Genomic DNA, 47,282 nt, shown 5'->3' with positions numbered 1-47,282 from the left:
GTCTTCGCCCGCACCGGCCAACGACTCCTCGCCCTCGCAGCAGGCATCTGGCACAACTGGACCACCGGAGCCAAGACCAAACGATCCCTCATCGCATCGGGCATGGGCGGGGACCTCGAAGTCCTCCCAGACGGTGGGGGCTGCTGTTCGCACGGTGTCGGCTCCTGGTGCTCGATGGCTCCCGATACCGGGCACTCTCCGTCGAACTAAGGGTTTGGTGGTGCCGTGGATCCGCTATAGGATCCGCGGCTGCCCTCCTGGATACTGATCGCCATGCGCATTGACTTTGATCCCGCTGACATGTCCCGCAACGAGTTCTACAAGCTCCTGACCGCGGTGGTTGTGCCGCGGCCCATCGCATGGATCTCGACGATCAGCCCTGATTGTGCTTCTACGAACCTAGCCCCGCACTCGTTCTTTTCGATCGCCAGCGTGGCGCCGCCCGTGGTGCAGTTCAGCTCCGTCACGCGCAAGGACACTCTGCGCAACGTCGAGGCGACCGGGCAGTTTGTGGTGAATTTTGCGTCGGAGGAGTGCTTTGAGCAGATCAATGACACGGGTACCGATTTTCCCCACGGGGTGAGCGAATTCGAGGCGGCCGGCATCGAGTCCGAGCCGAGCCTGCGGGTCAAGCCGCTGCGGGTGGCGGCCTCGTCGGTGGCCCTGGAGTGCGAGGTGCACACCACTGTCGGGATCGGGGATTCGACAGTCGTGTTCGGGCGAGTGGTGCATGCGGTGGTTTCGCAGGACGTGCTGGTGGACGGGCACCCCGAGATCTCCAAGCTGAAGCCGTTGGCGCGGCTGGGGAAGGACGAGTGGGCCACGATCGGGGACGTGCGGGAGATCTCGCGCATCCGTCACGCGGACTGGCAGGGGCCGGCCGGCGATCGGTAGGAGGGACTGCGATTGGTAGGAGGAGGGAAGTGGAAGGGGCGGGGCGAGGCGGGGAGGGCGGGGCCGAAAGGCGGAGGGGGCGGTTGCGGGGTCGGCCGACGCAGCGTTTCAAGTCGGTTTGGGTGTGGGCTACTTCCGGCTCACCGCGGCGTTCGAGACTCTGGTGCAGCGGTTGTTCTGTCCGTGAGGGATGGTGAGTGACCGGCTGCTCCGCTGAGGGCCGGATGACGGGAGTTGCCGTGACTGTGTTCGCTCCGGCGGTGGAGGAATCGCCCAGAGGCGTGGCTGGTGGGTCGGCTGGTGGAGCGGGGGATGGAGTGGGGGGTGAGCCGGCGGGTGGTGCGGCGGGGGCGGGTGCCTTGGCGTCGTGCTCGTCCTCCGGCTCGTCCTGCGGCGCGTCTTCCGGCTTGTCGTCCTCGCGGTCGGTGAGCGGGCCGCTCAGCCGACGGTTCACGTTCCGGGCGGTGGCCGCCGCGGCGGTGGCCGGGTCGGTGCTGTCGCTGACGCACGGGTCGGGGGCCGCGCACGCCGCGGAGAGTGGACCGGCGCTGCGGGTGATGACCTTCAATCTGCGGTACGCCTCGGACGCCCGACCGCACTCCTGGGCCGAGCGACGCCCCGTGATGCGGGCGCTGCTGCGCCGCGAGGCCCCGCAGCTGCTCGGGACCCAGGAGGGGTTGTACGGCCAGTTGCGCGATATCGCGGAGGATCTCGGGTCGCATTACGACTGGGTAGGGACGGGGCGGGGAGGCGGGAGCAAGGACGAGTTCGCGGCGATCTTCTACGATGTGCGGCGGCTCGCTCCGGTCGAGTACGACCATTTCTGGCTGTCTGACATGCCGTATCTGATCGGGTCGACCAGTTGGGGAAACACCGTCATCCGGATGGTGACGTGGGTGCGCTTCCGGGACCTGCGGACGGGGCACGAGTTCTATGCGCTCAATACGCACCTCGACCATGCGCATCAGTATGCGCGGGAGCGGTCGGCCGCTCTGATCACCGAACGACTGCACGGACTGGACCCTGCGCTGGCCCGGATCGTCACCGGTGACTTCAATGTCGCGGCGCACGGGAATCCCGTGTACGAGGCGATGCTCGATGGCGGAGCGCTCGTCGACAGCTGGGACGTGGCAGAGGAGCGCAGCGTGCAGTACGCCACCTTCCACGGGTACCGGCCGCTGGTGCGGGACGGTGATCGGATCGACTGGATCCTCACGTCGCCGGGGGTCCGTACGCGGCGCGCGAAGATCAATACGTACTCCGCGCACGGGCAGTTTCCGAGCGATCACCTTCCGGTACAGGCCCTGGTGGACTGGTGAGGGTGTACGAGGTGAGGTGAGAAGGAGGGGGAGGGGGAGGGGGAGGGAAGGAGAGGGAGGGGTCAGGAGTCGGCTCGGCGGTGGGGTGAGGAGCCGCGGATTTGCAGGCTGTCGAGGAGTTCCTGGGTCGCGGCGGCCACTGCTGCCACGGCGTGGTCGAAGACCTCCCGGTTGTGCGCGGCTGGAGCGCGGAATCCGGAGACCTTGCGGACGTACTGCAAGGCTGCGGCCCGGACCTCCTCGTCGGTGACGTCGGGGGTGGTGGGCGGGCGGAGCGTCTTGATGCTGCGGCACATGCGTCCAGTGTGCCTCGGGGCGGCCGTGGTGGTGGGAGATGCGCGGGGAAGGGTGTGATGGGGGAGCTGCCGGCCAGTGCGGGCCGGCGCCGGGCAGTGTCGGCGGGCATCGGGCAGTGCCCGGGCAGTGTCGGCGGGCATCGGGCAGTGACCGGGCAGTGTCGGTGGGCGTCGGGTAGTGCCCGGCCAGTGTCGGTGGGCCAGGCCTGCTCCCCAGGCAGAGTCGGCGCGCCGGGCCTGCTCCCCGGCCTAGCCAAGGGCTGTCCCGTTACCTGGGGCTGCGTGGGGCGGTTCGTTGGTAGATGGTCCCGCCGGGCGTGAACCAGCCCGCCTTCTTTCGGACGGCCGGGCTTGGATCCTGGGTGTGCGACGCTCGCAGGGCGGCAATGGCGCGGGCATCGGTGTGGGCGAACTTGCCGACGAGTTCGGCGGCCGTGCTCCGGACGTGCGGGTCGGGGTCGGAGGCCAGATGTTGCAGCGCGGGCTGGAGGACCCGGTCCGGACCCGGCGCACAGGTGTCGCCCTTGCACCGGTCGCAGGCCAGGGCGTGGAAGGCCGAGATCCTGACCCGGGCGTCGGGGTCGTCGGCCATGGCGATGAGGTCGTCCATGGAATCGGGGTCGACCAGGTGGTCGAGGAGGCGGCAGCAGCCTTCGCGGACTGCCGGATTCTTGTGGTGCAGGCCGATGCGGAGGGCGCCCACCGCGCCTTCGCCACGCCGCAGCAGTTCGTGGTAAGCCGCCACTGCGCGCTGCGGGTCGCTCAGACAGGAGACGAGGGCCTCGTTGGCGGTCCTGATGAATCCAAGCATGACCTCACACTTGAGCCGCACCAGGAAGTCCGGCAAAGGGATTTCGGATCCGCCGAGGGAAGCGCACTCGGACGGAACCCCAGTGCCGACCCGCGAATCATGCAAGTCGCCGAGCAGTCGAAGAACTACCGGTACGCCACCAACCCCAGGGCGTCATCGACGCCGATACCCGGCTGGTCGTCGCTGTCAGCCGGGCGGTGCCCGGCAACCGGAACGACGGCAGGGCGTGGGAGCTGTTCGGCCCGAAGGACGTGGTCGGCAGTGCCACGGTGAATGCCGACGGTCCGACGGTGGGTACCGTGGCACGGGTCTGGTCGTTCCGCACCGCTGCGGGCCTGTTCAGGCCGAACTTCCGGCCTGGAAAGAGGTGTACAACGCCGCCCGCCGCCAGGTCCGCGCCCGCGTTGAGCACGCCTTCGCGCGGATGAAGACCTGGAAGATCCTCCGCGACTGCCGCCCGAAGGGCGACGGTGTTCACCATGCCGTCCTCGGCATCGCCCGTCTGCACGACCTGTGCCTGGCCAGGTGATTGAACCAGCAGGTCGCACAGCACAGCACAGGTAGTTAACGGGGCAGCCCTCAGCCGTCGAGGCCGGTGACGCGCATCGTGATGTTGAGGCGGCCGGCGGACAGGCCGGTGGCCGGGTCGCCGGTGCCGGGGTGGACCTTGGGCACGCCGTGGTAGGCGAAGCGGGACGGGCCGCCGAAGACGAACAGGTCGCCGGAGGCGAGTTCGACGTCGGTGTACGGCTTGGTGCGGGTCTCGGTGTTGCCGAAGCGGAAGACGCAGGTGTCGCCGATGCTGAGGGATACCACGGGGGCGCTGGAGCGCTCTTCCTTGTCCTGGTGCATGCCGAGCTTCGCCTGGGCGTCGTAGAAGTTGATCAGTGCGGTGTCCGGTGTGTAGTCGTCGCCCGCGGCCGGGTCCTGATACGCGTCGACCAGAGCGCGGCGGCCCAACTCGACCATCCAGTGGGGGAACGCGGCGACCCGGGCGCCGTTCACGTCGTCGGCGGTGCGGGTGTATGCGTAGGGCTGCCAGTGCCAGCCGATGCACACCGTCTGGACCGACATCACCCCGCCGCGCGGGAGCTTGGTGTGCCGGATCGGGGCCGGCCTGCGCGCCCAGCCACGGCAGGCGGTGACCAGTGCGCGCTGCTGCTGCGGGGACAGCCAGCCGGGGACGTGGACGGCGCCCGGGGCGAGCTCCCTGCGGACGGCGCCTGCGTCGCTGCCGGGGGGCTGGTTGCCGGGGCCGGCATGGGGGCCGGGGGACCGGCCGGGTGCCATGCGGCCTGTGACGTCCTCGAAGCCGGGGAGTGGCGTGCTCATCTGCTCCTACCTGCTTCTTTGTCCAGTCGCGCTTCTTATGTGCGGTCGCACCTCTTCTTCGTGCGGTCGCAGTGCTTCCGTGAAGTCGCACAGCTTCCGTGTGGTCGCCCTCACCTCTTCTCCTCCAGCGTGCCATGCAGCGTGCCATGGGACGCGGTGCCCGCCGACGGGGCCGGGCTCGGGCGCCGGGTGATCCAGCTGCCGTTGATCGTCCAGGTGCCGCCGTCGGCCGTGGCGCCGCGCATGCCGTGCAGCGTGGTCGGGCCGGCCAGGGCCGGTAGTCGGGAGTCGCCGAGCGGAGCGAAGCCGTAGCTGCGGGACGGGTCCCAGCCGGTGCTGTGGCGCAGCCGGCGGCTCATCTGGACCCAGCCGAGCGGGGCGGCGGCCACCACCCAGGCGTCGGGCTCGTCGGCGGTGAAGCGGTGGGCGGCTCGCAGCCAGGAGGCGGCGACCTCCGGCCAGTCGATCATGGCGAGGACCGTACGACCGACGTCCTGCCAGGCCTCCGCGAAGGCCGCGGCGGCGGAGCGCGAGGCCGCGTCCCGGCTGTGGCCGATGACCACTGTGCCGATGCGGGTGCGGGGAATGGTCAACAGGTCGATCAGGGAGGCGAGTTCGGTGTCGGTGTGCGGGGCGGGGGCGGGCAGGGCGCCGTATGCGGACGCTTCGTCGTGGGGGAGGAGCGGGGAAGTCATGGGGCGTCCTCGGTCGTGCTCGCTGCTGGTGGTGCGGTCCCGGGCAGGGGCCTTGCAGGGATTCTGACGGCGCGAGGAGGTCTGGGGCTGGCGGATATCGGACGTGGTGGTGCCCGGCCGTGTGCCGGTCGCCGCGCAACCGGCGTCGGTCGGCACACGGCCGGGCGGGAACGGTGGGAGGCACCGGGGTAGGAATCCCTTCCCTTTAGGAATCCCCTCCCTTGAGGGAGGGGAGTGGAAGTCAACGCAGATCGATCCGGAACACCTTGTCCGAGCCCGGACCGCCGTCTCCGCTGTTGTCCGCGTTGGTCGTGGTCAGCCATAGGGACTTCGTTCCGGGGACGGACTCGACGGTGCGCAGGCGGCCGTAGTCGTTGGTGTAGTACGCCTTGGGGGTGCCCGTGTTCGTGCCGTCGACCGGGATGCGCCACAGGCGTTCGCCGCGCAGCGCGGCCATGTAGATCGCCCCGTCGGCGTAGGCGACCGCGCTGGGGGAGGCCTCCTCGACCGGCCACTGACGTTTGGGGTTGGTCATGCCGGCGGTGGCGCAGGAGCCCTCGCAGATCGGCCAGCCGTAGTTCTTGCCGGGCTCGATGAGGTTCAGCTCGTCGTACTTGCTGTTTCCCAACTCGCCTTCCCACAGGCGCCCTTGGGCGTCCCAGGTGAGGCCCTGCGGGTTGCGGTGGCCGTAGGAGTAGAGGAGTGAGCCGAACGGGTTGCCGGGTGCCGGTTCGCCGTCGGGGGTCATCCGCAGGATCTTGCCGTTGAGGGACGAGGTGTCCTGGGCCAGGTCGGGGGTTTGGGCGTCGCCCGTGGTGGCGTAGAGGTAGCCGTCGGGGCCGAATTTGATGCGGCCGCCGTTGTGGTACTTGTTCTTCTTGATGCCGTCGACCAGGACCTTGTAGGCGCTGAGCGTGCTGCCGTCGAACGTCATGCGGGCGATGCGGTTGCCTTCGGCGGCGGTGTGCATCACGTAGACGTAGTGGTCGGTCCGCCAGTGCGGTGAGACGGCGATGCTGAGCAGTCCGCCCTCGCCGCCCGTCGTGACGACGTGGGGGACCTTGCCGATCTGTTTCTTCGTGCCGTCCTGGGTGAGTGTGTAGACGGTGAACGAGTCGCGTTCGGTGAGCAGCGCGGAGCCGTCGGGAAGCCAGCTCAGGCCCCAAGGGATCGACCAGCCCGAGGAGATGGTCCTGGGGGCGCCGGGTTCGGAGGCGGGGCTGGTGGTGCGGGCGGCGGCGCCGGCTGTGGCGGTTGTGGCGAGGAGTCCGGCGGTGAGGGCGGAGGCGGCGAGGGCGCCGAGGGTGGTGTGGCGCGCGGATCTGCTGCGCATGCGCATGGGGGGTCCTCCGGTCAGGAAGGTGCGACGGGGCGTTCCCTCGGGGGGCGAGCATCAGCGGCGCCAGGCTGATAGGAAAGTTTCCTGTTTGTTCGGGCCTCCGGAAATTACTGCGCGGTGGGGTGGGGGTCAAGGGGAGGGGATTGGAGGTATCTCCCTTGTGGGGTGGGGGAGTTGGGGTGAGGGGTTCTTTGTGGGCGGGGGTTGGGGTGCCGGCATCCGTGGTGAGCAGGGGGGACGTGGGTGCCGGGGTTTCCGGAAGACTGTGTGACGTGTCCATAGGTCGGACCAATTTTTCGTTCTGCCCTTGACCGTGACCACGCGGCTGAGGATTCTGCAAAGCGACACAGGGCAACTCCACACGACGCGGTCAACGAGCCGTCAACGGCCGGCGCCCCCTGGTGCCGTTGGCGATCGGGCCGACATTCCGTTCCCTCCGCAGTGGTGAGCAAGGGCCGTGGTGCGGGTGTGCCTCGATGTTCCACGCCGTATCCGACGTTCCCTCCCCACCCCACACTCCCGTGCCCTTCACCTCGAAGAAAGGCTGGAATCGGCATGAATCCCCGTACGAATGCCGTCAACGAGCAGAGCAAGCAGAGCAAGCAGAGCAAGCAGAGCGCCCGGAGCGGCGGGGTGTCGGAGGGAACGGGCGCCCGCCGGCCCGCCGCCGCCCCGCCCGTGCAGCCCGCGGCCTGGCGGACGCCGGGCTACACGGTCGTCGAGACCGCACTCGAAGTCACCGCCTATGCGCTGAACGCCCGCTGACCGCGCCGCCGTGCTGCTACAGGTGCTCGGCACCGCGGCGGGTGGCGGAGTGCCCCAGTGGAACTGTGCGTGCTCCGGATGCGCCGGGGCACGCGCCCACCCCGACCGGCACCGCCGCCACGCCTCGCTCGCCGTACGAGCCGACGACGACCACTGGTACCTGATCAACGCCACCCCCGACATCGCCGACCAGATCGAGCGGACCCCCGCCCTGCACCCGGGCCCCGGCACGCGCCGCACCCCCGTGGCCGGAATCGTGCTCACCGATGCCGAACTCGACCACACGCTCGGCATCGCACGGCTCCGCGAGGCCGACCGGATCGAGGTGCTCGGCACCGGGCCGGTCCGTGCGGCGCTCTGCGAGCGGGCCCGCCTCGACGCGATCCTGACCCCGTACGCCGACCTGGTGTGGCGGGAGTTGGGCTGCGTCCCCGTACCGCTGAGCGACGGATCCGACGTCGAGGTCAGCGCCCTTCCGGTCTCCGCCAAACGGCCCCGGTACGCCGCCGGGACCCCTTCCGCCGGCCCGGGAAGCGCGGCCTCGCCCCGTGCCGCGGCCGAACCGTGGGTGGTCGCGCTCCGGCTGCACGACCGGCACACCGGAGGTACGGCGCTCTACGCCCCCGCGCTCGCCGCCTGGCCGGACGCGTTCCAGGAGGCGCTGGCCGACGCGGACGTCGTGCTGCTCGACGGCACCTTCTGGGACGACGAGGAACCGCGCCGCAGCGGCTTCGCCACCCGCACCGCGACCGGCATGGGGCACCTGCCGATCGACGGACCGGGCGGCACCGCCCGCCGGCTGGCCCCGCTCGCCGCCCGCTGCTTCTACACCCACCTCAACAACTCCAATCCGCTCGTCGACCCCACCGCGCCCCAGCACCAGGAGCTGGCGGCGCTGGGGCTCGCAGTGGCCGCGGAAGGCATGGAGATCGCCCTATGAGCACGCCGTTCGAGGAGCGCCTGCGGGCCGTGGCGCGCAATGAGTACCACGACCGTCACCCCTTCAACATCCGTATGCACAAAGGGGAGCTGACGACGGATGAGCTCCGGCGGTGGATCCGCAACCGGTTCCACTACCAGCGCCACATCCCGGTCAAGGACGCCCTGATCGTGGCGAAGCTGCGTACCCCGGAACTGCGCCGGATGTGGCTGCGGAGGATCCAGGACCACGACGGGCAGCAGGAGGGGGAAGGTGGCATCGAGCGCTGGCTGCGGCTGGGTGAGGCGGCCGGACTGGAGCGGTCGCTGCTGAGGGACGAGACCGGTGTGCTGCCCGGCGTACGGCTCGCCGTCGACGGCTACGTCAACTTCTGCCGGCTGCGCTCGCCGCTGGAGGCGGTCGCGGCCTCGCTCACCGAGCTGTCCGCCCCGGACATCATGCGCTCCCGGATCGACGCCTTCGAGAAGCACTACCCATGGATCGAGCGCGAGGGGCTCGGCTACTTCCGGGGCCGGCAGAGCCAGGGTCGGCGGGACGGCAAGGAGGCCCTGGCACTCGTGCTGGACTGGGCGCGGACGGCGGCCGAGCAGGAGCTGGCGGTCGACGCGCTGACGTTCAAGTGCCAGGTGCTCTGGTCGCTGCTGGACGCGGTCGAGCGCGGGGAGGGGCGGCCGTGACCGGCTGGCGGCCGGCGCTCGCGCCCGCCGTACAACTGCGCCACGACCGGGTGCGGGACACCGATCTGCTGCTTCTCCCCGAACGTGTGGTGGTGCTGGAGGGGAGCGCCGGCGCAGTCCTGCGGCTGTGCGACGGGGAGCGCGAGGTGTCGGACATCGTGTCCGTATTGGGCCGCTCGCATCCGGGTGCGCCGGTGGCGGTCGAGGTGCCGGAGTTCCTCGGTCGGATGCGGGCGGAGGGGTGGCTGCGATGAACGACGATCCTGCCCCGCGGCGGGCGCAGCCGGAGCCGCCCTGGGCCCTGCTCGCCGAGCTCACCCACGGCTGTCCGCTGCACTGTCCTTACTGCTCCAATCCGATCCAACTCTCCTCGAAATCAGCTGAGTTGACGACGGGTGAATGGCAGGACGTGCTGTGCCAGGCCGCCGAACTGGGCGTGGTGAGCGCGCACCTGTCCGGCGGTGAACCGCTGCTCCGCTCCGACCTGGACGCGATCGTGGCGGCCGCCGACGACGTCGGGATCCACACCCAGCTCGTCACCAGCGGCGTCGGCCTGAGCCGGGCGCGGCTCGGCCGGCTGGTCGACGCCGGACTGCGCAGTGTGCAGCTCTCCGTGCAGCACGCCGACGCGGTCGCCTCCGACCGGATCGCCGGGCGTCGCTCCTTCGCCGACAAGGAACGGGCCGCGGCCCTGGTCCGGGCCGCCGGCTTGCCGCTCGGCGTCAACGTCGTCCTGCACCGCCACAACCTCGACGCGCTGGACGCACTGATCGACCTGGCGGTGGCCTGGCGCGCGGACCGCATCGAACTCGCCAACACCCAGTTCTACGGCTGGGCGTTGCGCAACCGTGCCGAACTGCTGCCCTCCCGCGAGCAGCTCGACCGCGCGGAGCAGACCGTGCGGGGCAGGCGGGCGGAGCTCACCGGTACGCTCGACCTGGTCTGGGTGGTCCCCGACTACTTCGACGGCAACGCCAAGCCCTGTATGGGAGGTTGGGGTGCGGTCTCCCTGACCGTCGCCCCCGACGGAACGACCCTGCCCTGCCCGGCGGCCGCCTCGATCACCGGCCTCGACCCACCCAACGTCCGCGACCACCGACTGGCGTGGATCTGGAACCACTCACCCGCCTTCACCCGCTATCGGGGCACGACCTGGATGCGCGACCCCTGCCGCAGCTGTGACCTGCGGGAGAAGGACTTCGGCGGCTGTCGCTGCCAGGCCTTCGCGCTCATCGGCGACGCCGCCGCCACCGACCCGGCCTGCCGGCTGTCCCCGGACCACGCCCTTGTCCGTGACCTGGTCGACACCGGACCCGAGAGGGCCCCCGACGGGCTCGGCCGGCCACGCAGACCCGTCCGACGCCCCCCGGCGGCTCGGAGGGGAGCCACCGGAGGACGAACACCGCCGTCCTGATCGTGCCGTGGCCGCTCCTGAAGCGGACGGACGCCGCTGAAGAGCGCCGCGCGGCACACCGGCCGACTACGCCGCCTCCACGACCTCCGAGACCTCGTTGCGCACCGCCAACGACCATATCTCCAGCAGCGCCGCATACTCCGTCATGTCCTGCGCGGTCCATGCCAGGCCGCGCCGGGCGCGCACAAACCGCCGGATCGATTCGTTGGCGTCGGAGGCAGCGCAGGGCATGCCCGTATGGGCAGAAGGAGTTGGGGACATGGGAACCATGCTAGAGGCAGCCACTGACAATGCCTCCCCGCGAACGTCCGCAGCCGGACCGCCGCTGCGCGGTCCGGCCGTTGCTCCGATGCCTCCTCAACTCCCTGACCAGCGCGGACCATCGGTTGCCCGTTCTCGCCGAGGTGTCGGTATGTGTCCATCCCCACACGTTCCGCGTGCGCCCCGCCGCCCTCGGTGAGCATCCGGCCCCGATACGCCCCCGAGCCCGACTGTCGTCTCCTCCGACGCCTTCTCCGAGGTCTCCCTCGAGGTCTCCTCCCGGCCGCCGTTGTCAGTGGTGGCCTCTACGGTGGTTCGGTAACTATCCGAGCTGCTGGCGCTTCTCGGACCGCCCCGCTCCTGTGACAGCGCACGGGAGCGGGGCACAGTCCTGCCGTGCCGGCCACAGTGGCCGGGGGCAGGCGGCCGGCCATCCGCCGAGCGGCTCGGCGGGCCCCTTCTGGCGGGATACGGCCGGTCTCCCGCCCTCCTGAGGCGTGCCGTGCGTGGGTGGGCGACCATGGAAGTGCCGAGGTGCAGCGGCGCTCGTGCAGCGGCAGTGGGGGAGCGGCGCCGGGAGCACCTGCCGAGCCGTATCGGGAGGCCCCGATGGATTACCCGGAACACTATGAGCTGGTATTTCAGGCTCCCGCCGTGGAGGACGACGTGGTGATCGTCCACCGCACCGAGCGCTCGGGAGCGGGCGGGTATCCGGTCTACGAGGACGAGTCGGGGATCGTGCGGGCGGAGATCAGCGATCGGGGCGAGGTCCGCATGCTGGCGAGCGGCGGACACCAGGTGCTCCGCACGCCGCTGCTGGCGCGGCCGCTCACCCCGTGAGCCCCCTGCCGGAGCCGGGCAGTGCCCCCTCGCGCGGCGGAGCGGCTCGCCCGACGACGGTTACGTGCTGTTGAAGTGTGGTCGCCCTGCGCTGACGCCGTCGCGGGTGGCGTAGGTCGCGACGGCGCCGGTCGGGGTGGTGGCACGGAGACGGCGCGGGGACGGGTGGGGACGGGCGGGGCGAGGAACGGCGGGGCGCGGGCGGTGATGGCGCGGGCGGTGATGGCGCGCGGTCAGAGGCCGCGGAGGTGGCGCCGCCGGTGGGGAGGTCGGCGCACGTCAGGGGGCGTGGCACCGTCCTCGTCGGTGCTGTCCTCATCGGACGCGGCGGCCGTGCCGGGGCCACCCCGTTCGCCGGCCTCGGCACGGGGCCCGGACGGCGACTCCGGATCGGCTTCGGGCTCCGGCTCGGGAGCGGTGTGGTGTCCGGCGAGCACGGCCATGGCGCGTTCGAGCGTCTCCCCGGTGACCTGTATCCGGATCCTGGCCAGTCGTTCCAACTCGCTACGCGACACCACGTCAGCGTACCCGTCGCCGGTTCAAACCTCGGCACCGCCCAAAAGTACGTGGAAATCGGAGAGTTGGTGGGGGACTTCCGGCCTACTCGGGGTGGCCGAGAGCGCGACTGACGGCCGCCTCGGCGTGCAGCTGCGTGGTCGGGAAGACCGGCACCGGACTGTGCTCGGCTCCGATCAGCAACTCGATCTCGGTGCAGCCCAACACGACGCCCTCGGCCCCCGCGGCGACCAGGTCGTCGATGACGGCGGTGAAGGCCGCGCGGGACTCCTCGCGGACGATGCCGCGGCACAGCTCCTCGTAGATCACCTCATGGACCGTGCTCCGCCCGGCGGCATCCGGGACGAGCACGTCCAGGCCGTGGCTCTCCAGGCGGCCGCGGTAGAAGTCCTGCTCCATGGTGAAGGCGGTGCCGAGCAGGCCGATGCGGCGGAGGCCCTTCGCGCGGACGGCTTCCGCCGTGGTGTCGGCGAGGTGCAGCAGCGGGATGCCGACGGCGGCGGACACCTGGTCGGCGACCTTGTGCATGGTGTTGGTGCAGATCAACAGCATGTCCGCACCGGCCGCCTCCAGCGCCTTGGCCGCCTCGGCGAGCACCTCGGCCGCCTGCTCCCAGCGCCCTTCGACCTGGAGCCGCTCGATCTCGGCGAAGTCCACTGAGTAGAGCACGCACCGCGCCGAGTGCAGGCCGCCCAGGCGTTCCCGCGTCAGTTCGTTGAGCAGCCGGTAGTACTCCGCGGTGGACTCCCAGCTCATGCCGCCGAGCAGCCCGATCGTTTGCCTCATCGCGTCACTTTCGCACACCGGTGCCGCCGTCACCACGGGATATCGGTGTCTGGGCGGACTGCCCGCCGCCGGGCGTCGTCGTCGCGCGCACCCCGTCGTCCATACGGGGCCGACGTTCCAGGGCGCGACGTCCGTCCGGCGGTGGGTGCATTGGTATGGACATGGTCAAGTGACCGCCCGTAGGGTGGCGTTGGTCTAGACCGCATCCGATCTGTGGTCGCGGCAGTTCCTCCTGCCCGATCGCATGTCAACGAGTACGCCCGGTACGGCACTTCCCCCCCCACAGCGGTCCGCTCCGCCCTGCCCGCGGGAGCCCGGCCGCGCGAAGGAGTCACCGCAATGAGCTCTCGTCTTGCCGCGCTGCTGAGCGCCACCACCATGGCCGTGGGCCTCGCCCTCGTCGTGCCGGCACCGCCCGCGGCGGCCACGGCGGGCTGTGCGTCCTGTACGACTCCGTCCGGGGCCGGCACCCGGGCCGAGGGATTCGTCGTCAGCGAGGCGCAGTTCGACCAGATGTTCCCGAACCGGAATCCGTTCTACACCTACAGCGGGCTGACCGCGGCGCTCAGCGCCTACCCGGAGTTCGCGAACACCGGGAGCGACACCGTCAAGCGCCAGGAGGCCGCGGCCTTCCTGGCGAACGTGAGCCATGAGACCGGCGGTCTGGTCTACGTGGTGGAGCAGAACACCGGGAACTACCCCCACTACTGCGACGCCACCCAGCCGTACGGATGCCCGGCCGGTCAGGCCGCCTACTACGGACGCGGGCCGATCCAGCTCAGCTGGAACTTCAACTACAAGGCCGCGGGTGACGCCTTGGGGATCGACCTGCTGCACAACCCCTATCTGGTGGAGCAGGACGCCGCCGTCGCCTGGAAGACCGCGCTCTGGTACTGGAACACCCAGACCGGCCCGGGCACCATGACACCGCACCACGCCATGGTCACCGGAGCGGGCTTCGGCGAGACCATCCGCAGCATCAACGGCTCCCTGGAATGCAACGGCGGCAACCCCGACCAGGTGCAGAGCCGGATCAACAGCTACCAGAGCTTCGTGCAGTTCCTGGGTACCACGCCGGGGGACAACCTGAGCTGCTGATCCGGAAGGTGCGTCGGCCGGGCGGGGGCGACCCGCCGTCCGGCCGACGAGCCGTGCCCTACCAGCGCACCGGCAGCTGCTCCGTCCCCCGCATGAGCATGCCGGTGCGCCACACCAAGGCCTCGGGGGCGATGTCCAGAGCCAGGTCCGGGCAGCGCTCCAGCAGGGACGGGATGGCGATGCGCGCCTCAAGCCGGGCCAGCGGGGCGCCCAGGCAGAAGTGGATGCCGTGGCCGAAGGCGGCGTGACCGCGGGCGTCGCGGGTGATGTCGAAGTCGTCCGCGGAGGCGAACCGTTCGGGGTCCCGGGAGGCCGAGGCGAGGGCGATCAGTACGGGCTCGCCCGCCGGGATCAGCGTGCCGCCGAGCTCGACCGGCGCCGCGGCGAACCGCCAGGTGGCCGTCGACACCGGGCCGTCGTAGCGCAGCATCTCCTCCACGGCGTTGTCCAGGAGGCTCAAGTCGGCCCGTAGAGCCGCCAGTTGGGCCGGGTGTTGCAGCAGCGCGCGCACCCCGTTGGACAGCAGGCCGACCGTGGTCTCGTGCCCGGCGACCAACAGCAGGAACGCCGTGCCGATCAGCTCCTCACGGGAGAGCTGGTCGCCGTCCTCATCGCTGGTCCGGATCAACGCGCTGAGCAGGCCGTCGGTGGGCTGCGCGCGACTGGCCTCGATCAGGTCGGTGAGGTACTCCGCCATCTCCACCGTCGCCCGCTGTGCCGCCTCCTCGCTGGTCGGCGCGACCAGCTCGTTCGACCAGCCGCGGAAGGCCTGCCGGTCGATGGCCGGAACGCCGATCAGTTCGCAGATGACGGTCATCGGCAACGGGAAGGCGAGCGACTCCACCAGGTCGGCGCGCCGGTCGGGGGCGGCGAGCATCGCATCGAGCAGCTCGTCGGTGATCTGCTGCACCCGTGGCCGCAGCGCCTCCACCCTGCGGGGCGTGAACTCCTTCGCCACCAGCTTCCGCAGCCGGGTGTGCTCGGGCGGGTCCGCGTCCAGCATGTTGGTGAAGAGCGCCGTCTCATCGCTCCCGTCGCTCAGCGCAGCGGCGCTGCGCCAGTTCTTGCTGAGGCGGGGATCGGTGAGCGCGGCCCGCGTCGCATCATGGCCGACCACCAGCCAGGCCTCCGGTCCATGGGGGACGAGCACACGGTGCACCGGCCCCTGGGCTCGCAGCTTGGCGTAGTACTTGTAGGGGTCCGCGGTGAAATCCGCACCGTAGGCACTCAGATCGACAATCTCCCGCATGCGTTGCCCGCCCTCTCGCTTCCCGTCGACAGCCATCGCCCGGCTCCTCACAACACGCTACGTAGTGGACCTCGGCTCCGGCATCGGCCGAGCGGAGGAGCTGCACCGGGCCGTGTCCTCCGCCCGCAGTGCGCCGCTCCTCCTTCCGTCGTCGGAACTGCCCGCCGGCCGACGGGCCACTCCGGGGCCGGGGGCGGGGCGTCAGCAGCGTGCGTGGGCGGTGATGTCCGCGTCGAACTCGTCGATCATGGCCGGGGTGACGGTCGGCCGGCACTGCGCGATCGCGGCGAGGTAGTCCTCTGTGCTCGCCCCGAGCCGCCCGTGCAGGCCCGCGCCGACGCCGACCGCCTCCAGGTCCCGCTCGAACGAGGCCTGGGCCGCGACCCGGGCGGCATGTTCGATGTCGGCCGGCGTGAACAGCTCGCTCGCCGCGACCAGGGCCGCCACGTCCACGTCGGCCCGGCCGTCCGTGTAGCGGGACCAGATCGCCGAGCGGGCCGCCGGGTCCGGCGTACCGATCGGGATCAGGTAGTCGAACCGGCCCGGTCGCAGGAACGCCGGGTCCAGTGAGCGGATCGAATTGGTCGCGCACACCAGCAGCCGCTCGTCCCGCTCGCGGAAGCCCGGTATCAGCTTCAGCAGCTCGTTGGTCACCCCGTGCAGTCCGCCCGGCTGCGCCGGCTCGTTGCGGACCGGCGCGATCTCCTCCACCTCGTCGATGAAGACCAGCACCCGCTCCAGCTCCGCGATCCGTGCGAACGCGCTGCGCAGCGCCGCGGCGAGGTTCCCCTCGTCGGCCAGTCGGGACGGCAGCAGCTCGACGAACGGCCAGCCGAGCCGGGCGGCGACGGCCCGGGCGAAGGTGGTCTTCCCGGTCCCCGGCGGGCCGAACAGGGCGATCGCCCGCGGCGGCCGGACCCCGTGCCGGGCGGCCCGCTCCGGCTCCGCCAGCGGCAGCACGACCCGCCGCTCGATGAGGTCCTTCTCGGCGGCCATCCCGGCCACCTTGGCCCACAGGTCGGTAGGCAGGAACCGCCCGCCGAGGTCCTCCAGGAGAGTCGCCGAGGGCCCGTGGTGCGGCTCGACCTTCTCGAAGTAGGCCACGGCGGGCTGCCGCGTGTAGCCCGCGTTGAGCAGGCCCTCCCCGAGCAGGTCCTCCTCGGGCAGCACATACGCGATACGGCTCACCCGGGCCGCGATCAGCCGGCGCTCCAGCTCCACCAGCAGCGCACTGGCCAGCCCCCGCCCGCGCCAGGCCGACGAGATCGCGATCCGCATCACCCAGCCCCGCTCACCCGCCACGCACGCGAGCGCCGCCCCGATGGGCACGCCCTGGTGCACGGCCACCACGGCGGGCTGCCGGGAGGTCAGCGCACTGATGCACTCGGCCAGCGAGAAGACGGACTCCTGCCCCAGCTCGGCCGTGGAATCGATCAGGTGGACCACCTCGGCGAGATCGTTCTCGCGGTAGTCATGGATGAGCCAGTTCACCGGTACCGCCCCTCCTCGATGATGTTGGTGATGCGCTGGCAGCGAGGCTAGGGGCGGCGGGACGGCGGGTCCTGCTCCACTCTGCACAATCCGGCGGGCCGACCGCTACGGTCCGTATGTAGCCGGCGTCGGGGCAGGACCCGTCCCGGTCGGCAGGAATCCACTGGCTGGCGGCACCCGCACGGTGCCATGCTGAGCGGCGTGAACGGACCTCGGACCTACTTCAGCTTCGCCCCTGAGCTGCACTCTTTCGTCGCGGCACAGCACGGCACCGCCCGCACGCCGGTGGTGACCGACGGTTCATCGACCCTCGGCCATGTCGTGGAGTCGCTGGGTGTCCCGCTCACCGAGGTCGGCAGGCTCGTCGTGGACGGCCATGAGGTCGCCGTCTCCCACGTCCCCGCCGCCGGCGAGAGCATCGAGGTCCACGGCGTCGAACGACCGCAGCGGGTGCCCGGTGCGCCGCTGCGGTTCCTGCTCGACGTCCACCTCGGCACGCTGGCCCGCAGGCTCCGGCTGCTCGGCGTCGACGCCGCGTACACCAACGAGGACCCCGGCGACGCGGCGCTGGCCACGCTCTCCGCGCAGGAGCGACGCGTACTGCTCTCCCGGGACCGCGGACTGCTGCGCCGCCGGGAGATCTGGGCGGGCGCCTTCGTCTACAGCGACCGGCCCGACGACCAACTCCGGGACGTACTGGAGCGCTTCGCCCCCGCGCTCGCGCCCTGGACCCGCTGCACGGCGTGCAACGGCCGGCTGGCGGACGCCGACAAGGACTCGGTCCGGGAACAGCTCGAACACGGCACTCAGCGGACCTACGACGTCTTCGCCCAGTGCACCGCGTGCGGCCGGGTCTACTGGCGTGGCGCACACCACGCCCGGCTGGAGGCGATCGTCGAAAAGGCGCTCGGGTACGGCGCCGGCTGAACCACACGGCGTCCCGGCGCTCATGCCCCGTGGGCCGCGCCCCCGCCACCCGGCTCCGCCCGTCGGCCGAACGGATTCCCCGATCCGGGTGACGGGGCCGCCCACGGGGCGGCTGACGGGCCGCCGACGGAGCGCCGCGCCGGTCCGGCGGCCGCACGCGCCCCGACGCCACGCGCAGCTGCCTCCGAGGGGCCTCACCGACTCAACACGGCTTCATTGCTGTCCGGTTGACCGCACGCGCCGGGGTCTCCGCCGAATGCTGAGCCGCACGCGGCCGGTTGAGAGTGATTGGCGGCCGGCTCCCGTTCCGTCGGCGAAGACCGCGCTTCCGTAGGGGAGTTGGGCAGCGCATGGGGAGCGCGGCGGAGGGCGTGCCGCAGCGGCGGCAGTCGCCGGAGCGGCGCTGCAAACGGACCGCTGTGGCCGGCACGGTGCGGCCGGCACGGTGCGAGCGAGGGCGGAGGCACCATGCCTCGGGGCCGTACCCGGGCCCCTCCGGCGTGTCGCGGACGGCGCCGCGACACGCCCGGGATTCCGCATGCATCGACCCGCCGTGGACCGCCTCCGGAGCCCCTTAGCCCACTCATCGCGCGACACGCCGACGACGCGCGCCATCCAACGGGTGAATTCGATGCCTAGGGCCACTCGAAGAGCCCAGGGGGTACCTCGAATGCGACGTTCTCCGGTGGTGCGCGACCGCGATCCGGCTGACGGTGATCACGTCGCTACTGCGATCCGATGTGCCGACAAAGAGTCAGCCTTCGCAGTCGCGCCGAAAGGAACATGTCCCCATGCGCACTGCTCGCACCTTGTTCGCTTCGGCCGCAATCACAGCGGCCCTCGCAATCTCAGCACCTGCCGCTAACGCCATGATCATGGAGGACATCGCCTCGAACAGTGGTGCCTCCAACAGCGACCACGATCACGGCCGGGACGGTGGCCGGGACGGTGGCCGTGACAACGGCCGTGACAACGGCCGAGGCAACGGACGTGACAACGGGCGTGACAACGGCCGGGGCAACGGGCGTGACAACGGCCGGGGCAACGGGCGTGACAACGGCCGGGGCAACGGCCGGGACCGCTGCGGTGACTACGGCCGGGGCGGTGGCGGCTACGGCAACGGTGGCGGCTACGGCGGTCGCGACGGTGGCCGCGGTGGCCGCGACAATGGCGGCTACGGCGGTCGCGACGGTGGTCGTGACGGCGGCCGCGGTAACGGGCGTGACGGTGGCCGCGACAACGGCGGCTACGGTGGCCGCGATGGCGGTCGTGACGGCGGCCGCGGTAACGGTCGTGACGGTGGCCGCGGCTGGGGCGGTTGCCACCGGCCGAGCGGTGGCGTCCACACCGGTGGCGGCGCCATGGCCAAGGTAGTGGTCGGTGACTGGGACGACGGCGGCTACGGCGATGACCACGGCCGCGGCGGTGGCCGGGACCACGGCCGGGACCACGGCCGGGACCACGGGCGTGACCACGGGCGTGACCACGGCCGGGACCACGGTCGCGATGGTGGTCGTGACGGCGGTCGCTACGGCGGCGGCGGTGACGGTGGTCGCTACGGCGGTGGCGGTGACGGTGGTCGCTACGGCGGTGGCGGTGACGGTGGTCGCTACGGCGGTGGCGGCGACGGTGGTCGCTATGGCGGTGGCGACCACCGCCGGCCGCACGGTGGCATCCACACCGGTGGCGGTGGCATGGCGACCAACGGCGGTCTGGCGGCCGGCTCGGTGCTGATGCTCGGTGGTCTCGGCGCCGGTGCCTACATGCTGCGCCGTCGCAACGCCTCGGGCTCGGCGACGGCCTGACAAGGCTGCCCCGTACGGAGGCCGCTGTGCCGTTCGCGGCCACCGTTCCTCGTGGACGGTGGCCGCGGCGATGACGTACCGCAGCCACCACGCCTCGCCGCCGTCCCGTCGATGAAAGGCACCCGAACATGACCGCCCAGCAGTCGCCGCCCCAGCCGAACACGAACCCGTCCCGGACCGTCCCCGCGTCCCGTCCCGTCGGCCGCGGCCTGTTGTGGGCCGCGGGAGCGTTCCTGCTGGGTTCCCTCCTCGTCTACAACTCCGTGGACACCTCGGCGGACCCCAAGCTGGAGTCCCACCCGGCCGTCGCCGCCTCCCCGAGTACCAAGGCGGCCACCCGGGCCGCCCCCGGCCTGGAGATGCCCCGCTCGGTACCGAAGCGGCTGACGATCCCCGTGATCGCCGTCGACGCCCCGTTCACCGAGCTGACCATCGGCCCGACCGGCCAGCTCAACCCTCCGCCGGCGGGGGACCGAAACCTCGTCGGCTGGTACAAGGACGGGGTCACTCCGGGCGAGCGCGGCGCGGCGATCATCGCCGGCCATGTCGACACCAAGACCGGCGCCGCGGTGTTCCTACAGCTCGAATCGCTCAAGCCCGGCAGCACCATCAACATCCGCCGTGAAGACGGTACGGTCGCGACCTTCAAGGTCGACTCCGTCGAGACCTTCAACAAGGCGCGGTTCCCCAGCGACCGGGTCTACGCCGATACGCCGGACGCGCAGCTGCGCATCATCACCTGTGGCGGTGCCTACGACCGGACGGTCAAGGACTACGTCGACAACGTGGTGGTGTTCGCCCACCTCGCCTCGTTCAAACGTGCCTGATCCGGGTCCGGTCCGCACCCGCGGGCCGACCCATACTCCCCACCGGCACATCCGGGCCATGCCCAGGACGGTTCCCCACCGGCCTGGGCATGGTTCTGCCGCGCTCGGCAGGGACGAGCGGCGTGGCCTCAGCGGCGGACGGTCGCGTCCCAGCGCCAGCCGGTGAGTCGGGGGTGTCCCGGTAGGGCGGCCCGCCCGGTGGCCCACAGCAGCGTGTGCCACGGGTCGCCGGCCTCCGGCGCGTCGGGGAACAGCCGGGCGAGCACCCGCGCGCACAACTCGGCCGGCGGGTCCCAGTCGAGCCCCAGCCCCTCCGCCAGGTCGTGCAGGTGCACCAGCGTCTCCACGACCCCCATCGCCGCGAAACCCTCGGCGTCCGACACGCCGAACACATGGTGGGCGCGGACCCGCGGAGGCGTCGTACGCACCATCGCGACCAGCAGCGCGCCGCTCGCCTCCAGCACCTGAAGCAGTCCGGTCGGCCCCGCCGCACGGTCGGCGTGCACCGCATTCGCGGGCCCCCCGGCCCGCCGGCTCTCCCAGACGAAGGGCACGTTGCCGTCCAACGGCGGTTTCCCGGGCCCCAGTTGAACCGCGTAGGCGAAGAGGTCGTCGCTGAGGTGCTCGACGGTCTCCCAGCAATCCCACTCCAGCGAACCGGCGTTGCGCTCCCACGCCGCCTCGGGAGCCCGGCGCAGTACGCCCACGGCGAGCTGCACGGCGCGGTCGAGGTCGTCCGCGGTGACGGGTGACGGCGGGTGTACGGCATCGGTGGGGTGGGAATCGGTGGGATGGGACATGCGAGGACCGTACCGCGGACGAGGGGCGAGGGACGCGGCCGGCGCCGGGGCCACCGGGCGGGCGGGGACACGGCGGAGGCGCCGGACCCGCTGGTGTCCGGGGGGCGGAACTGACGGTCTATCGTGGCCCCATGTCCGCCCCCGAACTCATCCGTATCGTCTCCCGCGACTCGCCGATGGCCCTGGCCCAGGTGGAGCGCGTCCGCGCCGAACTCCGTGCGCTCCACCCCGGCATCGCCACCGAGGTCATTCCGGTCAAGACGACCGGCGACCGCTGGATGGGGGCGCTCTCCCAGGTCGAGGGGAAGGGGGCGTTCACCAAGGAGGTCGACGCCGCCCTCCTGGCCGGTGCGGCGGACCTCGCGGTGCACTGCGTCAAGGACATCCCCGGTGACCGCCCGTTGCCGGCCGGCACGACCTTCGCCGCCTTCCTGGAGCGCGATGACGTGCGCGACGCGCTGATCCACCCGGGCGGGCTCACCCTCGACGAGCTCCCCGCAGGCACCCAGATCGGCACCTCGTCGGTCCGCCGGATCGCCCAGCTCGCCGCCTCCCACCCGCATCTCCAGTGCGTACCGATGCGCGGCAACGCCAACCGGCGCATGGAGAAGCTCGCGGCCGGCGAGGCGGACGCCCTGCTGCTCGCGGTGTCCGGCCTCGAACGCATCGGCCGGACGGACGTGATCACCCAGGTCCTCTCCGTGGAGGAGATGTGCCCGCCCATCGGGGCCGGTGTGCTGGCCCTCCAGTGCCGCGAGGACGACACGGACACCATCGACGCCGTCAGCGGCCTCGGCCATGCCAGGACGTACCAGGAGACCACTGCGGAGCGGATGTTGCTGCACGTCCTCCAGGGCCACTGCAACAGTCCGATCGCCGGCTACGCCAAGACCGACCGGCGCGGTGAACTCTCCCTGCGCGCCTGTGTGTTCACCCCGGACGGCAAGACGGTCCTCAACGCCCACGAATGGGCCGGACCGCTCACTCCGGAGACGCTCGGCACCTCGGTGGCGGTCGCCCTGCTGCGGCAGGGGGCGCGGGAACTGATCGACGGCATCGCGCACTGACGTCACGGCCGCCGCGCCGCCCGCACCGCCCGGCGGCGCGGGCGGCGGCCGCCTCGAACAGCGGCGGTGGCCCGGCGCACCCGGGCCGCCGATCACCGACCGCGGTTCAGGAGGCATCCCTCAGGGCCCGTCGCCGGGCTCCCACGGCACCACCACGACCTGGTTCTCGTCCTCGTAGACGATCCGTCCCGGGTCGGTGGACTCGATCCGCACGCAGGGCACCCCGTGCTCGGTGAGGAGGTCGAGATAGCCCGCCACCCGCTCGATCAGATGGACGGCGGTGGACTTGAACCACGCCACGGCGCCCGGATGCAGGGCGCGGTCGTAGACCGTGGGGTCGACGTCGGACGGGTTGGTGTAGGTGGCGTCGTACCAGTCGTTGTTGGCCCGCCAGAACCGGTACTGCTCGTCGCTCAGCCTGCCGTCCCGTGCCAGGCCGTTGGCGAGGGCGAAGACACCGGGGAAGTGGCCCCGCGGGCTGCGCGTGGTGCCCTGGAACCTGATGTACACGACCTCGCCCACGAGGTGGCCTCCGATGCGGTGGGGGATCTCACCGGCCGAGTCTGGCAGGTGCGCGCCGGCCGCCGGGTGTGATCCACCACAGCCAAAACGTGCGTTCGGTCATCAACGGGATCCAACGCCCTCAGGACGCCATCTCAGGCCCTGGTTGATCTTTGCGTGCTCGCTGGGGGCATGACAGGATGTCCGCGCCGTACGGGGGAGCGGCGCATATGTAGGGGACAACCTCCCTTTGCGCACCAAGAGTTCAGCTCACAACTGAAGTGGTGGTGCTCCCTTCTTCCCGGGGCGGCGAGACCTACTGAGCCGCACCGTCAGCACACACGGGAATGGGAACACTGAGATGAACACCACCACACCGTCATCGAGCCGCACGCCGATCTATGAGGAACTCGTCGAGAAGCACGGTGACGTCCTCGCCGAGGTCCGCGAGGTCGCCGAGCGTTCGCAGCTCAAGGCGTCCCAGGCTCTGGACTGGAGCGATCTGCGCCGCCGTCACGCCTGACGGTTCCCCCACGTCGTAGGCCGGTTGGGCCCTCAGTCCGTCGTGGGGAAGACGTCCGACAGCCGCGGCGGAGCAGCTTGCTTCCAGGAGTCCACCAGGATGTCCCGCAGCTCGTCCAGGTCCTCCAGCTCGGCGATCCGGACCCGCACCCATGCCGAACCGGCCTCGTGCGGCGGCACCCAGAATTTCCTCGGTTCCGCCGCGATCAACTCCTGGCGCTCATGAATGGGGCACCGCACGGCGAATGACGTCTCGTCGTCGGGGATCGTGATGAACATCTTCCCGGCGACCCGGAACGTGGGCATGTCCCAGGCGATCTTCTCCACCGTTTCCGGCAGGGAGAGGGCGATACGGCGGACATCGGTGGAATCGATCACGCCCCCAATTTTAGGGGCACGGAGAACTGCGTGATCATCCAACGGGGGACCGAATCGTGACGAGGAAAGAGACCGAAGCGACTCAGGCGGCGGCCTTCAGGGTTCACCCCGACGTGGTCCCCCGACCCGGCCCGGCAGGGGTGTCGCCGCGGACGGCGTGCACATACAGCGCCAGCGTGTCGAGCGTGAAGTACGAGCTGTAGGAGACGTCCGGGAAGTCGCCACCGGTGTGGTAGCCGCCGATCACGCCGATCAGGGCGTAACCGGTGAAGTCCCGTACCAGGAACGGCCCGCCCGACGTACCTCCGATGTAGCCCGCGCAGGCGATCTCCAGGAAGTCGCCGGGCGCGGCCGGGTCGGTGCTGCGGTACCGGTGCGTGGACGAGGTGCAGTCCAGCGGCTTGGGGTGGGTGGTGTCGCTGTTTCCCGGATAGCCGATGAGCCGCACGGTGCCGTGGTCGTAGCCCGGGTAGGGGACGAGGTCGAAGCCGCCGGTCACGTCCTGTACATCGGCCCCGTCCTCGCGCGCCGCGAGCCGCACGACCGCGAAGTCCCAGCGGGCGCCCGCACCCGTGCCGAGGTCGTAGTACCGCTGGTCGAGATAGATGGCGTCGACCGGATAGATCCCGTGCGGCTTCTGCCCGTCGTGGTACTGCGGTACGAACGACAGGTGGCGCTTGGGGTCGGGGGAGCGCAGGCAGTGTGCGGCGGTGACCACCAGGTTGCGGTACGGGCTGCGCACCACGGTTCCGCCGCAGAAGCGGCCGGTGTTGCTGCCGTCCGTCCAGAAGAACGTCCCCACTTGGGGCAGACCGTCGAACGGGTGGCTCGGCGGAACCGGGTCCGCCGCCGGCCGTGGAGACCGCGCACGCCGGTCGACGGCGACCGGTTCGGCGGCCGCCATCCGCTGGGGGGTCCAGTACGCGGCGTCCGACGCGGCCGATGCGGCCGGCCGGTCCGTGGCGTGGGCGAGCGGCCAGGGCGAGGCGATGAGCGAGAGTCCGACAAGCAGGGCGGTGAGCAGCGGGGCGAGGCGGGCGCGTACGACGATCGGTCTGCTCATGGTCCGGGTCCTCCCGAGGGCACGGCGTACGGAACGAGGGACGGGGCGAGCGGCGCGACGAGATGCGGCGAGCGAGCCATGGTCCTACGGCGGGGCGGTGCCTGACGAGAGGCCGCCGCAAAATTCACCGATCCGACGTCGGGAGGTCGACTCGTGGTCGCAACGCCCCGCGCCGGAAGTGCGATCCGACGTGTGTTTCGTGGGAGGTCCAGTGTGCGATTCGGAGATCGGGACCGGCACAGACCCTGCGCCGCGGCCCGCCCCCGCACCCACAACCCCCGCACCCACCGTGCCCGCCCCTGCCGAGGAACCGTCCCTGCCCGCGAGCACCGGCTCCGCGGCGCCGACGGGCCACCGCCGTCCCGTGGCGCAGACCGCCCCCGACGCGTCGAGCAGGGCGGCGGGGCGAACGAACCGGCAGCCCCCTCGCGCCGCCCGCACCCCGTCCCCCGCCCCGGCCGCCCCGCCGCCCTCCGCCGACCCGCGCTTCGCGCACGGCCCGCTGGCCGTCCTCGACGCGGACGGGTCCGCGTACTGCGTCGACGGCCTGATCCTCGACTGCCCGGCCAAGACCCTCCCCGCGCTGGTCGACTGGGCACTGAACGAGGCGAAGCTCGGCGCACCCCGGCTCCATCGGCACGGCAAGGACGCCGACCCGCTCGTCGTCCTCACCGCTCCGGCGGCCGAACGCCTCGGCCTGCCGGGCGTGTTGGAGGATCGGCGCGGACTGCGGCTGCCCGCGGACCACAAGGTCGTCAAACAGCTGACGCGTGCGAAGTGGCAGCTGACCCGGCGCGGCTTCGGTCCCTGGCCGCGCGTCTACCGCCCGGCGGAGGGCGGCCGGCGCCAGTGCGTCCAGCTCGCGATCCTGCCCTGGGGCGCGCTCGACGCACGTTCCTGGGGGGACACCGACCAGCTGCCGCCGGCCGAACTCGCCCGGGTGCTCGGCTCGTACGCGACCCGGGTCATCACTCCGCGCGGCTCGACGGCCGTCTGCGGGCTGGAGTTGATGACGGCACTGCGCCCGCCGACCCGGCCGGTCAAGGACGAGGCAACCGGTGCGTGGGTGGCCGGACCGAACCCGGGTTCCCTGACCGCGCCGGTCGACCCGGCACCGCCCGAGGCGCCGAACGAGCATCCGGTGGTCGCCGCGAGCTGTCCACGCCACCACGAGCGCACCCCGGACCAGGTCCTCGACGAGGAGGCGTACGACTGGTTCCGGCCGCTCACCGACGAGGAGTGCGCCCAGGGCTACGCCTACGGGGTCGGCATCGACGTGAACATGGCGTTCGCCGCGGCCGCCAACCGCCTCACCGTCGGCATCGGGCCGGCCACCCATGTCCACGCCCCCGACTTCGACGCCAAGCTGCCCGGCGGCAAGGCCCGCACCAACATGCACCGCAAGATGACCAGGCTCGCCGCCGTCGGACGGTTCCCCGTCGCGGTGCTGTCGGACTGCGCGGTCTACCTCTCCCACGGGCCGAGCCCGCGCGACTTCCTCCCGTACACGCCCGAGGGCACACCCCTGCCCGGCGGGTTCCGACTCGGGGTGTCGCCCGGCATGGTCAAGCACGAGGGCACTCAGGACTTCCTGTGGGTCGCCTCGATGATCGAGGACGAGCAGATCAACCCGGCCCGGCACATCAAGGGCGCCGACGCCGCCGCGGACGGAGAGTAGGGCAGCGCCATGGGGATCATCCAGGACAGCCTCGACAAGGCCGCCGAGCACACCGCCACCCGCCCCATCCCGAAGTCCGGCCCCGCCCAGATGCGGTTCCTGGTGAGGTCGGAGAAGGGCTCCACCAGGGCCGTGGCCGAACTGCTGGGCGTCTCCCAGCGCACCGTCGAGCGCTACGTCAAGGCGCAGATCAAGCGGCCCCGCAAGGACCTCGCCGCCCGGATAGAGCGCGAGGTCCGCAGGCGGTGGCAGCCCAGGGTGCGCGAGCGGGCCAAGAAGCACGCGGCCACCACCGGCGGGATCACCATCGAGACCCGCGCCCGATTCGGTTTCACCGCCGCCCCCGGCACCACCGACGACGGCCGCGTCCGGCGGATCACCCAGCATCTGCCGCCCGCCTACGCCGCCCGTCTCTTCGACGCCCAGACCGTGGGCGCCACCGAACGGCAGCTTCAGGACATCGCCGCCGAGGGCCTCCAGGAGATCTACTTCAAGGACCAGGGGCGGCGGGCCGACGGGCTGCTGGTGGAGTTCACCGACATCGACTACGTGGAGCTGGATTTCTGACCGGGCCCCGCCCGCCCGATGGAGGTAACCTGAACCCATTGCTCCTGCCCTGGTAGGGGAGGTTTTCCATGGCCTCGTGCGAGAGCCTCCGTCCCAGCGTGGCGGACGCGCCCCGTTACCTGCCGATCGCCGAGCACGGCCTGATCGGCGACATGCGTACCGCTGCGCTCGTCGGGACGAACGGAACCATCGACTGGTACTGCTGTAGGCGCTTCGACGCCCCCAGCGTCTTCGCGGCGATCCTGGACGCCGACCGCGGAGGGGCCTTCACACTCGCCCCGGACGTACCGGCGCGGACGAAGCAGTTCTACTTCCCCGACACCAACATCCTGATCACCCGGTTCTTCGCGGACGGGGGAGTCGGTGAGGTACAGGACTTCATGCCGATCGTCGACGACTCGCGCGAGGCCGACCGCCACCGGCTGATCCGCCGGGTGTTGTGCGTCCGCGGAGCGCTCCCCTTCACCGCCCGGGTGGCGCCCCGGTTCGACTACGGCCGGCAGGCGCACACCGTCAGCACCCAGCAGGGCCACACGGTCTTCCGCTCGCCGGACCTCTCGCTGGCGCTGACCGCCAGCGTCCCGGTCGAGATCGACGGTCCGGACGCCTGGTCCTCCTTCAAGCTGGGGGAGGGCGAGGCGGCGGTCTTCGCGCTCGACCGGATCGGCGACGGGGTGCAGCCGAGGGCCTGTGCGGTGCTGGAGGCGGAGGAGCTGTTCGGCGCCACGGTGCGGTACTGGCGCCGCTGGCTGTCGCAGTCCCGCTACCGCGGGCGCTGGCGGGAGATGGTCCACCGCTCCGCGCTCACCCTCAAGCTCCTGACGTACGCGCCGACCGGTGCCATCGTGGCCGCGCCCACGACCAGCCTGCCCGAGCAGATCGGCGGCGAGCGCAACTGGGACTACCGCTACGCGTGGGTGCGGGACGCGGCGTTCTGCATCTATGCGCTGCTCCGGCTCGGATTCACCGACGAGGCCAAGGCCTTCGTGCGGTTCCTCTCCGACATCATCTGCACCGACTGCACGTCCGGACCCGGCGCTCCGTTGCAGATCATGTACGGCATCGACGGCCGCAGCGAACTGCCCGAGAGCGAACTGACCCATCTGGAAGGCCATTTGGGCTCGGCCCCGGTCAGGGTCGGCAACGACGCGGTCAACCAGCTCCAGCTCGACATCTACGGCGCCCTCATCGACTCCCTCTACCTCTACGACAAATGGGGGGAGCCGCTGTCCAGCGAGAGCTGGGACACCATCGGCAGGCTGGTCGACTGGGTCTGCGACAACTGGGACCAGCCGGACGAAGGCATCTGGGAGACTCGCGGAAAGATCCAGCACTTCCTGTACTCGCAGTTGATGTGCTGGGTCGCCATCGAACGGGCGATGCGGATCGCCACGCACCGGGGTCTGCCGGCGGACATGCTCCGCTGGTCCCGGGCCCGCGATGCGATCTACCGGCGGATCATGGAGCGAGGCTGGTCCGCGGAGCGCAGGGCGTTCGTCCAGCACGAGGGCGGTGACCTGCTCGACGCCGCCGTGCTGATGATGCCGCTCGCCAAGTTCATCTCGCCCACCGATCCGAAATGGCTCGCCACGCTCGACGCCCTGGGCGAGGACCTGGTGTCCGACTCCCTGGTCTACCGCTACGACCCGAGCAGCAGCCCGGACGGTCTGCGCGGCGAGGAGGGCACCTTCTCGATCTGCTCCTTCTGGTACGTCGAGGCCCTCTCCCGCGCCGGCCGGGTGGACGAGGCCCGGTTGGCCTTCGAGAAGATGCTCACCTACGGCAACCACCTCGGGCTCTTCGCCGAGGAGATCGGCCGCACCGGTGAACAGATCGGCAACTTCCCCCAGGCCTTCACCCACTTGGCGTTGATCAGCGCGGCATTCAACCTCGACCGGGCACTGGGGTGAGCACGCCGAGCCGGCGCAGCGCGAGCATGCCGCCGAGGCCCGGCAGCAGCGACAGCGTGAGGGCGGACGCGGTGCGCCGGGGGTCGCGTGCGACGGCGACGACGGTGAACAGGTAGGCGCAGCCGTGGATGGGGCCGGCGAGTGCGGAGACCGTGGGCAGGTGCGCGGTGGCGAGGTTCGCCAACAGGACGACGAGGGAGGCCAGTTCGGCCAGCGCGGCGATCCGCAGGGGGCGTCGGGTGGTCGGCACGGTCATGCTCCTGTCGTCGAGCCCGGACGGACGATCATCAAGACGGTCACCACGGCCCAGAGCAGATTGAAGATGCCGGTGAGCATGGCGAGTTGGGCGGTGGCCCGGTGTGCTACGGGCTCGGGCGCGGCGTCGGCGGGTGCGGCGAGCCGCTCCAGGAGCGCCTGCTGACGGGGCAGCACCAGCAGGGCCAGGACGCCGGCCGCCGCCGCGGTGAGCAGGATCGAGGTGATGAGCCAGACGTCGCGCAGGACACCCATGCTGCCGGCGGTGGCGAAGCCGAACACCGGGACGGCCAGGCCGACTCCGGCGTAGACGCGGCAGATGCGGTGCAGCAGGCGCACGGTGAGCACCCCGGTGCCGCCGCCGTCGACCGGGGCCCGGCGGACGGCGGCGGGGAACATGCTGGCGGCGACGGTGACCGGGCCGACGGCGATGATGGCGGCCAGGACGTGGAGGGAGAGCAGGATCTTCGTCATCGTCTCGGAGGGCGCGGTCAGAACGTGTGGGAGGGGGCGGTACCGCGGTCGGCCCAGACGATGCCGCGCCGCTCATGGGCGAAGAGCCGCTCGACGGCGTGTGCCACCTGGGGGCCGATCTCGCGCTCGACGAGGTGGAGCGCGAGATCCAGCCCGGACGTGACACCGGCGCCGGTGATCAGATCGCCGTCGTCGACCACCCGGGCGTCGACGGGCCGGGCCCCGGCGGCTTCCAGCAGCCCCAGACCGCTGGCGTGCGTGGCGGCCGGCCGCCCCTTGATGAGGCCGGCCAGGGCGAGGAGCAGCGAACCGCCGCAGACCGTGGCGACGAGGGTGTCCGGCCGCTCCAGCGCCTCCTCGGCCAGCCGTGGCAGATCGGTGTCCAGGGCCCGGCGCAGGACGGACCCGATCGTCGCGTCCCGCTCCTGCTCCCCCAGCTCCTCGGGGGACCGCGGGTCACCGGCGGCGCCCGGCAGGATGATCACGTCGGCCCGCTCGGGGGCCAGCGCGGCGGTGGCCCGGAGGCTCAGCGGCGGAAGGCTGCTCAGGACCTCGCGGGGCCCCTCGGCCGTCACCAGCTCGACCCGGACCGCCCCCTCGGTGAGCATTCCGGCCGCGTACAGGACCTCGTAGGGAGCGATCACATCCAGCGGATCGAATCCATCGAACAGGACGAACTGGGCGAGCATCGGCGGTCTCTCCTTCGTGCGGAGTCGGTGGGCGCGGGGTCCGTGCGCGGGGTCCGGGTGCGGGTTCCTCGTGCGCACGTCGCGTGCGGCACCGTGCGGACGGTTGGTCGTCGCGGTCGGCGCCGTGACAGCCACGCTAGGCCGGAGATCACCGGCTCCCCATGGGCAAAAATGACAACCTTCAACGGATTCTCGCCAGCGGCTCCGACCATGCCACGTGACCTGCGCAGTCGGGAGTCTTGCGGTTGACGTAAGGGGAGGCGCGAGGGGAAGGGGCGCCAATCTGGCGTACGTTCATCTGGCGGGAATCCGGCTATCGTGTTGTTCATGCATACGGTGGCGGTGCTGGTCCTGGACCACGTGGTGGCGTTCGACATGGCGGCGCCCATCGAGGTGTTCGGGCGCACCCGGCTGCCGGACGGGCGCCGCCCCTACCGCGTCCGAGTCTGCGCCCCCACACCCGAGGTGGCGGCCGAGCCCTTCGCGCTGCGCGCCCCGTGGGGGCTGGAGGCGCTGGCGGACGCGGACACGATCATCGTCCCTGGCTGTGCGGAACAGGCGCCGCCCCCGCCGGACGAGGTCCTGGACGCGCTGCGCGCCGCCGCGGCGGCCGGCACCCGCATCGCGTCGGTGTGCGTGGGCGCCTTCATCCTGGCCGCGGCCGGACTGCTGGACGGGCTCCGGGCCACCACCCACTGGGTCGCGGCCGATGAACTCGCCCGGCGGTTCCCGCGCGTCGATGTGCAGCCCGATGTGCTCTACGTCGACAACGGCCAGATCCTCACCTCGGCCGGCGCGGCGGCCGGCCTGGACCTGTGCCTGCACATGGTCCGCCGGGACCTCGGCTCCGCGGTCGCCGCCGATGCCGCGCGGATGTCCGTCATGCCGCTGGAACGCGAGGGCGGCCAGGCCCAGTTCATCGTCCACGAGCGGCCGCCGGTGCCGCAGGGATCCGCCCTCCAGCCGGTGCTGGCCTGGATCGAGGACAACCTCGGACGGGACCTCACCCTGGACGCCATGGCCCAGCGCTCGGGGATGAGCGGGCGCACGTTCAGCCGTCGCTTCCGCGAGCAGATGGGCACCACCCCGCTGCAATGGGTGCTGCGGGCCCGGGTCCGGCGTGCGCAGTACCTCCTGGAGAACAGCGACCATCCGGTCGAACGGATCGCCCATCAGGCCGGGTTCGGCTCTCCCACCGCGTTCCGGGAGCGGTTCCGTCGCGTCGTGGGCACCACGCCGCAGGCGTACCGCGCCGCCTTCCACGGGCGCGCGGCCGACGCGCAGCGCACGTCCTAGGGCGGCCCGCTGCGGCAGCCGTTCCGGCCGCCGGGGCGCGGTCGGTGGGTGCGTCAGGCCCGGTCGGCCAGCGCGAGGTGGGCGGCGAAGCCGAGGAAGGCGAGGCCGCTGACCTGTTCCATGCGGCGCCGGAAGGACGGGCGCCGGGTCCGGGCGCCGAAGACGGAGGCGGCGCCGGAGACCAGCCAGTACCAGATCGCCAGCTCGACGACGTCGATCGCGGTGAGCAGGAGGGTGCTACCGAAGACCGGTGCGCCCTCGGGCAGGAACTGCGGGATCAGGCTCATGTAGAAGACGCCGGCCTTGGGGTTCAGCAGGTTGGTGCCGAGCCCGGCACGGAAGGCGCGACCCATGGCGCCCGCGGTCGGTGCGTCCGCGGTGGGTGTGGTGGCGGTCGGTGCGCTCGCGGTTGCGGCGGCCGGCACACTGGTGGTCGCGCCCTGGGCGCTCGACTCCTCAGGGGACGCGGTCCGTTGACCGGCCCGCCACAGGGCCGTCGCACCCAGCCACGCCAGATACAGGGCACCACCGATGCGCAGGGTGTCGTAGGCCAGCCGGGAGGCGGTGAGCAGCGCCGTCAGTCCGACGGCGGTCGCCAGGCCCCAGACGAGGCAGCCGGTGACGATGCCCAGCGCGGCGGCGCGTCCGCCGCCGCGGCCGTGGGCGATGGACGTCCGCACCACGAGCAGGGTGTCCAGCCCCGGTGTGACGTTGATCAGCGCGGCGACTCCGGCGAAGGCGAGCGTGGTGGTGAGCATGACATGAGAGTAGGCCGTGCCCGCTCACCGCACCCCCGGATCCGGGCGTCCGGTGGGGTATCCGGTTGTCCGGCGCTGTGCGGTCCGTGCCGAGCCGCGTGGCCGCGGTAGGGCAACGGGGGGCTCGCGCAGCCAGTGCCGTTCGGTGCCCCAGCCGAGGAAGCGGCGCGCCCGACCGGCCAGCGCGGTGCCGTCCGGGGCGAAGTCGCCGCCGGCGGCGACCAGTCGCAGTCCCGCCAGGGCCGGGGCGAGCCGGGCGGCGACATGCGTCGGATGCTGCGCCGTCTCCTCGTCCATCCAGGCGAGCACCTGGGCCTGCTCCTCGGACGTGCACAGCGACAGATGGAACACCAACTGCCGCCAGGCGTACGCCGCGTCCTTGATGGTGACCAACGGGCGCGGGTCGTGGTGCACCCGTGCCGTCAGCCGGCACACCGTACGGAAGCAGCGGCGTGCCAGGTCGGCCCATCCGGGCGCCGGGGCGATGCCGACGCGGTGCACCAGGGTGGCCAGGTTGTGGGAGGTGAGGATCTGGCCCTGCTCGATCACCATGCCGTTCGCCGCCACCGAGTGGGACGTGGACGCCCCGGCCCGGGTGCCGCACAGCGTGGCGAAGCCCGGGGACGTCCGCGGCTGGTAGCCGCGGGTCAGCGCGGTGCCCGTCTCCACGACCGCGAGGTTGCGCAGAGCCGCGTAGTCGATGCCGTAGTAGCGCGCGTAGAGCGTGCCGCCCAGCAGCTCCCCGGCGATCCTGGCCGCGGTGAGGAACTTCCGGGAGAAGGTGCCCATGAAGATGTCCGCGGCCAGCTCCTCGACCAACGGGGCGCCCAGGTCCGCCTGGCGGGCGAGCACGCCCAGTTCCCGGACCAGCGGGTTGGGCAGCAGCGTTCCCGGAAACCCCTGCACGGCGAGCTCGCCGAGCTGCCGCAGCGCGGCCGCCGCCCCGTCCCGGGCCGCGTCCTCGCCCCGCTGCCCGGCCACCGCCCGTACCCACGGCAGCTCCTCGGCCCGTACCTGCTGCTGAAGGTCGAGCAGCAGCAGGGAGCGGCGGTTGCGGAACGCCCGGTAGTGCGCGGCCATCAGGGCTCGCAGCGCCGGATCGGCGTAGGCCTGCGCGGTCGTCGCGGCGACCAGTTGTGGCACCAGCTCGGCCAGGACCTCGGCCGACGGGACCACGCCGCGCTCGATCAGCGTGCCGATCGGAGCGCTGAGCGTGCCCTCGACGACCCGGCGGATCGCCGGCGGGATCGCGGCGCCCACCGGCAGGCCGGTCTCCCGATGCTCCTCCTCGGTCACGGGGACGACCAGCGGGGCGACCTCGGTCACGCCCTGGCCCTGGGGCAGGTCGCCGAGCCGGCGCAACACCAGCTGCGCCAGGGCGTGGTGGGACGGCAGTGCCGCCTGGGCCGCCTGCCGCCCGCGCAGCGCCGTGTGCTGCTCGGAGCCCGGCGCACCGCGCCGCCGCACCATGGACGGGGTGGCGTGCCGCAGCAGACCCAGCCGGCGCGGACCGAGCGGTCGCCCGGCGACTGTCTCCTCCAGGGCGCCGCGCAGGATGCCCACGTTCTCCTTGGGGTTGCGGTGCTTGCCGCAGCGGGTGTGCGCGGCCGCCAGCATCCGATAGCGGTCCAGCAGTGCCGCTCCGCGTCGGTACCACCCCTGATCCGGGGCGCGGTCGAGCACCCGGCCGTCCACCGCGGTCTCCAGCCAGTGGGCGAGCAGCTCGTCGGCGAACGGCTGCCAGACCGTGAGCGCCTCCCGCTGTGCCTCGACGGCCGCTCGGGGCCGCCGCCGCTCCAGGGCCCGGCCGGCGTCGGCGACCGTCCGGCGGTGCACCACGGAGACGTCCGGCGCGGGCGCCGCGGCCGGCCGGGGAGCGAACCGCAGCCGGCCGGCGAACGGCTCCAGCACGGCGACCAGTTCCGCGGCCTCGGTCAGGTGGCCGTTGCGCACCAGCCAGGCGACGGTGAGCAGGGCGGCCTCCTCGGGCACGGCCACCTCGTAGTGCCCGTCGTCCAGCAGCGCGGACAGCTCGGCCAGCCCGGTGTCGCCGAGGAAGTGCAGGAAGAGGGCGCGTCGGTCAGCCGGCACGCCCGCCCGGCGCGCCGCGTCCCGCTCGTACGGCTGGAGGGGGCCACCGGCGGCGGCCGCCCCCGTGGCGAAGCCGCCCCGGACGACCTCCGGGGTCACCCAGGCCGGAAGTCCGGCCACCGGTGTACGGGAGCCGACCGTCAGCCGCCCGTCGGCCAGGCCCGCGAGGACGTCCCGCCAGCGGCGGACCCGGTCCTCGGCGCGGCTGCGGGTGGCGCCGTCGTGATGCGTCAGGGCGGTCCGGAAAGCCTTGGCCAACTGGCCGTGGGCGTAGGGCGCGCCCGTCGGGTACGGCGGGCTGCCGGGGAGAGGCTGCTGCTCAGCGTCGTCGTTCATAAGCCGGCGTGGCGGGTGCTGCCCCCGCGCCCTCCGGGTACCAAGCCCGGTGCTCTGCTGCTGAGCTACACGCCGATGAGTGAGTGGAGCGACGCCAGAGTAGAGGTGCGTCCGCGGTTGGACCAACGGGTTCTTGACGCCGGGGCCAGGCGGTGGGCGGTGCCCGTGCGTCACCTGGGACGCGCGGAGGCGGGCCCGTCGTGCCTGGTCGTACCGCATTGTCAGACCCTGCCGCTACGGTCGGTGGCCATGGAAGAACTGTCACCGCACGCCGCGCAGTTGCGGGCCGCGATGGCCGGACCACGGCAGGACGCCGAGTGGTCCGGCGGGACGTGGGCCGCCTGCGCACGGCTCACGTCGCGGGAACTGGGCGCGCTGCTCCCCACCGCCTACCGCACCCTCGCCGACGAGCAGGCCCCCGTCCACGCCCGCCGGGTGGCCCGTGAGTTGACCTGGAGCGCGGTGCAGCCGTCCTTCACGGCCGCCACGCTCACGGACCTCTACGCCGCGCTGGCCGGGTCGGCGAGGTCCACCGACGTCCGGTACGCGGCGGGCGGGTTGCTGCGCTGCACCGAGCCGTGGGACGGGGCGGCCCTGGCGGAGTACGCGGAGGTCCTGGTGCAGGCGGCCGGGTGGCGGCGGTCGGACCAACTCGCCGACGCCGCACTGGCCGATGCCGCGTTGGCCGTGGCCGCGCTGGCCGGACCGGCGGCCGAGGAGGAGCTGGTCACACGGCTGCGTGCCGTGTACGCGGACAGCCCGTTGCGGCTCGCGGAGATCGAGGTGGTGCTGGCGACGGGCCCCCGGGAACGGGCGCTGCTCGCCGAGGAGCAGCGGTACGCGCCGATGACCGGCGACTGGCCGCGGCTCACGGACGCCACCGTCGCGCAGCCGACCGAGGTGCTCCTCGCCGAGCTGGCCCACCGTGCCCTGGACATCGCCGCCGACCGCCTCACCGCCCTCCACACCGGCCGTGTGCCCTACGTCGCCGACAAGGCCTTCACCGCGCCCGACGTGGACACCCTGTGGCGCGCCGCCCGGTTGGCCCTGCGACGCGACGAACCCTGGGCCGGCGAGTCGTTCGCCACCCTGTTGCCGCAGCTCGCGGTGGCGCCGACCAGCGCCAGGACCCTGCCCTCGCAGAGCGCCTGTATCGCCCTCGCCCAGGCCGTGGAGGCCTGGCCCACCCCCGAATCCGTCGCCGCGCTCCGCGAGGCCCGCCGGGTCGTCCGGCACGCCGGCGTCACCAAGAAACTGGACCGGGCGCTGCGCCGCGCCGAACGCAACCTTGCCCGGCGCCCGGAGAGCGCGCTCCGCCTCCCGGACCTCGGCTTCGGCCCGGACGGCATGCAGCGCATCCCCTGCGGCGAGTACACCGCGGTGCTCGCGGTGGCCGAGGAGGCCACCCTGGCCTGGGAGCGCGCCGACGGCCGGGCCCTGAAGTCCCTCCCGGCCGCCGCGCGCCGGGACCACCCCGAGGAAGTCGCCGCGATCCGCGGACTGTTGGGGAAGGCTCGTAACCAACTCCGCACCCTGGTACGTGGGTTGGAAGGCGGCTATCGCGAGGGCACCGTCCTCCGGTACGGCCGCTGGCGCGACGCCCTCGTCGACCACCCGGTGGCTCGCGGCACGGCCCGCCGCCTCATCTGGGAGGTGGAGCAGGCCCCCGGGGACTGGCGCGCGGTGCTCCCCGCGGCGGGTCCCCCGGGCGGTCCCGAGCCCGATCCGTCCGCTGCGGTACGCCTCTGGCATCCGGCCCGCGCCACCCCCGCCGATCGGGAGTTCTGGCGGGACCTGATCGAGGAAAGACGACTGCGCCAACCCTTCCGCCAGGCCTACCGGGAGCACTACCGGCCCCCGGAGACCGGCCACGCCACCGACATGTTCCACGGCCATCTGCTGCGTCTGGAAGCGGTCCTCGGTCTGGCCGTGCGCGAGGGATGGACCATCGACGACGATGAACTCACCCTGCCACTGGGCGGGATGACGGTCCGCTTCGGCATGGCCGGAAGGCTCCATCCGGGCGCCGCGGGCTGGGCGGAGGCCCAGCAGGTCGCCCTCCACCGCGGCGACGGAAGCCCCCAGCCGCTGCCGGAGGTCGATGAAGTCCGGCTGTCGGAGGCCCTTCGCGCCGTCGACCTCCTCGTCAGCACCGCCGGCTTCGCCTGGTGCGACACCCATGCGCACGACAATCGGGAGCAGTTGGACCGCCTCTACCGTCAGCCGCTCGGACGCACCGCACGCATACGCCGTGCGGCACTGCGCCGTATCCTCGCCGATCACCTCGCCTCCGGCCGGATCGACGTGGGGGACCGGCATCTGCGTATGGACGGCTACGCCATCCATCTCGCCACCGGTCGGGTGACCTGCGGTGGTGATCCGGTCGAGGTCGACCTGCCGACGGGCCGGCAGGCCGCGCCCCTGCCGTTCCTGCCCTACGACGAAGCGCTACTGGAACGTATCGTCCGGACGGTGGAGCATCTGATGACGGACGGTCGCCGAGCGAGCGGCTGAACCGACGCCGGACGGCGGTCGCCCCCGCACGGCCGCGGATCCGTGCGGGGGCGAACTGCCTTGTGGGGACGGCTACCCGGGACTACCGGCCACGTCCCGGCAGCCGTGAGAGAGCTGTCGAGGGATTTACAGCGGACGGGCCCACAGGTCCCACATCAGGCCCGAGCCGTCGCAGAAGGGATCGGCCCACTTCCCGCTGGCGACCAGGTCGGTACCGGCCGCCTGGCATCCGCTGAGGGTCCAGAACTTCTTGCCGGTCCACACCGTTCCGGGCGGGCCGTCCATCGGCTTGACCTGGTGCTGCGCGTGGGAGGCGATCGGCTCCACGGCCTGCTCCCCGGTGGTGGCGTTGGCCTGAGCGGCGCCGCCCAGTCCGACGACCGTGAGCGCGGCCGCAGCGAGTGCGGTGGTCAGAATGCGCCTGTTACGCACGTGTCTTCCTTTCCCCGTAGCGTTCGGGCCCCTTGCGGGCCCGTCGCCCCGTACACGGACACGGGGACGTCGCCGTATGACAGCGCCGTGTGTGAGGTGGGTCACGTTGCGGTGCGGGGTGGGGTGGTCGAAGCTGACGCCCCCTCGGTGGTGAAGTGTCCGGTCTGCTCGTTTACCTGTTCTTTTCGGGGTGTTGGCCGGAGGTGCTTGCCTTGGGGGTGTGGGTCTGGATAGCGTACCCAGCGCCTAAAGCTTTCTGAACAGCTTTAGTGAAAGATAAACCATGGAATCGGTCCCGGGTGGGGGAGAAAAATGCAGATCAACGTTGCCGTCGCTTACCACAGCGGATACGGCCACACCGCCAAGCAGGCGGCGGCCGTGGCGGCCGGCGCGGAGAAGGTGCCCGACACCCGCGTACGCCTGGTCTCCCTTGCCGAGCTGAACGACGAACTCTGGGACACCTTGCAGGAGTCCGACGCCATCATCTTCGGGACGCCGACCTACATGGGTGGCAGCAGCGCCGTCTTCCGCACCTTCGTCGAGGCCACCAGCAAGGTCTGGGGCGACAACATGCGCTGGAAGAACAAGATCGCCGGCGGCTTCACCAACAGCGGCAACATGGCGGGGGACAAGCTCAACGCCCTTATCGACCTCGCCCTGTTCGCCGCCCAGCACGGCATGATCTGGGTCGGCCTGGCCGAGTACGGCGGCTGGAACACCTCCGCCGGCAGCCCCGAGGACATCAACCGACTCGGCAGCTGGCTGGGCGCGATGTCCCAGTCGAACAACGACGAAGGACCCGACGTCACGCCCGGCGCCAGTGACCTGCGTACCGCGGAGGCGCTCGGCCGGCGGATCGCCGAGACCGCCCACATCCACCGCGCCGGCCGCGCGGCGGTGGAGCTGGAGGACGTCTCCAGCTGATCTCCGGCCGCCCCAGCGGAGGCGTATGTTCGGGCGGTGCGGAACAACAGCAGGTCAGGGGTGGGTGGTTGACGGCGGCCGACAGGTCGGTGCCGCCGCCCCTGACCCTTCCGCCAGGCCGTCCCCGCCGCGCCTCCGGCCGGTGACCCGCCGCACGGTTCGACGCGCAGGCGAACCCTCCGCCGGTCGCTCGGGTGCGGAGCCCGCGAGGCGGCCCGCCCGCGCGCCCCGGTGAACCGGCCAAACCGGTGGACCCCTGCGCGGCGGACGCCACCGCCTCCGTCCGCAACCGTCCCCAACGACGCGCCCCGCGGCACGTCGACTGATGTTCTCCCAGCTCCCGTTCCCGGGAGCCATGGCGTCGTGCCGCAGCCGTCCGCTGCCGGCACACCGGACCCCCGTCCTTCCGGGTCGGTGAGGCGCCTCCGTTCGGCAGCCCCCCACACCCCTGCACCGTGCCCGCGGACCCTCGCGGGCTCGGCGCTTCCGGCCGCGTGCGCCCACGCGGTCGTCCGTCCTGCCATCCAACGAGGAGATCAGCCATGTTCCAGACCACCACCGACGCCGAGCTGGCGGGCAACCCGATCGACGAGGTGATCGGCTCCACCATCCGCTACGCGGCGCTGACCACGGCGGCCAAGCTGGGCATCTTCACCGCCCTGGAAGAAGACGGCCCCAAGACCCTCGACGAGCTGGCCGCGGCGATCGGCGCCAGCACCGACGGCACCCGCGCCGTCGCCGACGTGGCCGCCGTCCTGGGGTGGCTCACCCTGGAGGACGGCCGCTACCGCAACGGCCCGCTGGCCGAACGCTGGCTGGGCAAGGACGCCGAGTACGACTTCACCCCGGCGCTGCTGTGGGCGTACGAACTCACCAACGTCCTGTGGGATCTCCCGCAGGCCGTACGGGACGGCAAGCCCGCGCAGTCCCTCTGGGAGCGCTGGGCCGACAACCCCGAGGCCGGGCGGGACTTCGCCGCCTACATGCGGGTCAAGTCCCGGCTGACCGTCGATGCCATCGTCGATGCCGTACCGCTGCCCGACGAGGCCCGGCGCCTGCTCGACCTGGGAGGTTCGCACGGCCTGCACTCCATCGCGATGTGCCGTCGGCACCCCGAGCTCTCCGCGACGATCCTCGACCTCCCCGAGGCGCTCGCCGACACCGGGACCGCGATCGAACAGGCCGGCCTCGCCGACCGGATCACCCTGGAGCGCGGCAGCTTCCTCAGCGGTGACCTCGGCAGCGGATACGACGTGGTGTTCCTCTTCGAGATCGTGCACAACCACACGGACGCCGAGAACCGGGACCTGATAGCCCGGGCGGCCGGTGCCCTGCGGCCCGGCGGCCGGATCGTGGTCCTCGAAGACGTCCGCGGTGCGCAACTCGACCCGCACAACGCCGCGTTCTCCCTGGCCATGTACGCCTGCTCGGGCGACCGCACCTACAGCCTGCCGGAGATCTCCGGCTGGCTCACCGACGCGGGCCTGACCACCGTCGAGCGGATCGTGCTGCCCTCATCCGTCTCTCTGGTCGTCGGCACCAAGTAACGCCGACCGCCGCGGAAGGGGGGAGCACCATGCAGATCGATCTGGCACACCGATCGACCGACTCATGGCAGATGGCCGCGGACCTCGCGCGTGAGGTGTACGCCCAGGCATACGGCGCCGATGTGGCGCCCCGGCCCGACTCGTTCATCGTCGCCCGCTCCGCCGGCGGGCCGACCGAGCAGCCCGCCGCGCCACTGGCCTGCGCGGGGCTGACCTTCGGCCGGGACCAGGCGCTGTTCTCCGAGCGCTACCTCGGCACCGGCATCGAGGACGCCGCCCTGGCCCACCTCGGTGTCTCGGTGGACCGCCGGCGGGTGGTGGAGGTGGGGGCACTGGCCACCCGCCGGACCGCGGTCGGCCGGGAGCTGATCAGAGCCACCCCGATCGTCGCCTGGTGCCTGGGGATGGAGTACATCCTGTGCACCGTCACCCGCCGCCTGGTCACCACGCTGGACCGCACCGGCATCCGCTTCGAGCCGTTCGCTCCCGCCGATCCGCGCCGGCTGCCGCCCGCCGAGGCGGCGCACTGGGGCTCGTACTACGACCACGAACCACAGGTCGGCGTCATCCCCCTGAACGCACTGGACCGGCTCTTCTCCGCCGCCACCGGGCGCTACTCGGTCACCGACCTCCAACTCAGCATCAGCGCCATGGAGGTGGCCGGCCATGCGGGTCATTGAGGAGACCCTGGCCCGGCTCGGCGAGTCGCGGCGTCCGCTGATCGAGGTGCTGGGCGAGGACGGGGCCCCGGCGCGCACGCTCACCTACCAGGAGGTGCTGCGCCGGGCGGCCGACCTGGCCCGGCGGATCGGCGGCGCGGCCGACCCCGGCCACCCCCTGCGCATCGGCGTGATCTGCGGCAACACCCCCGAGTTCGTGGTCGCCGACCTCGCGTTGATCGTGGCGCGCGCCATCGAGGTTCCGGTCCCGCTGGCCTTCTCCGCCGAACAGGCCGCCGGCCTGCTGGAGGAGACCGACCTGTGCCTGGTGGACACCGCCGGAGAGGCGCGTCTGGCGGAGTGGGGGAGGAGCCGGGTCCTCGGCCCGGGGTGCACCGTACTGCCGCTGTCCGTGGACGGCCCCGTCCCGTCGGCGCCGCTCGCGCTGCCGCCGGCCGGCACCGACCCCGCGGACTGGGAGTGCAAGGCCATCCACACCTCCGGTACGACCTCGCGCCCCAAGGGCGTCCGGATCCGTGCCCGGGCCATGGGCGAACTGCTCGGCTCCCTGCGGGCGGTGATGCCTCCCGGGGCCTTCGCCCGCTACCTCTCCGTCGTGCCGTTCAGCCTGCTCATCGAACAGGTCACCGGTCTGTACATGGTGCTGCTCGACGGCGGGACGCTGGTGCTGATGCCGCCCGGCAAGGCGCTGGTCGGCACGGCGGCGGGGGCCGCCGGCGACTGCCTGCCGTACGTGGCGGCGGCCCGGCCGACCGCACTGGTCGCCACCCCCGCACTGGTCGACGCCTTCGCTGCCGCCGCGGACCGGGCCGTGGGCGATCAACTCCGGTTAGCGCAGGTGCTGTTCGGTACCCCGGAGGCGCCGCTCATCTGCTGTGGCGGGGCTCCGGTCCACCCCGATCTGCTCCGTCGCCTGGACGCCCACGGGCTGCCCGTCCACGAGGGGTACGGGCTGTCCGAGAACAGCTCCGTGGTCAGCTGGAACACCCCCGCCGCACGCCGCCTCGGCACCGTCGGCCGCCCGCTGCCGCACGTCCGGGTCCGCACCGCCGACGACGGCGAACTCCTGGTCACCAGCTCGTCGTTGTTTGCCGGGTACACCCGCAACGACCCCTCCAGCCTCGTCCTCGACGCCGACGGCTGGTTGCACACCGGCGACCTGGCCCGGATCGACCGGGACGGCTTCATCACCATCACCGGACGCAAGAAGAACGTCATCATCACCGCGGCCGGCCGCAATGTCGCCCCCGAATGGGTCGAGGCCCAGTACGTCCAGCTGCCGTTCGTCCGCGCGGTCGCCGTGGTCGGCGACGGACTCGACGCCCTGCACGGGCTGTTCCTGGTCGAGGAGACCACCGACATCGCCGCCGCCGCGGTAGCCGTCCGGGAGTTCGGCGAAGCCCACCTCTCCGCGGTGGAACGGGTCGCCGTACCGCACTTCCTCGCCGATGCACGCCTCTACCCCAGGTACTTCACCGTCACCGGAAGGCCGATGCGGGAGGCCGTCCGCACCGCCCTCGCCAACGGAACGCTGTACGACCACCAAGGAGCTGACGCATGACCGCGATCGCCGACGTCCGGCCCTACGGCGCCGCCACCGGCCGGCTCGTCCTGCCCGCCGACGACACCTCGCTCGGCGCCCTCGACCCCGCATGGATCACCGGCCTCCTCGCCGACGCCGGCTTCCTGCTCTTCCGGGGCTTCCGTACCGACCTCGTGGAGTTCACCTCCTTCGTGAAGGCGCACTCCAGCCGGATCACCCTCGACCCCGCGCGCTCCTTCCACGGCGGGGAGGTCGCCCAGAAGGTGGACGCCGGCACCGGCGCGGTCGGCCTGCACCTGGAGAACGGCAACAGCCCCTTCGGCCCCGACCTCACCTGGTTCCTGTGCGAGAAGGCCGCTGCCAGCGGGTCCCAGACCACCGTGTGCGACGGCTACCGCGTCTGGGACGCGGCCGGCGACACCGCCCGCGAGGTCTTCGGCACCAAGGACATCATGTACAGCCGCCGCGTCGAGGAACCCAAGTGGAAGGCGTTCGTCTGCCACCAGGTGGAAGGCCGCAAGGACCCCGACGACGTCACCTTCGCCGATATGAAGGAGCTGGTGGGCGGCAACGTGTCCACCACCCTCCAGCTGAACGACGACGGCTCCCTCCACTACGCCTACCGCACCGGTGCCGTCCGACCGACGCTCTTCGGCAGCCGGCCCGCCTGGGCCAACAGCGTCTTCGGCCCCTCGTACAACTACGAGGCACCCCGCATCACCTTCGCCGACGGGACCGAGATCCCCGATCTGCTGCTCGCCGAGTTCCGCCGGCTCACCGCCGAGCTGACCGAGGAACTCGACTGGCAGGACGGCGATGTGGCGCTCATCGACAACACCCGGGTGATGCACGGCCGTCGCGAGATCCTCGACACCGACCGGACCGTCTACAACGCCCAGAGCTACCTCGACCCGGCGCTGCTGACCGCCGTACGGAGCGGGAGGTCGCAGGGATGACCGGGACCGCAGCCACCGGCCTCGACGACGAGCGGGTCCGCGCCGTCCTGGACGACATCGCCCAGACCGCCGAGCACACCGACCCCGACGTGATGCAGCGCGCCTACGCCACCGCCGCCGACTGGCCGCAGCCGCCCACCGCCGAACAGGCCGCCGAGCTCTGCTCGCAGGCCGCGCTGCCGGTGCACCCGCAGGTCGGCACCTTCCTCTACCAGCTCGTCCGGGGCCAACGCCCGGCACTCGTCGTGGAGTTCGGCACCTCCTTCGGCGCCTCGACGCTCTACGCCGCGGCGGCGCTCCGCGACAACGGCGGCGGCCTGGTCATCGGTTCGGAGCTGCACCCGGAAAAGGCCGACCGGGCCCGCGGGCACCTGGAGCACGCCGGACTCGCCGACTACGCCGAGATCAGGACCGGCGATGCCCGAGAGCGGCTCGCCGACCTTCCCGGCCCGGCCGACCTGGTGCTGCTCGACGGGTGGAAAGAGCTCTACCTCCCGGTCCTGACGATGCTCGAACCGCGCCTCCGGGCCGGGGCCCTGATCGTCTCCGACAACCTGCCGATGCTGCCACCGGAATTCCTCGACCACGTCCGCACCGCCGGCAACGGCTACCTCTCCCAGCAGCTTCCACTGGGAGACGGCATCGAATTCTCCGTCCGCCTCCAGGAAGGCCCATCGCACCCGTGACTGCCCGCACCCACCGACGCGCCCTGCTCCGGGCCGGCATCGCCGCGCTGCCGCTGGCCGCCGCGGCCCCGACCGCCGCGCTGGCCGCCGACCGCACCGGCCGGCTCACCGCCGGCGCCGTCAGCTGCTGGACCGTGGCCTACCTGGACGCCTGGCGGACCAAGAACGACACCGCCGCCGTCCGGCTGTTCACCCCCGATGCCGTCTACGAGGCGGTGCCCGGCGTGCCCGCGCAGACCTTCCGCGGCCGGGACGAGATCGGGCGCTACTGGCGCGAGATCACCGCCGGCCAGAGCGAGATGACCGGCCGCCACGGCACCCCGGTCGTCACCGGCGACCGGGCGGCCGTCGAACTCTGGGTCACCCTGCGGGCCCCCGCGCTCAACCCGGACGGCGACCACTGGATCACCCTCCTGGAGACCAACGTCCTGCTCTTCGCCCCCGACGGCCGCTGCCGGCGCAACACCGAGTACTGGAACCTCCAGATGGGCCGCCTCGAACCGCCCCAGGGGTGGGGCGCCGCATGACCCCCACCCGCCTGCTCGTCACCGGCGGCCGGGTCCTCACCATGGACCCGGCCCTCGGTGAACTGCCCACCGCCGACGTGCTGGTGGAGGGCGGCCGGATCAGCGAGATCCGCCCGGCCATCGACGCCGACGGCGTGCACGAACGGATCGACGCCCACGGGTGCCTGGTGCTCCCCGGCTTCATCGACACCCACCGGCACATGTGGCAGGCGGCGCTGCGCGGCAGCGGCGCCGACCAGACCCTCGCCCAGTACTTCACGACCGTCCTGCACACCCAGGCGCCCCGGCTCACCGCCGACGACCTGAACTTGGGCAACCTGCTGAGCGCGCTGGGGGCACTGGACGCCGGGGTGACCACCGTCCAGGACGTCTCCAACGTCGCCAAGCCCACCGAGGAGCACACCGACGCCCTGCTCGATGCGCTCACCGGCTCCGGACTGCGCAGCGTCTTCGCCTACGGCCACGGCACGGCGGGCGACGCCCGCCGGGTCCGCTCCCGCCGGCTGCACACCAAGGACGCCCTGGTCACCATGGCCCTCAACGCCGAGGCCGGGAGCGACGACGCCACCCGCCGCAACGGGGCGCTGGCCGATGAGCTGGACCTGCCCACCGCACTGCACGTCCGGGGCGGCAGCCCGGTGTCCCGACTGCGCCGCCTGGGCGTACTGCGCCCCGGGACCGTGTTCATCCACGGCACCGGCATGGCGGCGGGCGAACTGGAGCTCGTCCGCGACAGCGGAGGAGCGCTGTCCATCGCGCCGGCCATCGAGATGACCATGGGGCACGGGCTGCCCCCGTTCGCCGCCGCGGCGACCGCCGGGCTGCGGCCGGGCCTCAGCGTGGACGTCGAAGTCGCCGCGCCGAGCGATATGTTCACGCAGATGCGAGCGGCGCTCCAGGTCGGACGGTTCGCCGTGTTGCAGGGGCACGCGGACCCTGCGGCGCCGCTGCTCACGGCGCGGCAGGTCCTGGAGTTCGCGACCATCGGCGGCGCCGAGACCCTCGGCCTCGCCGACCGCACGGGTTCGCTCACCCCGGGCAAGCAGGCCGATCTGATCGTGCTGCGGACCGACCGTCCCGGTGTGGCACCGGTGTACGACCCCGTCGCGGCCGTGGTGTCCGCGATGGACCGCGCCGATGTGGACACCGTGATCGTCGACGGGCGGATCCTCAAACGCGCCGGCCGGTTGCTGCACGCCGGACTGCCCGGGCTGCTCGCGCGGGCGGAGGAGCTGCGCGCCAGGATGACCGACGGCCGGCCCGCGGGCTGACCTGCCGGCTCAGCGGCGGATCAGTACGCCCTCCTCGATGGCGGCGAGGGCGATGCGGAGCTGCTCGCTGAGGGCCTTGGCGGTGCGCTGCGGAATGCGGTCGACAAGCCGGGCGTGCACGGCGGTCGTGGCGCGCACCGCCGCCTCGGCCGTCTCCACCCCGAGCGGGGTCAACTGCACCCAGCTGCTGCGGGCATCGTCCTCGGCCGCCGCGCGGGTGACGTACCCGGCGGCGACCAGGCGCTTGACGACATTGCTGGTGCCGCCGGACGACAGCAGCAGCGCATGGGTGAGGTCGGTCGGCTTGAGGCGGTACGGGGCACCGATCCGCCGCAGGGTGGCGAGCACGCCGTACTCGGCCTGGGTCAGCCCCAGCTTCTCCAGCTCGACACCCGCGGCGGTGTCGAACGCCGAGACCAACAGGGCGCTGCGCTTGGCCAGTTCCAGGGGCAGGCCGGCGATTTCGGGCAGCTCCCGCCGCCACGCCGAGATGATCTCGTCCACGTGGTCAGGCTCCACTGCGATCCGCCTTCCCTCTGCCCACCAGCTCCGCACCACGATATCCCACCGCCCCGGTGGAACCGTTCTGACCTGCGGAGAGACGAGGTCCCCTCAGAAGCCGGTGGCGCCGTCGAGGCGCTCCCGCAGCAGGTCCGCGTGACCGATGTGCCGGGCGTACTCGGCGATCATGTCGATCAGGATGCGGCGCAGGGAGATCGGTTCACCGGTGCGCCGGCGTATTCCCGTCTCGTCCAGGGAGCCGGCGGCGGCCGTGATCTGCCGGGACCGCTCGCACTCCGCCCGCCAGACCGCGAAGGCCTCGTCGACGTCACCGTCCAGGGAGTCGAAGTCCTGGTCGGGATCGTCGTCGGAGTAGTGGAGGAGGGGGAGGGACTCACCGGCGAACTGGATGCGGAACCACCAGCGTTCGACCCCCGCCAGGTGCCGTACCAACCCGTGCAGCGAGAGCCCGGAGGGCGGCACCGCGCGCTCGGACAGCCGGTCCGGCGGCAGATCGTCGCACTTGAGCGCAAAGGTGGCGCGGTGCCAGTCCAGCACCGCGGTGAGCGTCTCCCGCTCACCGCCGAGCGAGGGTGGCGCGGTGCGGGTGTCGCCGGTCAGCCGCGGTGCGAAGTGCTGGGGAGTGGCGCGGTCGGTCATGGCCCGCCCTTCTGGTCCGTCCTGATCATCGTCGTGCGTCCGAGTCTGACAGCCACCACTGACAACGGACCGGCGCCGGGACGCCCCCGGCCGGGCCGGTTGCCCGCCCCGCCCCGCTACCCAAGGGATGTCCCGCAACTGATCTCGGTATGAAGGTTGGTTGTCAGGACTGGATCCCGGGGACCACTGGGGCGCCGTCGCCACGGTCGCGTCGTTCTCGCGGACTGTCCGGTTTGGTTACGTGGTGTCCAAGGTGACTCGGGGCCGACGGGTGGCGGACGGGTCACGTCCGCTGGAGTGGTGTATCGACGGCCACTCGGTGATCTCGTTTTGAGGCTATGCGGTGAGTTCGGTGGGCAGGGTGGTCTCGTCGG

At 71.9% G+C, this 47,282-nt stretch carries 48 protein-coding genes, 1 tRNA gene and 3 pseudogenes; 28 read left to right on the top strand and 24 right to left on the bottom strand.

Annotated elements, in window-relative coordinates; translation table 11 throughout:
- The 3 genes and pseudogenes from AB0C96_RS37015 to AB0C96_RS37005 form a co-directional block, all read left to right on the top strand.
- Positions 1–96, top strand: a pseudogene (locus tag AB0C96_RS37015) (IS982 family transposase); the annotation flags it as partial.
- Between the two features lie 177 nt (positions 97–273).
- On the top strand, positions 274–894 hold the full coding sequence (locus AB0C96_RS37010; RefSeq protein WP_362923883.1) for a flavin reductase family protein: 621 nt from the start codon (positions 274–276) through the stop codon (positions 892–894).
- A 425-nt stretch (positions 895–1,319) separates the two neighbouring features.
- The gene (locus AB0C96_RS37005) at positions 1,320–2,213 is read left to right on the top strand and encodes an endonuclease/exonuclease/phosphatase family protein (protein ID WP_362923882.1); all 894 of its coding nucleotides are present in this window, start codon (positions 1,320–1,322) and stop codon (positions 2,211–2,213) included.
- 62 nt (positions 2,214–2,275) lie between these two features.
- Here the strand turns inward: AB0C96_RS37005 and AB0C96_RS37000 are convergent, their stop codons facing one another.
- Positions 2,276–2,509 (bottom strand): DUF2277 domain-containing protein, encoded by a 234-nt coding sequence (locus tag AB0C96_RS37000; RefSeq protein WP_362923881.1) that lies wholly within the window; start codon positions 2,507–2,509, stop codon positions 2,276–2,278.
- A gap of 268 nt (positions 2,510–2,777) precedes the next feature.
- Entirely contained in the window at positions 2,778–3,320 is a 543-nt protein-coding gene (locus tag AB0C96_RS36995; RefSeq protein WP_362923879.1) for a HEAT repeat domain-containing protein, read from the bottom strand.
- Between the two features lie 70 nt (positions 3,321–3,390).
- Here AB0C96_RS36995 and AB0C96_RS36990 point away from each other — a divergent pair.
- A pseudogene (locus AB0C96_RS36990) lies at positions 3,391–3,849 on the top strand (transposase); the annotation flags it as partial.
- Positions 3,850–3,899: 50 nt separating this feature from the next.
- Here the strand turns inward: AB0C96_RS36990 and AB0C96_RS36985 are convergent.
- The 3 genes from AB0C96_RS36985 to AB0C96_RS36975 all read right to left on the bottom strand — a co-directional run bounded on the left by AB0C96_RS36985 (position 3,900) and on the right by AB0C96_RS36975 (position 6,680).
- Positions 3,900–4,652 (bottom strand): alpha-ketoglutarate-dependent dioxygenase AlkB, encoded by a 753-nt coding sequence (locus AB0C96_RS36985; protein ID WP_362923877.1) that lies wholly within the window; start codon positions 4,650–4,652, stop codon positions 3,900–3,902.
- 110 nt (positions 4,653–4,762) lie between these two features.
- Positions 4,763–5,347 (bottom strand): hypothetical protein, encoded by a 585-nt coding sequence (locus tag AB0C96_RS36980; protein WP_362923875.1) that lies wholly within the window; start codon positions 5,345–5,347, stop codon positions 4,763–4,765.
- Between the two features lie 241 nt (positions 5,348–5,588).
- On the bottom strand, positions 5,589–6,680 hold the full coding sequence (locus AB0C96_RS36975; protein WP_362923873.1) for a PQQ-dependent sugar dehydrogenase: 1,092 nt from the start codon (positions 6,678–6,680) through the stop codon (positions 5,589–5,591).
- A 696-nt stretch (positions 6,681–7,376) separates the two neighbouring features.
- Between AB0C96_RS36975 and pqqA the strand changes: the two are divergent.
- The 5 genes and pseudogenes from pqqA to pqqE form a co-directional block, all read left to right on the top strand.
- A pseudogene (gene pqqA, locus AB0C96_RS36970) lies at positions 7,377–7,451 on the top strand (pyrroloquinoline quinone precursor peptide PqqA); the annotation flags it as partial.
- Between the two features lie 10 nt (positions 7,452–7,461).
- Positions 7,462–8,391, top strand: a complete 930-nt coding sequence (gene pqqB, locus AB0C96_RS36965) for a pyrroloquinoline quinone biosynthesis protein PqqB (RefSeq protein WP_362923871.1) — start codon at positions 7,462–7,464, stop codon at positions 8,389–8,391.
- On the top strand, positions 8,388–9,068 hold the full coding sequence (pqqC, locus tag AB0C96_RS36960) for a pyrroloquinoline-quinone synthase PqqC (protein ID WP_362923869.1): 681 nt from the start codon (positions 8,388–8,390) through the stop codon (positions 9,066–9,068). The genes pqqB and pqqC overlap by 4 nt, the downstream gene beginning before the upstream one ends.
- Positions 9,065–9,322, top strand: a complete 258-nt coding sequence (pqqD, locus tag AB0C96_RS36955; protein ID WP_362923867.1) for a pyrroloquinoline quinone biosynthesis peptide chaperone PqqD — start codon at positions 9,065–9,067, stop codon at positions 9,320–9,322. Before pqqC ends, pqqD begins: the two co-directional genes overlap by 4 nt.
- Positions 9,319–10,482, top strand: a complete 1,164-nt coding sequence (gene pqqE, locus AB0C96_RS36950) for a pyrroloquinoline quinone biosynthesis protein PqqE (RefSeq protein ID WP_362923865.1) — start codon at positions 9,319–9,321, stop codon at positions 10,480–10,482. Before pqqD ends, pqqE begins: the two co-directional genes overlap by 4 nt.
- Before the next feature lie 66 nt (positions 10,483–10,548).
- On the opposite strand, the gene AB0C96_RS36945 is transcribed toward pqqE, so the two are convergent.
- Positions 10,549–10,743: a hypothetical protein gene (locus tag AB0C96_RS36945; protein ID WP_362923863.1), complete on the bottom strand. Its 195-nt coding sequence runs from the start codon at positions 10,741–10,743 to the stop codon at positions 10,549–10,551.
- A gap of 609 nt (positions 10,744–11,352) precedes the next feature.
- Here AB0C96_RS36945 and AB0C96_RS36940 point away from each other — a divergent pair.
- On the top strand, positions 11,353–11,583 hold the full coding sequence (locus AB0C96_RS36940) for a DUF6296 family protein (RefSeq protein ID WP_362923862.1): 231 nt from the start codon (positions 11,353–11,355) through the stop codon (positions 11,581–11,583).
- A gap of 233 nt (positions 11,584–11,816) precedes the next feature.
- On the opposite strand, the gene AB0C96_RS36935 is transcribed toward AB0C96_RS36940, so the two are convergent.
- Positions 11,817–12,098 carry a hypothetical protein gene (locus tag AB0C96_RS36935; RefSeq protein WP_362923861.1) on the bottom strand — a complete coding sequence of 94 codons (282 nt, stop codon included), beginning with the start codon at positions 12,096–12,098 and terminating at the stop codon, positions 11,817–11,819.
- Positions 12,099–12,183: 85 nt separating this feature from the next.
- Complete coding sequence (locus AB0C96_RS36930) at positions 12,184–12,885, bottom strand: aspartate/glutamate racemase family protein (protein WP_362923860.1); 702 nt, start codon at positions 12,883–12,885, stop codon at positions 12,184–12,186.
- 339 nt (positions 12,886–13,224) lie between these two features.
- Here AB0C96_RS36930 and AB0C96_RS36925 point away from each other — a divergent pair, with 339 nt between their 5' ends.
- On the top strand, positions 13,225–13,983 hold the full coding sequence (locus AB0C96_RS36925; RefSeq protein ID WP_362923859.1) for a chitinase: 759 nt from the start codon (positions 13,225–13,227) through the stop codon (positions 13,981–13,983).
- A 58-nt stretch (positions 13,984–14,041) separates the two neighbouring features.
- On the opposite strand, the gene AB0C96_RS36920 is transcribed toward AB0C96_RS36925, so the two are convergent.
- Positions 14,042–15,268 carry a cytochrome P450 gene (locus AB0C96_RS36920; RefSeq protein WP_362923858.1) on the bottom strand — a complete coding sequence of 409 codons (1,227 nt, stop codon included), beginning with the start codon at positions 15,266–15,268 and terminating at the stop codon, positions 14,042–14,044.
- Between the two features lie 165 nt (positions 15,269–15,433).
- Positions 15,434–16,723 (bottom strand): bifunctional GNAT family N-acetyltransferase/ATP-binding protein, encoded by a 1,290-nt coding sequence (locus AB0C96_RS36915; protein ID WP_362923856.1) that lies wholly within the window; start codon positions 16,721–16,723, stop codon positions 15,434–15,436.
- A gap of 201 nt (positions 16,724–16,924) precedes the next feature.
- Here AB0C96_RS36915 and AB0C96_RS36910 point away from each other — a divergent pair, with 201 nt between their 5' ends.
- Positions 16,925–17,650: a Mut7-C RNAse domain-containing protein gene (locus tag AB0C96_RS36910; protein WP_362923854.1), complete on the top strand. Its 726-nt coding sequence runs from the start codon at positions 16,925–16,927 to the stop codon at positions 17,648–17,650.
- Positions 17,651–18,498: 848 nt separating this feature from the next.
- Here AB0C96_RS36910 and AB0C96_RS36905 read toward each other — a convergent pair.
- The gene (locus tag AB0C96_RS36905; protein ID WP_362923852.1) at positions 18,499–19,329 is read right to left on the bottom strand and encodes a hypothetical protein; all 831 of its coding nucleotides are present in this window, start codon (positions 19,327–19,329) and stop codon (positions 18,499–18,501) included.
- Positions 19,330–19,583: 254 nt separating this feature from the next.
- On the opposite strand from AB0C96_RS36905, the gene AB0C96_RS36900 reads away from it, so the two are divergent.
- The gene (locus AB0C96_RS36900) at positions 19,584–20,282 is read left to right on the top strand and encodes a class F sortase (RefSeq protein WP_362923850.1); all 699 of its coding nucleotides are present in this window, start codon (positions 19,584–19,586) and stop codon (positions 20,280–20,282) included.
- Between the two features lie 128 nt (positions 20,283–20,410).
- Here the strand turns inward: AB0C96_RS36900 and AB0C96_RS36895 are convergent, their stop codons facing one another.
- Positions 20,411–21,082: a maleylpyruvate isomerase N-terminal domain-containing protein gene (locus AB0C96_RS36895; protein ID WP_362923848.1), complete on the bottom strand. Its 672-nt coding sequence runs from the start codon at positions 21,080–21,082 to the stop codon at positions 20,411–20,413.
- A gap of 131 nt (positions 21,083–21,213) precedes the next feature.
- Between AB0C96_RS36895 and hemC the strand changes: the two genes are divergently transcribed.
- Positions 21,214–22,149 (top strand): hydroxymethylbilane synthase, encoded by a 936-nt coding sequence (hemC, locus tag AB0C96_RS36890; protein ID WP_362923846.1) that lies wholly within the window; start codon positions 21,214–21,216, stop codon positions 22,147–22,149.
- Positions 22,150–22,269: 120 nt separating this feature from the next.
- Here hemC and AB0C96_RS36885 read toward each other — a convergent pair whose 3' ends face one another.
- Positions 22,270–22,671: a hypothetical protein gene (locus AB0C96_RS36885; RefSeq protein WP_362923844.1), complete on the bottom strand. Its 402-nt coding sequence runs from the start codon at positions 22,669–22,671 to the stop codon at positions 22,270–22,272.
- 340 nt (positions 22,672–23,011) lie between these two features.
- Here AB0C96_RS36885 and AB0C96_RS36880 point away from each other — a divergent pair, with 340 nt between their 5' ends.
- Positions 23,012–23,173, top strand: a complete 162-nt coding sequence (locus AB0C96_RS36880) for a hypothetical protein (protein WP_362923842.1) — start codon at positions 23,012–23,014, stop codon at positions 23,171–23,173.
- Positions 23,174–23,205: 32 nt separating this feature from the next.
- On the opposite strand, the gene AB0C96_RS36875 is transcribed toward AB0C96_RS36880, so the two are convergent.
- Entirely contained in the window at positions 23,206–23,550 is a 345-nt protein-coding gene (locus tag AB0C96_RS36875; RefSeq protein WP_362923840.1) for an MmcQ/YjbR family DNA-binding protein, read from the bottom strand.
- A 103-nt stretch (positions 23,551–23,653) separates the two neighbouring features.
- Positions 23,654–24,613, bottom strand: coding sequence for a trypsin-like peptidase domain-containing protein (locus tag AB0C96_RS36870; RefSeq protein WP_362923838.1), 960 nt, complete (start codon positions 24,611–24,613; stop codon positions 23,654–23,656).
- A 364-nt stretch (positions 24,614–24,977) separates the two neighbouring features.
- Between AB0C96_RS36870 and AB0C96_RS36865 the strand changes: the two genes are divergently transcribed.
- The 3 genes from AB0C96_RS36865 to AB0C96_RS36855 all read left to right on the top strand — a co-directional run bounded on the left by AB0C96_RS36865 (position 24,978) and on the right by AB0C96_RS36855 (position 28,768).
- A complete protein-coding gene (locus AB0C96_RS36865; RefSeq protein ID WP_362923837.1) occupies positions 24,978–26,291 on the top strand; it encodes a hypothetical protein in 1,314 nt (437 codons plus the stop codon).
- A gap of 9 nt (positions 26,292–26,300) precedes the next feature.
- A complete protein-coding gene (locus tag AB0C96_RS36860) occupies positions 26,301–26,858 on the top strand; it encodes an XRE family transcriptional regulator (protein WP_362923835.1) in 558 nt (185 codons plus the stop codon).
- A 68-nt stretch (positions 26,859–26,926) separates the two neighbouring features.
- Entirely contained in the window at positions 26,927–28,768 is a 1,842-nt protein-coding gene (locus tag AB0C96_RS36855) for a glycoside hydrolase family 15 protein (RefSeq protein WP_362923834.1), read from the top strand.
- On the opposite strand, the gene AB0C96_RS36850 is transcribed toward AB0C96_RS36855, so the two are convergent.
- The 3 genes from AB0C96_RS36850 to AB0C96_RS36840 are packed head-to-tail and all read right to left on the bottom strand — an operon-like array spanning position 28,743 to position 30,186.
- Positions 28,743–29,024, bottom strand: coding sequence for a DUF3817 domain-containing protein (locus tag AB0C96_RS36850; protein ID WP_362923832.1), 282 nt, complete (start codon positions 29,022–29,024; stop codon positions 28,743–28,745). The two genes, AB0C96_RS36855 and AB0C96_RS36850, sit on opposite strands and share 26 nt — an antisense overlap.
- The gene (locus tag AB0C96_RS36845; protein WP_362923830.1) at positions 29,021–29,497 is read right to left on the bottom strand and encodes a hypothetical protein; all 477 of its coding nucleotides are present in this window, start codon (positions 29,495–29,497) and stop codon (positions 29,021–29,023) included. Before AB0C96_RS36845 ends, AB0C96_RS36850 begins: the two co-directional genes overlap by 4 nt.
- 17 nt (positions 29,498–29,514) lie before the next feature.
- Entirely contained in the window at positions 29,515–30,186 is a 672-nt protein-coding gene (locus tag AB0C96_RS36840; protein ID WP_362923828.1) for a DJ-1/PfpI family protein, read from the bottom strand.
- 327 nt (positions 30,187–30,513) lie between these two features.
- On the opposite strand from AB0C96_RS36840, the gene AB0C96_RS36835 reads away from it, so the two are divergent.
- Complete coding sequence (locus AB0C96_RS36835) at positions 30,514–31,482, top strand: helix-turn-helix domain-containing protein (RefSeq protein WP_362923826.1); 969 nt, start codon at positions 30,514–30,516, stop codon at positions 31,480–31,482.
- Positions 31,483–31,535: 53 nt separating this feature from the next.
- On the opposite strand, the gene AB0C96_RS36830 is transcribed toward AB0C96_RS36835, so the two are convergent.
- The 3 genes from AB0C96_RS36830 to AB0C96_RS36820 all read right to left on the bottom strand — a co-directional run bounded on the left by AB0C96_RS36830 (position 31,536) and on the right by AB0C96_RS36820 (position 34,742).
- A complete protein-coding gene (locus tag AB0C96_RS36830; protein WP_362923825.1) occupies positions 31,536–32,240 on the bottom strand; it encodes a LysE family translocator in 705 nt (234 codons plus the stop codon).
- A gap of 24 nt (positions 32,241–32,264) precedes the next feature.
- Positions 32,265–34,667, bottom strand: coding sequence for a hypothetical protein (locus AB0C96_RS36825; RefSeq protein ID WP_362923823.1), 2,403 nt, complete (start codon positions 34,665–34,667; stop codon positions 32,265–32,267).
- A 3-nt stretch (positions 34,668–34,670) separates the two neighbouring features.
- A tRNA-Pro gene (locus AB0C96_RS36820) sits at positions 34,671–34,742 on the bottom strand.
- Between the two features lie 174 nt (positions 34,743–34,916).
- Between AB0C96_RS36820 and AB0C96_RS36815 the strand changes: the two genes are divergently transcribed.
- Positions 34,917–37,181 (top strand): DUF4132 domain-containing protein, encoded by a 2,265-nt coding sequence (locus AB0C96_RS36815; protein WP_362923821.1) that lies wholly within the window; start codon positions 34,917–34,919, stop codon positions 37,179–37,181.
- A 126-nt stretch (positions 37,182–37,307) separates the two neighbouring features.
- Here the strand turns inward: AB0C96_RS36815 and AB0C96_RS36810 are convergent, their stop codons facing one another.
- Complete coding sequence (locus AB0C96_RS36810) at positions 37,308–37,613, bottom strand: hypothetical protein (protein WP_362923819.1); 306 nt, start codon at positions 37,611–37,613, stop codon at positions 37,308–37,310.
- Between the two features lie 312 nt (positions 37,614–37,925).
- Here AB0C96_RS36810 and AB0C96_RS36805 point away from each other — a divergent pair, with 312 nt between their 5' ends.
- The 8 genes from AB0C96_RS36805 (at position 37,926) to AB0C96_RS36770 (ending at position 45,747) form a co-directional block, all read left to right on the top strand.
- Positions 37,926–38,537, top strand: coding sequence for a flavodoxin family protein (locus tag AB0C96_RS36805; RefSeq protein WP_362923818.1), 612 nt, complete (start codon positions 37,926–37,928; stop codon positions 38,535–38,537).
- 542 nt (positions 38,538–39,079) lie between these two features.
- Positions 39,080–40,084, top strand: coding sequence for a methyltransferase (locus AB0C96_RS36800; RefSeq protein ID WP_362923816.1), 1,005 nt, complete (start codon positions 39,080–39,082; stop codon positions 40,082–40,084).
- A 29-nt stretch (positions 40,085–40,113) separates the two neighbouring features.
- Complete coding sequence (locus tag AB0C96_RS36795; RefSeq protein WP_362923814.1) at positions 40,114–40,764, top strand: thermostable hemolysin; 651 nt, start codon at positions 40,114–40,116, stop codon at positions 40,762–40,764.
- Positions 40,751–42,325 carry an AMP-binding protein gene (locus AB0C96_RS36790; RefSeq protein WP_362923813.1) on the top strand — a complete coding sequence of 525 codons (1,575 nt, stop codon included), beginning with the start codon at positions 40,751–40,753 and terminating at the stop codon, positions 42,323–42,325. Before AB0C96_RS36795 ends, AB0C96_RS36790 begins: the two co-directional genes overlap by 14 nt.
- Positions 42,322–43,263, top strand: a complete 942-nt coding sequence (locus AB0C96_RS36785) for a TauD/TfdA family dioxygenase (protein ID WP_362923811.1) — start codon at positions 42,322–42,324, stop codon at positions 43,261–43,263. The genes AB0C96_RS36790 and AB0C96_RS36785 overlap by 4 nt, the downstream gene beginning before the upstream one ends.
- Positions 43,260–43,949: a class I SAM-dependent methyltransferase gene (locus AB0C96_RS36780; protein ID WP_362923809.1), complete on the top strand. Its 690-nt coding sequence runs from the start codon at positions 43,260–43,262 to the stop codon at positions 43,947–43,949. Before AB0C96_RS36785 ends, AB0C96_RS36780 begins: the two co-directional genes overlap by 4 nt.
- On the top strand, positions 43,946–44,476 hold the full coding sequence (locus tag AB0C96_RS36775) for a nuclear transport factor 2 family protein (RefSeq protein ID WP_362923808.1): 531 nt from the start codon (positions 43,946–43,948) through the stop codon (positions 44,474–44,476). The genes AB0C96_RS36780 and AB0C96_RS36775 overlap by 4 nt, the downstream gene beginning before the upstream one ends.
- Positions 44,473–45,747 (top strand): amidohydrolase family protein, encoded by a 1,275-nt coding sequence (locus AB0C96_RS36770; RefSeq protein ID WP_362923806.1) that lies wholly within the window; start codon positions 44,473–44,475, stop codon positions 45,745–45,747. Before AB0C96_RS36775 ends, AB0C96_RS36770 begins: the two co-directional genes overlap by 4 nt.
- A 9-nt stretch (positions 45,748–45,756) precedes the next feature.
- On the opposite strand, the gene AB0C96_RS36765 is transcribed toward AB0C96_RS36770, so the two are convergent.
- Both AB0C96_RS36765 and AB0C96_RS36760 read right to left on the bottom strand, forming a co-directional pair.
- Positions 45,757–46,251: a MarR family transcriptional regulator gene (locus AB0C96_RS36765; RefSeq protein WP_362923804.1), complete on the bottom strand. Its 495-nt coding sequence runs from the start codon at positions 46,249–46,251 to the stop codon at positions 45,757–45,759.
- Positions 46,252–46,359: 108 nt separating this feature from the next.
- Positions 46,360–46,908, bottom strand: coding sequence for a DinB family protein (locus tag AB0C96_RS36760; protein ID WP_362923802.1), 549 nt, complete (start codon positions 46,906–46,908; stop codon positions 46,360–46,362).
- Between the last annotated feature and the right edge of the window lie 374 nt (positions 46,909–47,282).

It is taken from the genome of Streptomyces sp. NPDC048506 (genome assembly GCF_040651315.1).
Classification (GTDB): domain Bacteria; phylum Actinomycetota; class Actinomycetes; order Streptomycetales; family Streptomycetaceae; genus Streptomyces.
The sequence above is the reverse complement of the archived record's forward strand: the minus strand, read 5'-3'. Positions and strand labels throughout refer to the sequence as shown.

Bases quoted from the DNA above. Each gene is read 5' to 3' on its own strand.
- AB0C96_RS36850 (WP_362923832.1), bottom strand. From the start codon at position 29,024: ATGACCGTGCCGACCACCCGACGCCCCCTGCGGATCGCCGCGCTGGCC.
- AB0C96_RS36800 (WP_362923816.1), top strand. From the start codon at position 39,080: ATGTTCCAGACCACCACCGACGCCGAGCTGGCGGGCAACCCGATCGAC.
- AB0C96_RS36880 (WP_362923842.1), top strand. From the start codon at position 23,012: ATGAACACCACCACACCGTCATCGAGCCGCACGCCGATCTATGAGGAA.
- pqqE (WP_362923865.1), top strand. From the start codon at position 9,319: ATGAACGACGATCCTGCCCCGCGGCGGGCGCAGCCGGAGCCGCCCTGG.
- AB0C96_RS36945 (WP_362923863.1), bottom strand. From the start codon at position 10,743: ATGTCCCCAACTCCTTCTGCCCATACGGGCATGCCCTGCGCTGCCTCC.
- AB0C96_RS36920 (WP_362923858.1), bottom strand. From the start codon at position 15,268: ATGGCTGTCGACGGGAAGCGAGAGGGCGGGCAACGCATGCGGGAGATT.
- AB0C96_RS36845 (WP_362923830.1), bottom strand. From the start codon at position 29,497: ATGACGAAGATCCTGCTCTCCCTCCACGTCCTGGCCGCCATCATCGCC.
- AB0C96_RS36995 (WP_362923879.1), bottom strand. From the start codon at position 3,320: ATGCTTGGATTCATCAGGACCGCCAACGAGGCCCTCGTCTCCTGTCTG.
- AB0C96_RS36930 (WP_362923860.1), bottom strand. From the start codon at position 12,885: ATGAGGCAAACGATCGGGCTGCTCGGCGGCATGAGCTGGGAGTCCACC.
- AB0C96_RS36870 (WP_362923838.1), bottom strand. From the start codon at position 24,613: ATGAGCAGACCGATCGTCGTACGCGCCCGCCTCGCCCCGCTGCTCACC.
- AB0C96_RS36835 (WP_362923826.1), top strand. From the start codon at position 30,514: ATGCATACGGTGGCGGTGCTGGTCCTGGACCACGTGGTGGCGTTCGAC.
- AB0C96_RS36805 (WP_362923818.1), top strand. From the start codon at position 37,926: ATGCAGATCAACGTTGCCGTCGCTTACCACAGCGGATACGGCCACACC.
- AB0C96_RS36900 (WP_362923850.1), top strand. From the start codon at position 19,584: ATGACCGCCCAGCAGTCGCCGCCCCAGCCGAACACGAACCCGTCCCGG.
- AB0C96_RS37010 (WP_362923883.1), top strand. From the start codon at position 274: ATGCGCATTGACTTTGATCCCGCTGACATGTCCCGCAACGAGTTCTAC.
- hemC (WP_362923846.1), top strand. From the start codon at position 21,214: ATGTCCGCCCCCGAACTCATCCGTATCGTCTCCCGCGACTCGCCGATG.
- AB0C96_RS36825 (WP_362923823.1), bottom strand. From the start codon at position 34,667: ATGAACGACGACGCTGAGCAGCAGCCTCTCCCCGGCAGCCCGCCGTAC.
- AB0C96_RS36830 (WP_362923825.1), bottom strand. From the start codon at position 32,240: ATGCTCACCACCACGCTCGCCTTCGCCGGAGTCGCCGCGCTGATCAAC.
- AB0C96_RS36975 (WP_362923873.1), bottom strand. From the start codon at position 6,680: ATGCGCAGCAGATCCGCGCGCCACACCACCCTCGGCGCCCTCGCCGCC.
- AB0C96_RS36795 (WP_362923814.1), top strand. From the start codon at position 40,114: ATGCAGATCGATCTGGCACACCGATCGACCGACTCATGGCAGATGGCC.
- AB0C96_RS36895 (WP_362923848.1), bottom strand. From the start codon at position 21,082: ATGTCCCATCCCACCGATTCCCACCCCACCGATGCCGTACACCCGCCG.
- AB0C96_RS36790 (WP_362923813.1), top strand. From the start codon at position 40,751: ATGCGGGTCATTGAGGAGACCCTGGCCCGGCTCGGCGAGTCGCGGCGT.
- AB0C96_RS36785 (WP_362923811.1), top strand. From the start codon at position 42,322: ATGACCGCGATCGCCGACGTCCGGCCCTACGGCGCCGCCACCGGCCGG.
- AB0C96_RS36925 (WP_362923859.1), top strand. From the start codon at position 13,225: ATGAGCTCTCGTCTTGCCGCGCTGCTGAGCGCCACCACCATGGCCGTG.
- AB0C96_RS36980 (WP_362923875.1), bottom strand. From the start codon at position 5,347: ATGACTTCCCCGCTCCTCCCCCACGACGAAGCGTCCGCATACGGCGCC.
- AB0C96_RS36860 (WP_362923835.1), top strand. From the start codon at position 26,301: ATGGGGATCATCCAGGACAGCCTCGACAAGGCCGCCGAGCACACCGCC.
- AB0C96_RS36840 (WP_362923828.1), bottom strand. From the start codon at position 30,186: ATGCTCGCCCAGTTCGTCCTGTTCGATGGATTCGATCCGCTGGATGTG.
- AB0C96_RS36815 (WP_362923821.1), top strand. From the start codon at position 34,917: ATGGAAGAACTGTCACCGCACGCCGCGCAGTTGCGGGCCGCGATGGCC.
- AB0C96_RS36855 (WP_362923834.1), top strand. From the start codon at position 26,927: ATGGCCTCGTGCGAGAGCCTCCGTCCCAGCGTGGCGGACGCGCCCCGT.
- AB0C96_RS36770 (WP_362923806.1), top strand. From the start codon at position 44,473: ATGACCCCCACCCGCCTGCTCGTCACCGGCGGCCGGGTCCTCACCATG.
- AB0C96_RS36985 (WP_362923877.1), bottom strand. From the start codon at position 4,652: ATGAGCACGCCACTCCCCGGCTTCGAGGACGTCACAGGCCGCATGGCA.
- AB0C96_RS36940 (WP_362923862.1), top strand. From the start codon at position 11,353: ATGGATTACCCGGAACACTATGAGCTGGTATTTCAGGCTCCCGCCGTG.
- AB0C96_RS37000 (WP_362923881.1), bottom strand. From the start codon at position 2,509: ATGTGCCGCAGCATCAAGACGCTCCGCCCGCCCACCACCCCCGACGTC.
- AB0C96_RS36760 (WP_362923802.1), bottom strand. From the start codon at position 46,908: ATGACCGACCGCGCCACTCCCCAGCACTTCGCACCGCGGCTGACCGGC.
- pqqC (WP_362923869.1), top strand. From the start codon at position 8,388: ATGAGCACGCCGTTCGAGGAGCGCCTGCGGGCCGTGGCGCGCAATGAG.
- AB0C96_RS36780 (WP_362923809.1), top strand. From the start codon at position 43,260: ATGACCGGGACCGCAGCCACCGGCCTCGACGACGAGCGGGTCCGCGCC.